General features: G+C 74.2%; 51 protein-coding genes (1 of these 51 only partly in view). 15 read left to right on the top strand and 36 right to left on the bottom strand.

What is annotated here, in order from left to right; translation table 11 throughout:
* The 9 genes from BFL37_RS09385 to hrcA form a co-directional block, all read right to left on the bottom strand.
* A partial coding sequence (locus BFL37_RS09385) for a sensor histidine kinase (protein WP_086514843.1) occupies positions 1-1,472 on the bottom strand: 1,472 nt, incomplete at its 3' end.
* 106 nt (positions 1,473-1,578) lie between these two features.
* Complete coding sequence (gene era / locus BFL37_RS09380) at positions 1,579-2,598, bottom strand: GTPase Era (protein ID WP_241533933.1); 1,020 nt, start codon at positions 2,596-2,598, stop codon at positions 1,579-1,581.
* Positions 2,591-3,913 carry a hemolysin family protein gene (locus BFL37_RS09375; RefSeq protein ID WP_086514842.1) on the bottom strand — a complete coding sequence of 441 codons (1,323 nt, stop codon included), beginning with the start codon at positions 3,911-3,913 and terminating at the stop codon, positions 2,591-2,593. Before BFL37_RS09375 ends, era begins: the two co-directional genes overlap by 8 nt.
* A gap of 10 nt (positions 3,914-3,923) precedes the next feature.
* Entirely contained in the window at positions 3,924-4,385 is a 462-nt protein-coding gene (ybeY, locus tag BFL37_RS09370; RefSeq protein WP_043669058.1) for an rRNA maturation RNase YbeY, read from the bottom strand.
* A complete protein-coding gene (locus BFL37_RS09365; RefSeq protein ID WP_086514841.1) occupies positions 4,382-5,431 on the bottom strand; it encodes a PhoH family protein in 1,050 nt (349 codons plus the stop codon). The genes ybeY and BFL37_RS09365 overlap by 4 nt, the downstream gene beginning before the upstream one ends.
* Positions 5,418-5,777 carry a histidine triad nucleotide-binding protein gene (locus tag BFL37_RS09360; RefSeq protein ID WP_086514840.1) on the bottom strand — a complete coding sequence of 120 codons (360 nt, stop codon included), beginning with the start codon at positions 5,775-5,777 and terminating at the stop codon, positions 5,418-5,420. The genes BFL37_RS09365 and BFL37_RS09360 overlap by 14 nt, the downstream gene beginning before the upstream one ends.
* 28 nt (positions 5,778-5,805) lie before the next feature.
* Positions 5,806-6,558, bottom strand: coding sequence for a 16S rRNA (uracil(1498)-N(3))-methyltransferase (locus BFL37_RS09355; protein ID WP_086514839.1), 753 nt, complete (start codon positions 6,556-6,558; stop codon positions 5,806-5,808).
* A 2-nt stretch (positions 6,559-6,560) separates the two neighbouring features.
* Complete coding sequence (gene dnaJ / locus BFL37_RS09350) at positions 6,561-7,676, bottom strand: molecular chaperone DnaJ (RefSeq protein WP_086514838.1); 1,116 nt, start codon at positions 7,674-7,676, stop codon at positions 6,561-6,563.
* Positions 7,677-7,736: 60 nt separating this feature from the next.
* Positions 7,737-8,759: a heat-inducible transcriptional repressor HrcA gene (gene hrcA, locus BFL37_RS09345; protein ID WP_086514837.1), complete on the bottom strand. Its 1,023-nt coding sequence runs from the start codon at positions 8,757-8,759 to the stop codon at positions 7,737-7,739.
* A gap of 186 nt (positions 8,760-8,945) precedes the next feature.
* On the opposite strand from hrcA, the gene BFL37_RS09340 reads away from it, so the two are divergent.
* Entirely contained in the window at positions 8,946-9,341 is a 396-nt protein-coding gene (locus BFL37_RS09340) for a DUF4870 domain-containing protein (RefSeq protein WP_086514836.1), read from the top strand.
* Between the two features lie 10 nt (positions 9,342-9,351).
* Positions 9,352-9,765: a VOC family protein gene (locus BFL37_RS09335; protein ID WP_086514835.1), complete on the top strand. Its 414-nt coding sequence runs from the start codon at positions 9,352-9,354 to the stop codon at positions 9,763-9,765.
* Between the two features lie 12 nt (positions 9,766-9,777).
* Here the strand turns inward: BFL37_RS09335 and hemW are convergent, their stop codons facing one another.
* Positions 9,778-11,001, bottom strand: a complete 1,224-nt coding sequence (gene hemW, locus BFL37_RS09330) for a radical SAM family heme chaperone HemW (RefSeq protein ID WP_086514834.1) — start codon at positions 10,999-11,001, stop codon at positions 9,778-9,780.
* A gap of 79 nt (positions 11,002-11,080) precedes the next feature.
* Between hemW and BFL37_RS09325 the strand changes: the two genes are divergently transcribed.
* Entirely contained in the window at positions 11,081-11,782 is a 702-nt protein-coding gene (locus BFL37_RS09325; RefSeq protein WP_086514833.1) for an HAD family hydrolase, read from the top strand.
* A 22-nt stretch (positions 11,783-11,804) separates the two neighbouring features.
* Here BFL37_RS09325 and BFL37_RS09320 read toward each other — a convergent pair whose 3' ends face one another.
* Positions 11,805-12,458, bottom strand: a complete 654-nt coding sequence (locus BFL37_RS09320) for a DUF1990 family protein (protein WP_086514832.1) — start codon at positions 12,456-12,458, stop codon at positions 11,805-11,807.
* A gap of 267 nt (positions 12,459-12,725) precedes the next feature.
* Here BFL37_RS09320 and BFL37_RS09315 point away from each other — a divergent pair, with 267 nt between their 5' ends.
* Positions 12,726-13,823, top strand: a complete 1,098-nt coding sequence (locus tag BFL37_RS09315) for a hypothetical protein (protein ID WP_086514831.1) — start codon at positions 12,726-12,728, stop codon at positions 13,821-13,823.
* An 82-nt stretch (positions 13,824-13,905) separates the two neighbouring features.
* Here the strand turns inward: BFL37_RS09315 and lepA are convergent, their stop codons facing one another.
* The 3 genes from lepA to BFL37_RS09300 form a co-directional block, all read right to left on the bottom strand.
* Complete coding sequence (gene lepA, locus BFL37_RS09310; RefSeq protein WP_086514830.1) at positions 13,906-15,753, bottom strand: translation elongation factor 4; 1,848 nt, start codon at positions 15,751-15,753, stop codon at positions 13,906-13,908.
* A gap of 112 nt (positions 15,754-15,865) precedes the next feature.
* A complete protein-coding gene (locus BFL37_RS09305; protein ID WP_086514829.1) occupies positions 15,866-16,843 on the bottom strand; it encodes an epimerase in 978 nt (325 codons plus the stop codon).
* Complete coding sequence (locus tag BFL37_RS09300) at positions 16,840-18,099, bottom strand: amidohydrolase (protein ID WP_086514828.1); 1,260 nt, start codon at positions 18,097-18,099, stop codon at positions 16,840-16,842. Before BFL37_RS09300 ends, BFL37_RS09305 begins: the two co-directional genes overlap by 4 nt.
* 116 nt (positions 18,100-18,215) lie before the next feature.
* Here BFL37_RS09300 and BFL37_RS09295 point away from each other — a divergent pair, with 116 nt between their 5' ends.
* The gene (locus BFL37_RS09295; RefSeq protein ID WP_086514827.1) at positions 18,216-18,734 is read left to right on the top strand and encodes an NUDIX hydrolase; all 519 of its coding nucleotides are present in this window, start codon (positions 18,216-18,218) and stop codon (positions 18,732-18,734) included.
* A 135-nt stretch (positions 18,735-18,869) separates the two neighbouring features.
* A complete protein-coding gene (rpsT, locus tag BFL37_RS09290) occupies positions 18,870-19,133 on the top strand; it encodes a 30S ribosomal protein S20 (RefSeq protein ID WP_086514826.1) in 264 nt (87 codons plus the stop codon).
* 137 nt (positions 19,134-19,270) lie between these two features.
* Here rpsT and holA read toward each other — a convergent pair whose 3' ends face one another.
* From holA to BFL37_RS09265, 5 genes are all read right to left on the bottom strand, one after another.
* On the bottom strand, positions 19,271-20,299 hold the full coding sequence (gene holA / locus BFL37_RS09285; RefSeq protein ID WP_086514825.1) for a DNA polymerase III subunit delta: 1,029 nt from the start codon (positions 20,297-20,299) through the stop codon (positions 19,271-19,273).
* 75 nt (positions 20,300-20,374) lie between these two features.
* Positions 20,375-21,790 (bottom strand): ComEC/Rec2 family competence protein, encoded by a 1,416-nt coding sequence (locus BFL37_RS09280; protein ID WP_241533932.1) that lies wholly within the window; start codon positions 21,788-21,790, stop codon positions 20,375-20,377.
* 365 nt (positions 21,791-22,155) lie between these two features.
* Complete coding sequence (locus BFL37_RS09275) at positions 22,156-23,253, bottom strand: helix-hairpin-helix domain-containing protein (RefSeq protein WP_241533931.1); 1,098 nt, start codon at positions 23,251-23,253, stop codon at positions 22,156-22,158.
* A gap of 146 nt (positions 23,254-23,399) precedes the next feature.
* A complete protein-coding gene (gene leuS, locus BFL37_RS09270) occupies positions 23,400-25,958 on the bottom strand; it encodes a leucine--tRNA ligase (protein ID WP_086514823.1) in 2,559 nt (852 codons plus the stop codon).
* Positions 25,959-26,057: 99 nt separating this feature from the next.
* A complete protein-coding gene (locus tag BFL37_RS09265) occupies positions 26,058-27,542 on the bottom strand; it encodes an anthranilate synthase component I family protein (protein WP_086514822.1) in 1,485 nt (494 codons plus the stop codon).
* Positions 27,543-27,595: 53 nt separating this feature from the next.
* On the opposite strand from BFL37_RS09265, the gene BFL37_RS09260 reads away from it, so the two are divergent.
* Complete coding sequence (locus BFL37_RS09260; RefSeq protein ID WP_086514821.1) at positions 27,596-28,414, top strand: aminotransferase class IV; 819 nt, start codon at positions 27,596-27,598, stop codon at positions 28,412-28,414.
* A 36-nt stretch (positions 28,415-28,450) separates the two neighbouring features.
* Here the strand turns inward: BFL37_RS09260 and cydC are convergent, their stop codons facing one another.
* Genes cydC through BFL37_RS09240 form a run of 4 tightly spaced genes read right to left on the bottom strand, consistent with a single transcriptional unit; the run spans position 28,451 to position 34,338 of the window.
* A complete protein-coding gene (gene cydC / locus BFL37_RS09255) occupies positions 28,451-30,118 on the bottom strand; it encodes a thiol reductant ABC exporter subunit CydC (RefSeq protein WP_086514820.1) in 1,668 nt (555 codons plus the stop codon).
* Entirely contained in the window at positions 30,115-31,914 is a 1,800-nt protein-coding gene (gene cydD / locus BFL37_RS09250; protein ID WP_086514819.1) for a thiol reductant ABC exporter subunit CydD, read from the bottom strand. Before cydD ends, cydC begins: the two co-directional genes overlap by 4 nt.
* Positions 31,915-31,921: 7 nt before the next feature.
* The gene (gene cydB / locus BFL37_RS09245; RefSeq protein ID WP_086514818.1) at positions 31,922-32,926 is read right to left on the bottom strand and encodes a cytochrome d ubiquinol oxidase subunit II; all 1,005 of its coding nucleotides are present in this window, start codon (positions 32,924-32,926) and stop codon (positions 31,922-31,924) included.
* Entirely contained in the window at positions 32,926-34,338 is a 1,413-nt protein-coding gene (locus BFL37_RS09240; RefSeq protein WP_086514817.1) for a cytochrome ubiquinol oxidase subunit I, read from the bottom strand. The genes cydB and BFL37_RS09240 overlap by 1 nt, the downstream gene beginning before the upstream one ends.
* 408 nt (positions 34,339-34,746) lie before the next feature.
* On the opposite strand from BFL37_RS09240, the gene BFL37_RS09235 reads away from it, so the two are divergent.
* Positions 34,747-35,196 carry a hypothetical protein gene (locus BFL37_RS09235; protein ID WP_086514816.1) on the top strand — a complete coding sequence of 150 codons (450 nt, stop codon included), beginning with the start codon at positions 34,747-34,749 and terminating at the stop codon, positions 35,194-35,196.
* A gap of 306 nt (positions 35,197-35,502) precedes the next feature.
* Here BFL37_RS09235 and BFL37_RS09230 read toward each other — a convergent pair whose 3' ends face one another.
* Complete coding sequence (locus BFL37_RS09230) at positions 35,503-36,051, bottom strand: GNAT family N-acetyltransferase (protein WP_086514815.1); 549 nt, start codon at positions 36,049-36,051, stop codon at positions 35,503-35,505.
* Between the two features lie 56 nt (positions 36,052-36,107).
* Here BFL37_RS09230 and BFL37_RS09225 point away from each other — a divergent pair, with 56 nt between their 5' ends.
* Both BFL37_RS09225 and BFL37_RS09220 read left to right on the top strand, forming a co-directional pair.
* On the top strand, positions 36,108-36,575 hold the full coding sequence (locus tag BFL37_RS09225; protein WP_086514814.1) for a GNAT family N-acetyltransferase: 468 nt from the start codon (positions 36,108-36,110) through the stop codon (positions 36,573-36,575).
* The gene (locus BFL37_RS09220; protein WP_086514813.1) at positions 36,572-37,417 is read left to right on the top strand and encodes a UbiA family prenyltransferase; all 846 of its coding nucleotides are present in this window, start codon (positions 36,572-36,574) and stop codon (positions 37,415-37,417) included. Before BFL37_RS09225 ends, BFL37_RS09220 begins: the two co-directional genes overlap by 4 nt.
* Here the strand turns inward: BFL37_RS09220 and BFL37_RS09215 are convergent.
* The 8 genes from BFL37_RS09215 to BFL37_RS09180 form a co-directional block, all read right to left on the bottom strand.
* Complete coding sequence (locus BFL37_RS09215) at positions 37,410-38,600, bottom strand: FAD-dependent oxidoreductase (protein ID WP_086514812.1); 1,191 nt, start codon at positions 38,598-38,600, stop codon at positions 37,410-37,412. The two genes, BFL37_RS09220 and BFL37_RS09215, sit on opposite strands and share 8 nt — an antisense overlap.
* Positions 38,597-39,319, bottom strand: coding sequence for a class I SAM-dependent methyltransferase (locus BFL37_RS09210; RefSeq protein WP_086514811.1), 723 nt, complete (start codon positions 39,317-39,319; stop codon positions 38,597-38,599). Before BFL37_RS09210 ends, BFL37_RS09215 begins: the two co-directional genes overlap by 4 nt.
* A complete protein-coding gene (locus BFL37_RS09205) occupies positions 39,319-40,539 on the bottom strand; it encodes a type III polyketide synthase (protein ID WP_086514868.1) in 1,221 nt (406 codons plus the stop codon). Before BFL37_RS09205 ends, BFL37_RS09210 begins: the two co-directional genes overlap by 1 nt.
* Positions 40,536-40,985, bottom strand: a complete 450-nt coding sequence (locus tag BFL37_RS09200; protein WP_241533936.1) for a DUF3618 domain-containing protein — start codon at positions 40,983-40,985, stop codon at positions 40,536-40,538. The genes BFL37_RS09205 and BFL37_RS09200 overlap by 4 nt, the downstream gene beginning before the upstream one ends.
* 146 nt (positions 40,986-41,131) lie before the next feature.
* Entirely contained in the window at positions 41,132-42,058 is a 927-nt protein-coding gene (locus tag BFL37_RS09195) for an ABC transporter substrate-binding protein (RefSeq protein WP_086514810.1), read from the bottom strand.
* Positions 42,059-42,070: 12 nt separating this feature from the next.
* The gene (locus BFL37_RS09190; protein WP_086514809.1) at positions 42,071-42,796 is read right to left on the bottom strand and encodes an ABC transporter permease; all 726 of its coding nucleotides are present in this window, start codon (positions 42,794-42,796) and stop codon (positions 42,071-42,073) included.
* Entirely contained in the window at positions 42,793-43,491 is a 699-nt protein-coding gene (locus BFL37_RS09185; RefSeq protein ID WP_086514808.1) for an ABC transporter permease, read from the bottom strand. Before BFL37_RS09185 ends, BFL37_RS09190 begins: the two co-directional genes overlap by 4 nt.
* A complete protein-coding gene (locus BFL37_RS09180) occupies positions 43,488-44,393 on the bottom strand; it encodes an ABC transporter ATP-binding protein (RefSeq protein ID WP_086514807.1) in 906 nt (301 codons plus the stop codon). The genes BFL37_RS09185 and BFL37_RS09180 overlap by 4 nt, the downstream gene beginning before the upstream one ends.
* Positions 44,394-44,584: 191 nt before the next feature.
* On the opposite strand from BFL37_RS09180, the gene BFL37_RS09175 reads away from it, so the two are divergent.
* The gene (locus BFL37_RS09175) at positions 44,585-45,316 is read left to right on the top strand and encodes an SOS response-associated peptidase (protein WP_086514806.1); all 732 of its coding nucleotides are present in this window, start codon (positions 44,585-44,587) and stop codon (positions 45,314-45,316) included.
* Between the two features lie 91 nt (positions 45,317-45,407).
* Positions 45,408-46,505, top strand: coding sequence for an App1 family protein (locus BFL37_RS09170; protein WP_241533930.1), 1,098 nt, complete (start codon positions 45,408-45,410; stop codon positions 46,503-46,505).
* A 70-nt stretch (positions 46,506-46,575) separates the two neighbouring features.
* On the opposite strand, the gene BFL37_RS09165 is transcribed toward BFL37_RS09170, so the two are convergent.
* On the bottom strand, positions 46,576-47,442 hold the full coding sequence (locus BFL37_RS09165) for an aldo/keto reductase (RefSeq protein ID WP_086514805.1): 867 nt from the start codon (positions 47,440-47,442) through the stop codon (positions 46,576-46,578).
* Positions 47,443-47,692: 250 nt separating this feature from the next.
* Between BFL37_RS09165 and BFL37_RS09160 the strand changes: the two genes are divergently transcribed.
* Together BFL37_RS09160 and pnuC are read left to right on the top strand one after the other, a co-directional pair.
* Positions 47,693-48,019 carry a DUF6504 family protein gene (locus BFL37_RS09160; protein ID WP_241533929.1) on the top strand — a complete coding sequence of 109 codons (327 nt, stop codon included), beginning with the start codon at positions 47,693-47,695 and terminating at the stop codon, positions 48,017-48,019.
* Between the two features lie 149 nt (positions 48,020-48,168).
* Complete coding sequence (pnuC, locus tag BFL37_RS09155) at positions 48,169-48,867, top strand: nicotinamide riboside transporter PnuC (RefSeq protein WP_086514804.1); 699 nt, start codon at positions 48,169-48,171, stop codon at positions 48,865-48,867.
* Between the two features lie 29 nt (positions 48,868-48,896).
* Here pnuC and BFL37_RS09150 read toward each other — a convergent pair whose 3' ends face one another.
* The 3 genes from BFL37_RS09150 to BFL37_RS09140 form a co-directional block, all read right to left on the bottom strand.
* Complete coding sequence (locus BFL37_RS09150) at positions 48,897-50,156, bottom strand: LCP family protein (protein WP_086514803.1); 1,260 nt, start codon at positions 50,154-50,156, stop codon at positions 48,897-48,899.
* Between the two features lie 108 nt (positions 50,157-50,264).
* A complete protein-coding gene (locus tag BFL37_RS09145; RefSeq protein WP_086514802.1) occupies positions 50,265-51,014 on the bottom strand; it encodes a dienelactone hydrolase family protein in 750 nt (249 codons plus the stop codon).
* A gap of 88 nt (positions 51,015-51,102) precedes the next feature.
* Positions 51,103-52,470 carry a glucose-6-phosphate dehydrogenase gene (locus tag BFL37_RS09140; RefSeq protein WP_086514801.1) on the bottom strand — a complete coding sequence of 456 codons (1,368 nt, stop codon included), beginning with the start codon at positions 52,468-52,470 and terminating at the stop codon, positions 51,103-51,105.
* Between the two features lie 114 nt (positions 52,471-52,584).
* Here BFL37_RS09140 and BFL37_RS09135 point away from each other — a divergent pair, with 114 nt between their 5' ends.
* A protein-coding gene (locus BFL37_RS09135) for a DNA polymerase III subunit alpha (RefSeq protein ID WP_086514800.1) crosses the window boundary here: on the top strand, positions 52,585-53,316 show its start. It continues 2,700 nt past the right edge of the window; 732 of the gene's 3,432 nt are visible here — the first part of the coding sequence; its start codon is at positions 52,585-52,587; the stop codon falls past the right edge of the window.

Raw genomic sequence — 53,316 nt, 5'->3', positions numbered from 1 at the left:
CGGGCGGCGGAGGCGGCGGCGGCCCCGCGGGCCGCCGTGGTGCGGTGCGGGCTCACGGGCGCGCGCGGCGTCGCGGTGCCCGCGGCCGCCGCCTCCGGGGGGAACAGCTCGTCGAGCGTGAGGGGGCGGCTGGGCGCGTCCGCCCCCGTGCCGACGGATGCGCCGGCGACGGGCACGCGGGGCACGGGACGCGTGGCGGGCGCGAAGGGGATCCACGCGGACACGGTCCACACGCCCTCGCGGACGCCCGCCGAGAAGCGGCCGCCCGAGAGCGTCGCGCGCTCCCGCATCCCGGCCAGGCCGTGCCCGACCGGCTGCGCGGACGTGGCGGGTGCGGGCGGCAGCACGGGGAGGGCGATGATCCCCGTCGTGGTGCGGGCGGGGCGCACCGGATCCGGGAGCGTCCGGCTGCGCACGGACACCGACACGCCGTCCGGCTCCCAGGCGAGCTCGACTTCCACCGGATGCGCGACGTCGCCGTGCCGGAGCACGTTGGTGAGCGCCTCCTGGACGATCCGGTACACGGCGAGCTGCTGCCCGGTGCCGAACTCGCCGGGCTGGCCGGTCTCCGCGAACTGGATCGTGAGGCCCGTGGAGCGCATCTGCTCGATGAGGTCGCTCAGCTCCTTCAGCTCGGGCTGGGGGGTGTCGTCCTCGCTGTGCCGGAGCTGCGCGAGGAGGATCCGCACGTCGCCGAGCGCCTGGCGCGCGGTGGACGAGATGGTGCGCAGCGCCTGGTCGGCGGCCTCCGGATCCACCAGCCGCGCGTAGCGGGCGCCGTCAGCCTGCGCGATCACGACGGCGAGCGAGTGGGCGACGACGTCGTGCATGTCGCGCGCGATGCGGTTCCGCTCCTGCTCGACGACCACGTCGTGCAGCGCGCGCGCCTGGTCGCGCTCGGCGGCCTCCTGCGCGTCGCGGCTCGCGTGCGACGCGCGGGACGCGACCACGAGCCGGCCCGCCGTCCACGACGCGAGCAGCACGCTCCACGCGCAGAGGAGGAGGAACAGGAACAGGGTGGCGAACGCGGTCCACTCCCCCGTGCGGAACGCCTCGCCGCCGATGGGCACGCGGCCCGCGGTGAAGGACAGGTAGGAGGCGCCGACGACGCCGCCGACGATCGCGGACGCCAGCCCGAGGGCACGCACCACGCGGCCGCCGTACGCGGCGGTGCAGTACACGACGCCCGCGATGGCGAGGTCGCCGGGCTCGACCCCGGCGCCCTGGCTCATCTGGACGGCCGCGCCCGCCCACGCGATGGCCAGGGACAGGCCGGGCGAGAGGCGCCGGACGGACAGGGCCGCGCCCATGACGAGCACGAGGACGAGCGAGATCCCGGAGGTCGTGAAGGCGAAGACGCCGAAGGCGCTGGCGGCGGCGACGCCGATGGACCCGGGGGCGAGGAGGACGACGAAGGCCACGGCGAGGACGACGTCGAGGACGAGCTGGTACCTCGGGATCCGTCGGAGCATGCGACCACCGTACGGGCCGCGCCCGGTCGACGAGCCCCCGGCGGCCGATGATCCCCGCGGAGGCGCCCCGATCTCATCCGCGGGATGTACGGGGGCGCCCCGCGGATCAGAAGCCGAGGCGGCCGAGCAGCTTCGGGTCGCGCTGCCAGTCCTTCGCGATCTTCACGCGCAGCGACAGGAACACGCGCGTGCCGACGAGCGGCTCGATCTGCGCGCGGGCCACCTGCCCGACGTGCTTGAGCCGGGACCCCTGCGCGCCGATGACGATGCCCTTCTGGCTGTCGCGCTCGACGAAGAGGTTGGCGTAGATCTCGAGCAGCTCCTTGTCCTCGCGCTGGATCATGTCGTCGATCGTGACGGCGAGGGAGTGCGGAAGCTCGTCCTGCACGCCCTCGAGCGCGGCCTCGCGGATGAGCTCCGAGATGCGCGCCTCGAGCCCCTCCTCGGTGACGGCGTCGGACGGGTAGAGCTGCTCGGAGACGGGCAGGGCCTTCAGGAGCTCGCCCACGAGCGCGTCGAGCTGGATCGCCTCGACGGCCGAGACGGGCACGATTGCGTCCCACTCGCGCAGCTCCTGCACGGCGAGCAGCTGCTCGGCGACGGCGTGGCGCGACGCGGAGTCGGTCTTCGTGACGATCGCGACCTTGCGGGCGCGCGGGTACTCGTCGAGCTGCTCGTTGATGAAGCGGTCGCCCGGGCCGAGCCGCTCGTCCGCGGGGATGCACAGCCCGATGACGTCGACGTCGCCGAGCGTCGTCTGCACCAGCGCGTTCAGCCGCTCGCCGAGGAGCGTGCGCGGGCGGTGGATCCCGGGGGTGTCCACCAGGATGAGCTGCCCGTCCGGCCGGTGCACGATGCCGCGGATCGCCTTGCGGGTCGTCTGCGGCTTGGAGCTCGTGATGGCGACCTTCTCCCCCACCAGCGCGTTCGTCAGCGTCGACTTGCCGACGTTCGGGCGGCCGACGAACGAGACGAAGCCGGCGCGGTACGCGGGCGCGCCGCCGCGCGGCTTGCGCTTCGCGCGCGCGGGCTCGGCGTCGCGGTCGATGCCCCACGCCTCGTCGGACAGGGGGGCGGGCTCCGGCGCCGCGTCGACGGCCGTCTCGTCGTCCTGGGGATCAGTCATGGTCGTGTCCTCTGCTGGCGGCGGCGCCCGCGGGGGCCGCCTCGTGGGTCTCGGGTGCGTCGGCCGCGCGGTCGCGCTCGACGAGGATCGTGCTGACGCGCGTGCGGCGCCCCTCGACCCGGTCGGCCGTGAGGACGAGCCCGCCGACGGCCACGACGGATCCGCGCTCGGGCAGGCGCCCCAGGGTCTTGGCGAGCAGGCCGCCGGCGCTGTCCACGTCGTCGTCGTCGAGCTCCAGCCCGAACAGGTCGCCCAGCTCGTCGATCGGGAGTCGGGCGCTCACACGGTACACGCCGTCCCCCAGGTCCTCGTACTCGGGGACGTCGCGGTCGTACTCGTCGCTGATGTCGCCGACCAGCTCCTCGATGAGGTCCTCGAGCGTGACGAGCCCGGCGATGCCGCCGTACTCGTCCACGACCATGGCGAGGTGGTTGGACTCGAGCTGCATCTGGCGGAGCAGCGCGTCGGCCTTCTGCGACTCGGGCACGAAGACGGCGGGCCGCGCGAGCTGGTCGACGGTCGTGCGCTCGGCCTCCTCCGGCCGCTCGTAGACCATGCGCGCGAGGTCGCGGAGGTACAGCACGCCCTCGATCTCGTCCGAGTCGCGACCGGTGACCGGCGCCCGGGAGATGCCGCGCGAGAGGAAGACGCCGAGCGCGGATCCGACGTGCACGGTCTGCTCCACGACGACCATGTCGGTGCGCGGGATCATCACCTCGCGCACGACCGTGTCGTTGAACTCGAAGATGGAGTGGATGAGCTCGCGGTCGTCCTCCTCGAGCACCTCGAGCTCGGTGGCCTCGTCGACCATGCTGAGCAGCTGCTCCTCGCTGGTGAAGGTGGCGACGGTCTTGGGGCGGCCGGGCGTCACCCGGTTGCCGAGGGCGACGAGCGCGTCGGCGACCGGGCCGATGGAGACGCGGATCACGCGCACCATGAGCGCCGTCCAGGCCAGCAGCGGGCGGGCGTGCACCCGGCCGACCGAGCGCGGGCTCGCGCCGACCAGCACGAAGGAGACGGCCGTCATGATCGCGGCGGCCACGAGCATCGTGATCCACCACTCGTCGATCGTGTACGCGAGCGCCAGGGTCACGAGGACGGCCGCGCTCGTCTCCGCGACGATGCGCACGAAGCTCAGCGAGTTGACGTAGGCGCCGGTGTCCGTGGAGATGGCGAGCATCGAGCGGCGTGCGCGCGAGGTGAGGGCGAGCTCCTGGATGTCCGCGCGGGACAGCGAGGAGATGGCGGACTCGGACGCGGCGAACAGGCCGCCGAGGACGACGAGGAGGAACGCGGGGAGGAGGAGGGCGAGCATCGTCGGCGGGTCAGCGACCGCGCTCGCTCATGGCGAACCCGATCAGGATGTCGCGCTGGAGCCCGAACATCTCGCGCTCCTCGTCGGGCTCGGCGTGGTCGAAGCCGAGCAGGTGCAGGATCCCGTGCGCCGTGAGCAGCAGGATCTCCTCCATCGTGGAGTGCCCCGCCGTCACGGCCTGCTCGGCGGCGACCTGCGGGCACACGACGATGTCGCCGAGGAGGCCGGCGGGCGTCGGCCGGTCCTCGGTGCCGGGGCGCAGCTCGTCCATCGGGAAGCTCAGGACGTCCGTCGGGCCGGGCTCGTCCATCCACTGCACGTGCAGCTGCTCCATCGCGCCCTCGTCCACCATGACGATGGCCAGCTCCGCGTCGGGGTGCACGTGCAGGGTGTCGAGCGCGTAGGTGGCGAGCCGCTGGATGAGCGGCTCGTCGACCTCGATCGCCGACTCGTTGTTGATCTCGATGCTCATCGGGTGCTCCCAGGGGCGGTGCGGCGCTCGGCGCGGAGGTGGTCGGCGGCCTGGCGCTCCGCGTCGTAGCGCGTGTACGCGTCCACGATGCGGCCGACCAGGGTGTGCCGCACGACGTCGTCGCTCGTGAGGCGGGAGAAGTGGATGTCGTCCATCCCCTCGAGGACGCGCGTGACGAGCTGGAGGCCGCTCGATCCCGTGGGCAGGTCGACCTGCGTGATGTCGCCGGTCACGACCATCTTCGAGCCGAAGCCGAGGCGGGTCAGGAACATCTTCATCTGCTCGGGCGTCGTGTTCTGCGCCTCGTCGAGCACGACGAAGGCGTTGTTGAGCGTGCGCCCGCGCATGTAGGCGAGCGGCGCGACCTCGATGGTGTTCGACGCCATGAGCTTCGGCACCAGCTCGGGGTCCATCATCTCGTTCAGCGCGTCGAACAGCGGGCGGAGGTACGGGTCGATCTTGTCCGTGAGCGACCCCGGCAGGTAGCCGAGCCGCTCCCCCGCCTCGACGGCGGGCCGCGTGAGGATGATCCGCTCGACCTCCTTGCGCTGCAGCGCCTGGACGGCCTTGGCCATCGCGAGGTAGGTCTTGCCCGTGCCCGCGGGGCCGATGCCGAACACGATGGTGCTCTCGTCGATGGCCTGCACGTACTGCTTCTGGCCCTCGGTCTTCGGGCGGACGGTGCGGCCGCGCGACTGCACGATGGCCTCGCTCAGCACGTCGGACAGGGTCCGCGCGTCGTCCTCGCCGAGCCGGCGAGCGCTCGTCTCGATCTCCTGGGGTTCCACGTGCTGTCCGTCCTCCACCATCGCCACGACCTCGTCGATGAGCCGACGGGCCGCGGCCACGTCCGCCCGGGTGCCGACGAGCGTGATCTCGTTGCCGCGGACCCGGACGTCGACGTCCGGGTGCTCGCGCTCGATCTGCCGGAGCAGCCGGTCCTGCGGCCCCAGGAGGCGCACCATGAGCACGCCCTCCATGGTCGCCGTCTGCTCGACGCGGTCCGCCTCCGCGGACGCGCCGCCCCGCGGGTCAGAGCCCGACATGGTCCTCCTGGCCGCCGAAGCCGGCGAGCACGTGCGCGTGCACGTGGAAGACGGTCTGCCCGGCGTCGGCGCCCGTGTTGAAGACGAGGCGGAACTGGCCGTCGGCGCGCTCGGCGCCGATGCGCGATGCGACCTCGACGACCTCCGCGAGGAGCGCCGGGTCGCCCGCGGCGAGCTCGACGACGTCGCGGTACGCGGCGGTCTTCGGCACCACGAGCACGTGCACGGGCGCCTTGGGCGCGATGTCCTCGAAGGCGATGACGCGGTCGGTCTCCGCCACGATCTCGGCCGGGATCTCGCGCGCGACGATGCGCTCGAAGACGGTGGGCTCTGCGGTGCTGGTCATGCGCCCAGCCTACGCGGGACCCGCGACGTCACCAGCGCCCGAGCGCCGCGTTGACGAGCGCGAGCGCGGCCGGTCCCGCGGTCGACGTGCGGAGGATGCCCGACCCCAGCGCGACCGGGATCGCTCCGGCCGCGCGGAGCTGCTCGACCTCGGCCGGGCTGATGCCGCCCTCGGGCCCGACGACGAGCAGGACGTCGGTCGACGCGGCGCCGTCGGCCGTCGCCAGGTCGAGCCGCGAGAGCCGTGCGTCCGCCGTGGGGTCGAGCACGAGCACGCGGGCGGTCGCGGCCATGCGGACGAGGTCCCTCGTCGTCGCGAGCTCCTCCACACCGGGCACGCGCGGCCGGATGGACTGCTTCACGGCCTCGCGGACGATCGCCCGCCAGCGGTCCCGGCCCTTGGCGACCTTCTGGCCCTCCCAGCGGGAGACGGAGCGCTGCGCCTGCCACGGGATCACGGCGTCGACGCCCAGCTCGGTGGCGGCCTGCACGGCGAGCTCGTCGCGGTCGCCCTTGGCGAGCGCCTGCACGAGGACGATCCGCGGGGACGGCTCCGGGTGCGCCTCGACGGAGCCGACGTGGAGCTCCAGGCGCTGCGCCTCCGCCGACGTCACGGTGCACGACGCGACGGTGCCGCGTCCGTCGCCGACGAGGAGCGCCTCGCCCGCGCGGACGCGGCTCACCGTCACGGCGTGCCGCGCCTCCTGCCCGGTGAGCACGATGACGCGGTCGACAGCGAGGTCGCTGGCGCCGATGTCGTCGGCCAGGTAGAAGTGCGCCACGGTCAGACGTTGAGGAAGCGGTCGCGGAGCTTCTGGAAGAGGCCCTGCTGGAAGTGCGCCAGGTGCGGGGCCGGCGCCTTGTTGCGACGCGCGAACTGCTGGATGAGGTCGCGCTCCTTGTGGTCGAGCTTCTGCGGCGTGACCACCTGGATCCCGATCTTGAGGTCGCCGCGCCCGGAGCCGCGGAGCTTGGTGACGCCGCGACCGCGGACCGTGATGATCTCGGCGCTCTGGATGCCGGGGCGGAGCTCTAGGTCGACGTCGCCGTCGAGGGCCTCGATGTGCGCGTCGCTGCCGAGGATCGCGTCGACCATGCTCACCTCGACGGTCGCGAGGAGGTCGTCGCCGTTGCGGCTGAAGACCTCGTGGTGCTTGACCTTGATCTCGAGGTACAGGTCGCCGTTCGGGCCGCCCGCGGGGCCGACCTCTCCGGAGCCCGGCATCTGGAGGCGCAGGCCCGTGTCGACGCCGGCCGGGATGTCGACCGGCACGGTGCGACGCGCGCGGACGCGGCCCTGACCCTGGCAGGTGGGGCACGGGTGCGGGATGACGGTGCCGTAGCCGCGGCAGGTGCCGCAGGGGCTCGACGTCATGACGTTGCCGAGGAGCGAGCGGACCTGGCGCTGGATGCTGCCGGATCCGCGGCAGATGTCGCACGTGACGGCGCTCGTGCCCGGCTGCGCGCAGGATCCGTGGCACGTGTCGCACACGACCGCCGTGTCGACCTCGAGGTCGCGGTGCACGCCGAAGATGACCTCCTCGAGCTCGACCTCCACGCGGAGGAGGGCGTCCTGGCCGCGCTCCTGGCGGGACCGGGGGCCGCGTCCGCCGCCGCCCTGCTGGCCGCCGAAGAACGTCTCGAAGATGTCGCCGAACCCGCCGAAGCCCTGGCCGCCGCCCCCGCCGAACCCGGCCTGCGGGCCGAGGTCGTACTGCTGGCGCTGCTGGGGATCCGACAGCACGTCGTACGCGTGCGTCACGAGCTTGAACCGCTCGGCGGCGTCGGGGGCGTCGTTGACGTCCGGGTGGAGCTGGCGCGCCTGCTTGCGGTACGCCTTCTTGATCTCCTCTGGCGTCGCCTCGCGGCTCACGCCGAGTACTTCGTAGTGGTCAGCCACGTCGGGCCCTTCGGTGGTGATGGTCGTGGGGATCAGGGGCGGTGCGCCGGCGCGGGGCCGTCACCGCTCCTCGAGCAGGCGGGAGAGGTAGCGCGCGACCGCGCGCACCGACGCCATGTTGGTGGAGTAGTCCATGCGGGTCGGCCCCAGCACGCCGAGGCGCGCGAGCACGCCGCCGGACGAGCTGTAGCCGCTGGTGAGCACGCTCGTCTCGCCGAGGCCGAACGGGGCGTTCTCCCGGCCGATGCTCACCGAGACGCCGTGCTGGTCGGCCTCCATCTCGCCGAGCAGGCGCAGCAGCACCACCTGCTCCTCGATGGCCTCGAGGACGGGCGAGATGCTGCCCGGGAAGTCGCGCTCGGTGCGGGCGAGGTTCGCGGATCCCGCCAGGAGCAGCCGCTCCTGCCGGTTGGCGAGCACCTGCTCCACGAGCGTGCCGGCGAGGACGGACGCCGCGGCGCGCTGCGCCGGCTCGACCTCGTCGGACAGCGTCTCGAGCCGGGTCGCCGCCTCCGCGAGGCCCAGCCCGCCGACGGCCCGGTTGATCCGGGTGCGCATGACCGCGAGGAACGCGTCGTCCGGGTCGCCCGCCAGCTCGACGACGCGCTGCTCGACGCGGCCCGTGTCGGTGATGAGCACCGTGAGCACGCGCGTGGTCGAGAGCGCCACGAGCTCGACGTGCTTCACGTGGCTGGTGGCGAGCGACGGGTACTGCACGAGCGCGACCTGGTTGGTGAGCTGCGCGAGGAGGCGGACGGTGCGGGCGAGCACGTCGTCGAGGTCGACCGACTCGCCGAGGAACACGTGGATGGCCTGGCGCTGCGCGGGAGTGAGGGGGCGCACGTCGGCCAGCTGGTCGACGAAGAGGCGGTAGCCCTTGTCGGTCGGCACGCGGCCGGACGAGGTGTGCGGGGCGGCGATCAGCTCCTCCTCCTCGAGGAGGGCCATGTCGTTGCGGATGGTGGCGGCCGAGACGCCGAAGGCGTGGCGCTCGACGATGGACTTGGAGCCCACGGGCTCCCGCGAGGACACGTAGTCCTGCACGATCACCCGGAGGACGTCGAGTCCGCGTTCCGAGACCATGGCGGCTCCCTCCTGGCACTCGTGGGTCTGGACTGCCAATCGTACCGCGGGTCCGGGCGTGCTCGGCGTTGCCGGTCGCGCGTCGTCGGCGGTACCGTGGATGGGCCCGGTGCTGCCAGGCTCCACCCGTGATCCATCGGCGGACCGCCGTACCGTCGGCCGCCGCGCACCGAGAGGCTCCCCGCGATGTCCGCACCCGACCCCCACCCGTACGGCGCGCCGACGCCGCTCACCCCGAGCGAGGACCGCCTCTGGGCGTCGCTCACGCACTTCCTCGCGATCCTCCTCGTGCCGTCGTTCATCGTCTGGCTCGTGTTCCGCGAACGCGGCCGGTTCACCGACCAGGAGGGCAAGGAGGCGACGAACTGGACCATCAACGTGGTCGGCGCGCTCGTGATCCTCAACGTGCTGCAGGTGGTCTTCGGGGTGATCCCCCTGCTCGGCGTCATCATCGCCCTGCTCCTCGGCCTCGTGATCTTCGCGGTCGTCGTCGTCAACATCGTGTTCGCGATCATCGGCGGCACGCGCGTCCAGGCCGGCCGGCCGTACCGCTACCCGCTCAACATCCGGTGGATCAAGTAGGCGGTCGCCGATGAGCGCGCGGATCCGGCACGTCGCCGTCGACTGCCGGGACCCCCATGCGCTCTCGCTCTTCTGGGCGGCCGTCACCGGGTTCGAGGAGGACCCGGACGAGCCGAACCGCCCCGGCGAGGACGCCGCGTGGCTCGGCGATCCCGTCTCGGGGCTCGGCATCATCCTGCAGCGCTCCGACGCGCCCACGGCCGGCAAGAACCGCGTCCACCTCGACCTCGCGCCCGACGACCGGACGCGCGACGAGGAGGTCGAGCGAGTGCTCGCGCTCGGCGCCGCCCTCGTCGCCGACCGGCGGAACGCGGACGGGAGCGGCTGGGTCGTGCTCGCGGATCCCGAGGGCAACGAGTTCTGCGTCGAGCGCAGCGACCTCGAGCGCGAGGCGGGCGACGACGTGGGCGCCGTCGTCCTCTGACGACCGGGCGGCCTAGTCCTCGAGCAGCCGCCGCACGACGGCGTCGGCCAGCAGGCGTCCCTGCAGCGTGAGCACGAGCGTGCCGGACAGGGCGGCGCGGGGATCCACCAGGCCGTCCGCGATGAGGCCCGCGACCTGCCGGCGGCCCTCCGCGGCGAGCGTCGGGATCGCGAGGCCGTCGCGGATGCGCGCGCCGAGGAGCACGCGCTCCACCTCGCGCGTCGCGTCGTCGAGCGACTCGCGGCCGGCTCCCGGGGAGGCCCCCGCGAGCACGCGGTCGGCGTACGCGGCCGGGTGCTTGACGTTCCACCAGCGGACCCCGCCGACGTGGCTGTGCGCGCCGGGGCCGACGCCCCACCAGTCGTGGCCCTGCCAGTAGGCGAGGTTGTGGCGGCTGCGACGCCCGTCGCGGGCCCAGTTGCTCACCTCGTACCACTCGTAGCCGGCCTCGCCGAGCATGCGGTCGGCGAGCTCGTACATGTCGGCCTGCATGTCCTCGTCGGGCTCCGGCACCTCGCCGCGGCGGATCTGCCGCGCGAGCTTCGTGCCCGGCTCGACGATGAGCGCGTACGCGGAGAGGTGGTCGGGCTGCTCCCCGATCGCCTGCTCGAGCGAGGCGCGCCAGTCGTCGATGGTCTCCCCCGGCGTGCCGTAGATGAGGTCGAGGCTCACCTCGAGGCCGGCCGCGCGGGCGCCGCGGACCACGGGGGCGATGCGGGCGGGGTCGTGCGTGCGCTCGAGCGTCGCGAGCACGCGGGGCACGGCGGACTGCATGCCGAAGGACACCCGCGTGAAGCCGCCGGCCGCGAGGGCGGCGAGGTAGGCGTCGTCGACGCTGTCGGGGTTGGCCTCGGTCGTGACCTCGGCGCCGTCGGCGAGCCCGAAGGCGTCGCGCACGGCGTCGAGCATCCGGACGAGGTCCTCCACGGGCAGGAGCGTCGGTGTGCCGCCGCCGAGGAAGACGGTGGACGCGGGGCGCGCGGGCACGCCGGAGTCGCGGAGCGCGGATCCGGCGAAGCGCACCTCCTGCACGGCCTGCGACGCGTAGTCGGACTGCTTCACGCCGCGGAGCTCGGGCGCCGTGTACGTGTTGAAGTCGCAGTAGCCGCAGCGGACGCGGCAGAACGGGACGTGCAGGTAGACGCCGAACGCCCGGGACCCGGCGCCGTCGGCCGCGGAGGCGGGGAGCAGGCCGTCGGCGGGGGCGGGATCGGCGAGGGGCAGGGCGGACGGCATCCGTCCATCATCCCCCGCGCGGGCAGCGTCCCCGTGCGCCGCCGTCGGGGCCGGCCCCGTGCTCCGGCAGGATGGGGGCATGACCGACGCCTCCTCGCCCCGGCCCCTGCACGTCCTCTGGGACGTCGACGGCACGCTCCTGCTCAACGGACCCCGCGCCGGAGGCATGTACCACCGGGCGATCGAGCTCGCGGCGGGCGAGGCGCTGGAGGACCGCAGCGTCCACGCGCACGGGAAGACGGACGGGCAGATCATCTGGGAGATGCTCGACCTGTACGGCCTGCCTGCGTCCCTGCACGGGGCCGTCCGGGAGGAGCTCGAGGGCATGTCGCGCGTCGAGCACTACGGCGCCGGGCGTCGCGAGGTGCCGGTCGGCGTCCCCCGCCTCGTCGCCGACGTCGCCGGACGCGGCTGGGTCAACGCGCTGCTCACCGGCAACTCGCCGCTCCGCGCCCGCTACAAGCTCGACGGCGCCGGTCTCGACGTCGCCCTCTTCGACTGGGACGCGTCGTTCTTCGGGCACGAGGCACGGGTCCGCAGCGACCTCACGCGCCGCGCCGCGGAGGCGCTCGAGGGCGCGACCGTCGTGATCATCGGCGACACCCCCGCGGACGGCGTCGCGGCCGAGGCCGCGGGCTTCCCGTTCGTCGCGGTGGCGACGGGCGCCTACGACGTCGAGCAGCTGCGGGCGCCAGACGCTCACGCGGCCGTCGTCGTGACGGACCTCGCCGCCGGCCACGACGAGGTCATGGCCTACCTGGACGGGCTCGCCGCGCGCTGACCGCTCGCGCGACGCGCGCGGATCAGGCGGACGCGACCGCCGGGTGCAGCGCCTTGAGGTACCGGCGCATGAAGACGCCCTGGACGATGCGCAGCACCGGGCTCGCCAGCCGCATGGGCCACGACGCCGGTCGCGAGAAGACGCGCAGGGTCAGCCACACGCTGCCGTCGGGCTCCCGGGAGACGAGGAACGCCTCCTCGCCGCTCAGCGGGTGGCCGTGCACCGTGCCGTACGCGAAGCCGACGCGGTCGGTCTCCTGCACGGTGTAGACGACGCGGACGGGCGCCTCGGGGTGGAACGGCCCGAACGGCATGCGCAGCACGGCCGAGGTGCCCGACGTGATCCACGCGGTGCCGTCGTCGCCGTACAGCGCCTCGCGCGCGCGGTCGACGGGCACCTGGGGCACGCCGTCGGCATCGAACTCGAGACCCGCGTAGCCGGGGTCGTCCGGGACCTCCTGCTCGATGCGCGTGACCTCGATGCCGCTGCCGCGCTGCACACCCCACGTCATGAGGAGGGCGACGGCCTGCTCGAAGCGCTCGTCGCCGCTGCCGAGCCGGGCGCTCGCCTCCGCGGGACGGTAGCCCTCGGGCGGGTAGGTCATGAGGTCGACGGCCTGGGTGCCGCCGACGGAGCCGTACGTGACGGCGGTCGCGGTGTAGGTGCTGCGGCGCATGGGGTCAAGACTAGGGCGTGGGCCTGCGCGGACGCCGCCGGTGCCTAGCACGCGGGGCATGCTCCTGTCATCCACCGCTCGGAGGCCCACGCGTCATCCGCGCGCGCCGCCGCGGGGATGATGTTCGTGTGCGTGATGAATCCGTGATCAGAAAAGGATTCGGCAGCACCGCCGCGACGATACGTTGGGACCAATCCGAGGCGCGGATCCGACCATCCGGTCGCTCGCTCCCCATCGGTGCTCCCACCCTCCGACTCCGAGGAAACCATGCGCATCCGCGTCCGTCCCGTCCGTCCCCTGCTCGCCGCCGCCGCCGTGGCGGCCCTCTCGGCCGCCCTGGTCGCCGGAGCGCTCCCCGCGCAGGCATCGACCTCGCCCGTCGCCACGCCCAGCCCCGTCGCCGTCGCCGTCGACCTGGCGGTCCCGGATGCCACGCCGGTCCCGGATGCCACCGCCCCCACGCCGGTGCCGGCGGCCGAGGCGCCGGTCGTCGAGGCGCCCGCCGAGCCGACGTCCGCCGAGCCGACGTCCGCCGAGCCGACGTCCGCCGAGCCGACGCCCGCCGAGGCGACGCCCGCCCCGACGGAGGAGCCTGCGGGCGTCCCCGCGCCCGTCGTCCTCACGCCCGCCGAGGGCGACGAGCAGGTCGTCGGGGGCGCGACGACGTTCTCGGGGACGGGAGTGGCCGGCGCGCGGATCTCCCTCTACGTCTTCGCCGAGGGCTACCGCGGTCACCCCGGCGACATCGCCGACAGCCTCTACTACACGGCCGACGTCGGAGCGGACGGCACCTGGAGCACCACCCAGGAGCTGCCGGTCGGGTTCTGGACCGTCAAGGCGGATCAGTCGGTGGGTGACGACGGCACCGCGATGATCGGCAACGTCGCGTTCACCGTCCGCCCCGCGGCGCCGACCATCACCGCTCCGACGCCGGCGGGGCACGTGGACGGCCGTCTGCACGTAGCCGGCACCGGGACCGCGGGCTCCCGGATCGTGCTCACGATCGACGGCACGGACGACGAGCCCCTCGCGCTGACCGCCCCCGTCCGCGCGGACGGGACGTGGTCCGTCGACCAGGTCCTCCCGTCGGGTTCGTACTCCGTGACCGCGGTCGAGTCGCAGTACCTCCCCTACGAGCGCGAGGTGCGCAGCATCGAGTCGGGTTCCTCTCCCGCCGTGTCGTTCACGCTCAGCGGCGCCCGCGTCGCGACGGTCGGCCACCGCACGACGCTCCCGGTGACGGGCGCCGACCCCGTCCCGCTGATCGCGCTCACGGGATCCCTGCTCGCCGCGGGCCTCGCGCTCGTCGCCGTCCCGGCGATCCGCCGTCGCCGCGACGCCGGCCGCTCGACGCCCCGCGGATGACGCCTCCGCGACGCTGACCGCACGCACGACGCGCCCCCTGCCTCTCGAGGCAGGGGGCGCGTCGCATGTGCGGGGCTCGCGGCTACTTCGCCTTCTTCTCCGTGTCGCCCGAGAGCGCGGCGATGAACGCCTCCTGGGGGACCTCGACGCGGCCGACCATCTTCATGCGCTTCTTGCCCTCCTTCTGCTTCTCGAGCAGCTTGCGCTTGCGGGTGATGTCGCCGCCGTAGCACTTGGCGAGCACGTCCTTCCGCATGGCGCGGATGGACTCGCGGGCGATGATCCGGGCGCCGATGGCGGCCTGGATCGGCACCTCGAACTGCTGGCGCGGGATGAGCTCGCGGAGGCGGCCCGTCATGAGCACGCCGTACGCGTACGCCTTGTCGCGATGCACGATGGCGCTGAACGCGTCGACCTGCTCGCCCTGCAGCAGGATGTCGACCTTCACGAGGTCGGAGTCCTGCGAGCCCGCGGGCTCGTAGTCGAGCGACGCGTACCCGGCGGTCTTGCTCTTGAGGTTGTCGAAGAAGTCGAACACGATCTCGCCGAGCGGCATCGTGTAGCGGATCTCCACCCGGTCCTCGCCGAGGTACTCCATGCCGAGGAGGACACCGCGCCGGGACTGGCACAGCTCCATGATCGTGCCGACGTAGTCCTTGGGCGCGAGGATCGCGGCCTTCACCACGGGCTCGGAGACGCTGACGATCTTGCCGCCCGGGAACTCGCTCGGGTTGGTGACCGTGACCGTCCTCTTGTCCTCGCTCGTGACCTCGTAGATCACGCTGGGCGCGGTCGTGATGAGGTCCAGGCCGAACTCGCGCGACAGGCGCTCCGTGATGATCTCGAGGTGCAGGAGGCCGAGGAAGCCGCAGCGGAAGCCGAAGCCCAGCGCGACCGAGGTCTCGGGCTCGTAGACGAGAGCCGCGTCCGAGAGCTTGAGCTTGTCGAGGGCGTCGCGGAGGTCGGGGTAGTCGGATCCGTCGATCGGGTAGAGCCCGGAGAAGACCATGGGCAGCGGCTCGGTGTAGCCGGGCAGCGCCTCGGTCGCGGGGCGGGCGGCGGTCGTGACGGTGTCGCCGACCTTCGACTGGCGCACGTCCTTCACGCCCGTGATGAGGTAGCCGACCTCGCCGACCCCGAGGCCGTCGGACGGCGTGGGCTCGGGCGAGCTGACGCCGATCTCGAGGATCTCGTGGGTGGCCCGTGTCGACATCATCGAGATCTTCTCGCGCGGGCTGAGCTTGCCGTCGATCATGCGGACGTAGGTGACCACGCCGCGGTAGGCGTCGTAGACCGAGTCGAAGATCATGGCGCGCGCGGCGGCGTCGGGGTCGCCGACGGGCGCGGGGATGGTGCGCGAGACGCGATCCAGCAGGTCCTCGACGCCGGCGCCGGTCTTGCCGGAGACGCGCAGCACGTCCTCCGGGCTGCCGCCGATGAGGGAGGCGAGCTCGGCCGCGTACTTGTCGGGGTCGGCCGCGGGGAGGTCGATCTTGTTGAGCACCGGGATGATCGTGAGGTCGTTCTCGAGCGCGAGGTAGAGGTTCGCGAGGGTCTGCGCCTCGATGCCCTGCGCGGCGTCGACCAGGAGGATGGCGCCCTCGCACGCGGCGAGCGAGCGGGATACCTCGTAGGAGAAGTCGACGTGGCCCGGGGTGTCGATCATGTTGAGCGCGTACGTGCGCCCGTCGAGCTCCCACGGCATGCGCACGGCCTGGCTCTTGATCGTGATGCCGCGCTCGCGCTCGATGTCCATGCGGTCGAGGTACTGGGCGCGCATGGAGCGCGAGTCGACGACGCCCGTCATCTGCAGCATCCGGTCGGCCAGCGTGGACTTGCCGTGGTCGATGTGGGCGATGATGCAGAAGTTGCGGATGGACGCGGGGTCGGTCGCGGCGGGCCGGAGGGCCTTCGTAGCTAGGGGGCTCACGCGTTCCTTACGGGTCTCGTCGGTGGAGCGGAACCACGATCATCCCACGGGAGGCCCGCCGGGCCGTCCCCGCGGGGCGCGGCCGACACCGCGGCCGCGCACCGAGCCGGGGTCAGCGCCGCACGATGTCGGCGACGGCCGCGTCGAGCTCCGGCCAGCGGAAGCGGAAGCCCGCCGCCTCGAGCGTCTCCGGCACGACCCAGCGGCTCTTGAGCACGAGCTCGGGCTCGGTGCGGAAGAGCCACATGCCGACCTCGAGCATCCACCGGTTCGCGGCGAGCCCGACGGGCATGCCGACGGCGCGGCGGAGGACCCTCATCAGCCGGCGGTTGGTGACGGGCGCGGGGCTCGACGCGTTGACCGGGCCCTCGGGCGACGGGGTGTCGCGCACGAAGCGGATGATGCCGACCAGGTCGTCGATGTGCAGCCAGCTGAAGACCTGGCGGCCGTGGGTGGGCTGGAACACGTGGTGCGCGCCGGCGCGGATCCGGGAGGGGCGTCCGGGGAACCGGCCGTCGAGCTGCGGTCCGCCGAGGCCGAAGCGCGCGAGCCCGAGGAGCGGTTGCAGCGCGCCGTCGCGGCCGAGGACGATCGCGATCCGGAGCGCCACGCGCCGGGTCGCGGGCAGCTCGGGCGCGAGGAAGGCGCGCTCCCAGGCGCGGCCGACCGACGGCGAGAAGTCGTCGCCGAGCTCGCCCGTCGACTCGGTCTGCGGTCGGTCGGTCGCGTGCCGGTAGACGGTGGCGGTGGAGGCGTTGATCCAGACCGGCACGGGCCGTGCGCTGTCCGCGACGGCGCGTGCGAGCTCGGCCGTCGTCTCCGTGCGCGAGCGGCGGATCTCCCGGCGGTTCGCGACGCCGTAGCGGCAGTTCACGCTCTTCCCCGCGAGGTTCACCAGGAGATCGGCGCCGTCGACGATGCGGCGGATCCCGTCCTCGTCGCCCCAGCGCGCGTCGGCGCCGGAGCGGCCGATCGTGAGCACGCGGTAGCCCTCGTCCGCGAGCTCGCGCACGAGCACCTGTCCGATGAAGCCGGACGCGCCCGCCACGACGGCGGTGCGTGGAGCGGCCGCGCCCGGTGCCGCGCTCATGAACCGAAGCGCGTGCCGCGCTCGACCGTCGTGCCCCGGCCGTCGGCCCACGTGTAGACCGTGTCGCCGCCGATGATGACGTGCTCGGCGCGCGACTGCACGTCGAGCGGGTCACCCGACCAGATCACGACGTCGGCGTCGAGGCCCGGCGTGAGCGCGCCCACGCGGTGGTCGAGGCGGAGGATCGCGGCCGGGTTCGCGGTGATGGCGCGGATCGCGATGTCGGCGGGTAGGCCGTCCTTCACGGCGAAGGACGCCTGGTGCACCAGGAAGTCGATGGGCACGACGGGCGCGTCGGTCGTGATCGCGACGAGGACGCCCGCGCGGTGCAGCGCCGCGAGGTTGGCGACGGCGCGGTCGCGGAGCTCGACCTTGGAGCGCGACGTGATCATCGGGCCGAAGATCACGGGGATGCCGCGCTCGGCGAGCACGTCCGCGATCTTGTCGCCCTCGGTGCCGTGGTTGACCACGAGGCGGTAGCCGAACTCGTCGGCCAGGCGGATCGCGGTCGCGATGTCGTCGTGGCGGTGCGTGTGCTGGTCCCACGCGAGCTCCCCGTCGAGGACGCGGACGAGGGTCTCCTTGCCGAGGTCGCGGGAGAACGGCTTGCCCTCCTTCTCGGCGTGGTCGCGGGCGGCGCGGTAGTCCTCGGCGTCGCGGAAGGCGCGGCGGATCACCATGGCGACGCCGAGGCGCGTCGACGGCGTCCTGCCCTTCTCGCCGTAGACGCGCTTCGGGTTCTCGCCGAGGGCGCTCTTGACGCTGACGGAGTCGCTGACGAGCTGCTCGTCGATGGTGCGGCCGCCCCACGACTTGATGGCGACCGACTGGCCGCCGATGGGGTTGCCCGAGCCGGGCTTCACGACGATGGTCGTGACGCCGCCCTTGAGCGCGTCGCGGAAGCCCTCGTCGTCGATGTCGATGGCGTCGATCGCGCGCACCGAGCTCATGTCGGGGTCGGTCATCTCGTTCGTGTCGTTGCCCGCGGGGCCGTTGGCCTCCTCGTGGATCCCGACGTGGCCGTGCGCCTCGACGAATCCGGGCAGGACCCAGCGGCCGGCGGCGTCGATGACGGTCGCGCCCTCGGGGACCTCGACGTCGCCGCCCCGGCCGACCGCGGCGACGAGGCCGTCGCGGAGGAGGACGGTGCCGCCCGGGACGGGCGCGCCGTCGACGGGGACGACGTGACCGCCGACGATGGCGGTGACGGTGGATGCGGACGCGCGGACGGGAGCGGTGCTGTCGGAGATGGGCATGATCCGAGCCTAGGACGCGGACCCGGCATGGCCCGGCTGCTGCGCGTGGACAGGATGCCGTGCCGGGCGGCGCTCCCGCGGCGGGAGCCCGGGCCCGCTGTCGGTACGCTCGCGGCATGGGCATCCCCGACTTCGTCGCCTCCCTCCGCGAGCGCATCGGCACCGCTCCCCTCTGGCTCTCGGGCGTCACCGCGGTGATCCTCGACGGCACCCGGGTCCTCCTCGTGCGCCGCGGCGACACCGGCGCCTGGGCGCCCGTCTCGGGGATCCTCGAGCCCGGCGAGGAGCCCGCCGTCGGCGCCTGGCGCGAGGCGGAGGAGGAGACCGGCGTGATCGTCGAGGTCGAGCGGCTGGTCGCGGTCGGCACCACGGGCGAGATCACCTACCCCAACGGCGATCGCGCCAGCTACCTCGACCTCACCTTCCGCTGCCGCTACGTCTCGGGCGAGGCGCGGGTCAACGACGACGAGTCGCTCGAGGTCGCCTGGTGGCCGGTCGACGCGCTGCCGGAGATGCCGGGCGACTTCCTGCGCCGGATCCGCGACGCGCTCGACGACGAGCCCGAGACCCGCTTCGTGCGCCCGGGCGACGACGTCGCGCACGAGGACCGCGACGCGCGCGGCTCCGCGGCCTGATATCCCGGCCCGGACCTGGTATCGTCGCCTGTTGGCTTGCGTGTGATCCTCCCCGATCACGCGGTATCGCCGCAGGCGCCCTCTCTCGCTGAGCGGCAACTCATACGACGACAACTCGAACGGAAGACATAACACGTGGCAAACATCAAGTCGCAGATCAAGCGCATCGGCACCAACAAGAAGGCCCAGGAGCGCAACAAGGCCGTCAAGAGCGAGCTGAAGACGGCCATCCGCTCCGTCAAGTCGGCCATCTCCGCGGGCGACAAGGACGCGGCCGTCAAGGCCGTCAGCCTCGCCGGCAAGAAGCTCGACAAGGCCGCCAGCAAGGGCGTCATCCACAAGAACCAGGCCGCGAACCGCAAGGGCGCGATCGCCAAGCAGGTCGCCAAGATCGGCTGATCTCCCCTGGTACGACCACGGGCCCCGCGCATCGCGCGGGGCCCGTCGTCATGTCCGGGTGCGGGTGTCGCGTACCGGTGCCGAGACCGCGTCCTGGTCCTCGCGTCCGGCCGCGACCAACGCGCGTCTCGAGTCGGTCAGTCGCGGCCGCGGGAGGCGATGGTGCGCACCATGCGCTCCAGCGAGTAGACCGGATCCCGCCCGCCGCCCTTGACCTGCGCGTCGGCCTCGGCGAGGGCCTCGATGGCGCGGCCGAGACCCGCGTCGTCCCACAGCTGCAGATCGCGACGAGCCCGGTCGACCTGCCACGGCGCCATTCCGAGCTTCGACGCGAGCTGGCCCGAGGCGCCGGAGACGCCGGAGACCTTCGCCATCGTACGGATCTTCATCGCGAACGCGGCGATGAGCGGCACCGGATCCGCGCCCGAGGTGAGCGCGTGGCGGAGCAGCACGAGGGCCTCGCCGCTGCGGCCCGCGATCGCGGAGTCCGCGACGGCGAACGCGTTGATCTCGACACGGCCGCCGTAGTACTGGTCGACCGTGACCTCGGTGATCTCGTGCGCGGTGTCCGAGATGAGCTGCTGGCACGCCGACGCGAGCTCGCTCACGTCGTCCTGGAACGCGGAGACGAGCTGGCGGACGGCGCCCGGCGTGATGGAGCGCTTCGCGGCGCGGAACTCGGCGACGGCGAAGTCGTGCTTCTCGCTGTCCTTCTTCAGCTCGGCGCAGACGATCTCGATGCCGCCCCCGGTGCCCGAGCGCACGGCGTCGAGCAGCTTCTTGCCGCGCACTCCCCCGGCGTGCCGGAGCACGACGTAGGTGTCGTCGGCCGGGGAGTCGAGGTACGCGACGGCGTCGAGCAGGAACTGGTCCGAGCACTTCTCCACGTTCACGACCCGGATGAGGCGCGGCTCGGCGAAGAGGGACGGGCTCGCGAGCGTGATGAGCTCGCCGGGCGCGTAGGAGTCGGCCTCGATGTCGGAGACCTCGATGCTCGGATCCTCCGCGGTGAGGATGTCGCGGAGGCGCCGCATCGCCCGGTCGGCGAGGAGTGCCTCGGTGCCGGACACGAGGACGACGGGCGCCGGCCGCACCGCGTCCCACGGGAGCTGCGGGATGGCGGCGGAGGGCTTCGCCGCCGTGCTGCGGGACGTCCTGGTCGCCATGCGGGTCCTTCCGGGAGGGTGCGGGTTCGGGGTGCGGGTCGCCGCCTGGCGGGCCGGCGGTCGGGCGGGTCCAGGTTAGCCGTCGGGTGGGACATCGCCCGGCCCCGGGACGGCGGCCGGAGCACCCCGCGGGGACGCCGTCCGGCCGAGCGCCACGACCGCGACCGTCAGGGCGATCACGAGGACGAGGGCGACGACGCCCGCGGGACCCGCGGCCCACGGCACGCGACCGGCCGGGAGCCGGGACGTGACGGACGCGACCGCGGCGATCCACGACGCGGGCAGCCACGCCAGCCGCAGCGCGAGGTGGCCCGCAGCAGGCCAGGCCGGCAGCAGCACGCACGCGACGAGGCCGCCGATCGTGGCGGGTGCGGCCGCGGGCTCGGCGAGGACGTTGGCCAGGACCCCGTGCACGGGAAGCCCGGGCTGCAAGACGAGGAGCAGCGGCTGGCACGCCACCTGCGCGGCGACGGGGATCGCGAGCGCCTCGGCCACGCGGCGCGGCATCCGATGCGCCAGGCGGTCGGCGATCGGGGGCGCGAGCACGAGGAGCCCGGCCGTCGCCAGCACGCTCAGGGCGAATCCGAGGTCGCGCGCCAGCCAGGGATCGCCCGTCAGGAGGACGACCACGGCCACGGCGAGGGCGGGCAGGCCGCGGGAGGGCCGGCCGGTCGCGCTGGAGACGATGAGGACGGCGGCCATGACGGCGGCGCGGAGCACGCTGGGCTGCGGCGTGACCAGGATCACGAACGCGATGAGGGCCAGGAGCGCCGCGACCGCCCGGGCCGGTCGGCGCAGGCCGGCCGCCGCCGCCAGGGCCAGCACGAGTCCGACGATGACCGCGCAGTTGGCGCCCGACACCGCGGTGAGGTGCGTGAGCGAGCTGTCCTTCATCGTCTGCGCGAGGGCGGGATCGACCGCCGAGACGTCGCCGATCGCGAGACCCGGGAGCAGCTGCGCCCCCGGTCCGCGGAGGTCGGCCGCGGCGTCGGAGAGCCCGGCGCGGAGCGCGTCCGCGGCCCGGAGCGGCCCCGCGGGCTGGTCCGCGGGCTCGGGCGCGCCGCGGGCGACGAGGAGGTAGGCGGCGCGGTCGGCCGGATCCGAGGATCGCACGGCGGCGCTCACCCGCACGACGGTCCCGACGCCCAGGCGCGCGCGGTCCGACGCGTCGTGGCCACCGCCGATCCCCGAGGCGAACACGACGACCGGAACCGGGGCGGACAGGACCGTCGTGCGGTCATCTCTGCCCGTCCCGACGTGGAGGGCGGTGACGTGCGCGACGAGCCGGGACCTGCCGCGGGGACCGGAGGCGCTGCCGCCCGGGTGCGAGGCGCCGCCGGAGCCCGGGGCGTGGCCCCCGTGCGCGGCGACGGGCGCCGGCGGCTCGTCGAGGACGATGTCCGCCACCACGGTGCCTCCCGCGTGCGCCGCGCTCTCGAGGGCGTCCGGGTGGCGCGAGGGCTCGCGGGCGGCGGCAGCGCCGAGGAGCATGGCCGTGACCCCAGCGGCCCCCGCCACCGAGGCCGCCGCCTGTCGGAGCCGGTCGGCCGAGGGGCCCCCGCGGCGCGATCCCGACCGACGGTCGACCGGACGCGGGGTCGACGCGGATCCCGACCGGCTGGCGCGCGTCTGCGAGAGCGCGGCCGAGCGGAGGGCCGCCCCGGCGCACAGCAGCGCCAGCGATGCCGCGGCGACGGCCAGGGGCGCGGACGCACCGCGCACGCCGATCCCGACCGCCGTCGTCGCCCAGCCGACGGCTGCCGGGATCGCCAGCCGGAGATCGACCTGCGACGCGGCTCCACCCCACCCCCGCCGCGTCGACCGAGCCGGGCCGCCGCCGGGCCCCGGCGGCGGCGTCACACCCGCACCAGCGGCGTGAGCGAGGCGAGCGTGCGGTCGCCGATGCCCGGCACCCTCCCGAGGTCCGCGACCCGCGCGAAGCGGCCGTGCGCCGAGCGCCAGGCGATGATCCGCGCGGCCAGGGACGGTCCGACGCGCGGGAGCGTCTCCAGCTGCTCGGCCGTCGCCGTGTTGAGGTCCACCGGCGCCGACGGGCTCGCGCTCCCGCCGGGAACCGCGGCCCCCGACGGGGCGGGCGCGGCCGGCGCCTCCCCCTGCCGCGGGACCACGAGCTGCTCGCCGTCGGAGAGCACGCGCGCCAGGTTCACGCCCGCGGTGTCGGCACCGTCGGCGAAGCCGTGCGCGGCGGCGAGGGCGTCGACGACCCGGCTCCCCGGGGCCAGGGGGAACAGGCCCGGCGAGACGACCGCCCCGACGACGTGCACGTAGATGGGCTTCCGCGCGCCGGCGGCGGATCCCGCTCCCCCGGCGCTCGCATCGGTCGCGTCGCCCCCGCCGTCCGCCCCCGCTCCCGCTCCCGCTCCCGCGCCCGCTCCCGCCGGATCCCCGTCGGCGTCCGCACGCCCGGCCCCGGTCCCCGCGTCCCCGTCCGTGCTCGTGCGCGCCGCCGTGCTCGACCGCACGTCGGTGGACGCCGTCGGCGGGGTCCCGCCCGCCGACTGCACGGCGGTGACGAGGATGGCGACCACGAGGGCCGCGCCGACGAGCACGACCGCCGCTCCGATGCCGACACGGAGACGGACGCGCACCCGTCGCCCGGGGAGGGAGGGACGGGTGCTCGGACCGTCGACTCCGGGCCGCCGACCCCCGCCCGCGGAGGGCTCCTCCTCGTCCGGCGGCACGCCGGACCAGGGGTCGTCGGGCGGATGCGCGAGGTCGGGATCGCCGGGATCGTCGCGGTCGTCGCGGTCGTCGCGGTCGTCGCGGTCGACCGCCCCCGGACCGCCGCCCCCCGTCGCGTACTCCCACCCGTCCCCGGGCGAGGTCGGCACGGCGTCCGAGGGCCATGCCGCGTCGGGACGCCGGTCGCTGCCCGACCGCGCATCCTGCTCGGCGGGATCCGGTCCGGGAGGGCGGCGGCGGGGAGGGTGCATGCGGGCACGGTAGGCGGCGGCTCGCGGCGAGCGGCCACGGGCACGAGGTCTGGGGATCGCCGTCGCCGATGCGCCCTGGGATGGAGCGAGGGCGGCCCGTCGCCGGACCGCCCTCGTGTCGCCGCGCCGTCTGCGCGGACCGCCCGTCAGGGAGCGGGCGTGGTGGTGATGCTCACGATCTTGGGCGCGCGCACGATGACCTTGTCGATCGTGCGACCTGCCGTCGAGCGCTTGACGCCCGCGGTCTCGCGGGCGAGGGCCTCGAGCTCGTCGGCCCCGATCTTGGCGTCGACCTCGAGCTTGTCGCGCACCTTGCCGTCGACCTGCACCACCGCCGTGACCGTGTTCACGACGAGCAGGTTGCGGTCGGCCTTGCGCCAGCCCGCGAAGGCCACGGAGCCCTCGCGGCCGAGGCGCTTCCACATGTCCTCTGCCGTGTACGGCGCGAACAGGCTGAGCGCGACGGCGACGACCTCGGTCGCCTCGCGCACGGCCGCGTCCCCGCCGCCCGGACCCTGGTCGATGGTCTTGCGGATGGCGTTGACGAGCTCCATCGTGCGCGCGATCACCACGTTGAACTTGAACGCCTCGAGCATCCCGGGCGCCTCCGCGAGGAAGCGGTGGGTGACGCGGCGTAGCGCCTCGTTCCCGCTCTTCCACTCGACCTCGGGGGCGCTCGTGATGTCGCCCGTGAGCCGCCAGGCACGCGCCAGGAACTTCGCGGATCCCGACGGGGAGACGTCCTCCCAGTCGATGTCGTCCTCGGGCGGTCCGGCGAACGCCATCGTCAGGCGGATCGCGTCGACGCCGTGGCGGTCGATCTCGGAGCCGAGGTCGACGCCGCCCTTGCTCTTCGACATCTTGCTGCCGCCGGAGAGCACCATGCCCTGGTTGAGCAGCGCGCTGAACGGCTCCGTGAACGTGACGTAGCCGAGGTCGAACAGGACCTTGGTGATGAAGCGCGAGTACAGCAGGTGCAGGATCGCGTGCTCCACGCCGCCCACGTACTGATCCACCGGCGCCCAGCGGTCGGCGTCCGCCGGGTCGAAGGCCTTGGTGGCGTCGTTCGGCGACAGGAAGCGCAGCCAGTACCAGGAGCTGTCCATGAACGTGTCCATGGTGTCGGGGTCGCGCGTGGCCGGGCTGCCGTCCACGGGGCTCGGCACGTTCGACCACTCGGTGGCGGCGGCGAGCGGCGACTTGCCCTTCGGCGTGAGGTCGAGGCCCGCCGTGTCCGGCAGGCGCACGGGCAGCTGGTCCTCGGGCACGCGGATCTCGGTGCCCTCGGCGTCGTAGACGATGGGGATGGGCGTGCCCCAGAACCGCTGGCGCGAGATGAGCCAGTCGCGCAGGCGGTAGCTCTTCGCGGCGCGGCCGCGGCCCTCCGCCTCCAGCTGCTCGATGACGCGCTTGATGGCCGGCTGCTTGCTCAGGCCGTTGAGCGGGCCGGAGTTGATGAGGCGTCCCTCGCCGGGGAGCGCGACGCCCGTGCGACCGGGCAGCACCTCCTCGAGGTCCGGCAGCTCGCCGTCCTCGGGGATGATGCGGATGGCGCCCGTGACCGGCTGCGTGGTGTCGACTACCACGCGCACGGGAAGGTCGAACGCGCGCGCGAAGTCGAGGTCGCGCTGGTCGTGCGCGGGCACGGCCATGACGGCGCCGGTGCCGTAGTCGGCGAGCACGTAGTCGGCGGCCCAGACGGGGATCCGCTCGCCGTTGACCGGGTTGACGGCCGTGCGGCCGAGCGGGATGCCGGTCTTCGGGCGGTCGGTCGTGGAGCGCTCGATCTCGTTGAGGCGCTGGGTGCGCTCGAGGTAGCCGCGGAAGTCCGCGCGGACCTCCTCCGACGCGCCCTCGACGAGCTCCGCCGCGAGGTCGCTGTCGGGCGCGACGACCATGAAGGTGGCACCGTGCAGCGTGTCCGGGCGCGTGGTGAAGACCGTGACGGGCTCGCCGCGGCCCTCGACGACGAAGTCGACCTCCGCGCCGATCGAGCGGCCGATCCAGTTGCGCTGCATGCTGAGGACCTTGGCCGGCCACGTGCCCTCGAGCTGGTTGAGGTCGTCGATGAGGCGGTCGGCGTAGTCGGTGATGCGCAGGTACCACTGCGTGAGCTTCTTCTTGACGACCACGGCGCCGGAGCGGTCGGACGTGCCGTCGGGCAGCACCTGCTCGTTGGCGAGCACCGTCTGGTCCACCGGATCCCAGTTGACCCAGCTGTCCTTGCGGTAGGCGAGGCCCTTCTCGTGCATCTTAAGGAACAGCCACTGGTTCCACGTGTAGTACTCGGGGTCGCTCGTGTGGAGCTCGCGCTCCCAGTCGAAGGAGAGGCCGTAGCGCTTCATCGACTGCTTCTGCGTGTCGATGTTCGCGTAGGTCCACTCGCGCGGGTCGACGCCGCGCTTGATGGCCGCGTTCTCCGCGGGCAGGCCGAAGGAGTCCCAGCCGATGGGGTGGAGGACGTTGAAGCCCTGCTGGCGCCAGTAGCGCGCGACCGCGTCGCCGAGCGCGAACGCCTCGGCGTGACCCATGTGGAGGTCGCCGGAGGGGTACGGGAACATGTCGAGGATGTACTTGCGGGGGCGGCTGTCGCTCGCGTCGGGCGTGCGGAACGGCTGCTCGCGCTCCCACACCTCGGACCACTCGGCCTCGATGGCGCGGAAGTCGTAGGTGTCGCCGGGGGTGTCGGGGGTCTCGTGTGCCAAGGGCGCTCTCGATTCGATGCGGGGGGTCGCGGCCGTCAAGGCCTCGACAAGACTAGTGAACGCGCCGGGTCGCTCCGGAACCCGCGGGAGTGGCCGGGATCAGGCCGGTCCGGCCGCGCCGGGGAGGGGCGGGCGCGACGCGTCGGCGCGGCGTCGCGACGACGGCACGCGACCCGCGCGCACCGCGGCGAGGAGCGGCGCGGCCTTCACGCGCACCTCCTCGAGCTCCTCCTCGGGGACGGACAGCGCGGTGATCCCGCCGCCCGCGCCGACCGTGGCGCGACCGTCCGTGACGACGACCGAGCGGATCACCATGGCGAGGTCGGCGCGGCCGTCGTCGCCGAGCCAGCCGAAGGCGCCCGCGTAGACGCCGCGCGCCCCCCGTTCGAGCGCGGTCAGGATGCCGACGGCCGCGGACTTCGGGGCGCCCGTCATGGATCCGGCCGGGAACAGGGCCCGCACGGCGTCGACGGCCGAGACGCCCGGGGCGAGCTCGCCCTCGACGCGGCTCACGAGCTGGTGCACCTGCGCGTACGCCTCCACGGCGAAGAGGCTGGTGACGCGGACGGTCCCCAGCACGCACACGCGGCTGAGGTCGTTGCGCATGAGGTCGACGATCATGACGTTCTCCGCGCGCTCCTTCTCGCTCGCGAGGAGCTCGGCGCGGGCCCGCGCGTCGGCGGCCGGGTCCGGGTGCCGGGGGCGCGTGCCCTTGATCGGCAGGGTGCGGAGGGTGCGGTGCGCGTCGACCTCGACGAACCGCTCGGGCGACGCGCTGACGAGCACCGTTCCACCCGCGCGCAGGAAGGCGCCGTGGTGGGTCGGGCTCAGCGCGCGGAGCGCCAGGTGCACGCGCACCGGGTCGACGACACCGGGGACGGCCGCGCTGTTCGTGAGGCACAGCTGGTACGCGTCGCCGCGGCGGATGGACTCCTGGCAGGAGCGGATGAGGTCGAGGTACGCGGCATCGTCGTGGCGCCAGGCGGGGACGGCGGAGGGAGCGTCGTCGTCGCAGTCGTCGCAGCTGTCGTGCGGCACGGGAGCCGCGCCGGGCGGGACGACACGGGCGAGCTCCCCGTCGACGGCGTTCGGCCACGGATCCCCCGCGCGGGCCACGGCCCAGACCTCGCCCGCCGCGTGGTCGAAGGCGAGGAGGCGGTCCACCCGAAGGGCGGCAGCCGGGACGGAGTCCGCGGCGTGCGGGGACGCGGAGGGCGGCGCATGGTGCAGCGGGACGGTCTCGGTCCAGGCGTCGTGCGGGATCCAGGCGATGAGCCCCAGCCGGAACGCGACGCCGTCAGGGAGGGCGTCGTCGGGTGCGGTGGGCGGCGCGGCGGTCCCGCCGGCCGCGTCTGCGGGCAGCAGATCGGCCAGCCCCGAGAACACGCCCCGGGGCCACTCGGTGACGGTGCCGGCGGACGCGGCGAGGTAGCTCCAGCCCTCGCCCGCGGAGTCGTCGAGCCAGGCGACGTCGCCGGCCGACTCGGCCGCGAAGAGCGCGAGGAAGACGTCCTGCGGGTCGCACCAGCGAGCCAGCCGTCGGCCGACGACGGGCCTCGCCGCGCGCGCGTCGTGCTGGTGCATGCTCGGCCTCCCGGTGTCGTGAGCGCACCCGGCGGCCGCCTAGCCTCAAGGGTATGAGTTCCGAGACGATCCTCCGGTGGACCGGGGCGGGCTGGGCGCCGGGGGCCGCGGATCCCGCCGGTGGAGGCGCCGAGGAGACGCGGCCCGCCGGCCACCGGGTGCTCGCCGCCGACTCGTTCCTGGTGGACGAGGGCCGCGTGCTGGCGCTCGACGTCCACCGCCAGCGGTTCCTCGCGTCGCTGCGCCTGCAGTCGGCCGCCGTCCCGGATCCCGCCGCCTTCCTGGACGCCGCGGTCGCGGCCCTCCCCCGCGACGGCGCGTGGTTCCCGCGCGTGGAGGCGCTCCGCGGGCCCGACGGCGACGTCGCGCGCCTGCTCGTCCGTCCCGCGCCGGAGCGCACGGCGTCCGTCGTGCTCCGCGACCACGACGGGCCGGATCCGCGCACGATGCCGCGCGTCAAGGGCCCGGACCTGCACGCGCTCGGCGCCCTGCGCAGCCGGGCCGCGCGGCACGGCGCGGGCGAGGCGGTGATCCTCGACGACGACGGCACGATCGTGGAGGGCGCGTACAGCGCGATCCTGTGGTGGCACGGCGACGCCCTCGCGGTGGTGGAGGGCGACGTGCCGCGGATCCCGAGCGTCACCGAGCGCAGCATCGTCGCGCTGGCCACCGCCCTCGGCGTCGACGTGCTGCACGAGCGCGCGCGTCCGGCCGACCTCGACGGCCGCGAGGTGTGGGCGGTCAGCGCGCTGCACGGGATCCGCCTGGTCCGCGGCTGGATCGACGGGCCGGCCACCGCGGCCGAGCCCGGCCGGGTGCGCGCGTGGCGCACGCGGCTGGACGCGCTGCGCCGCGAGCTGCCCGCGGGCTGACCACCGATCCCGGACGCGCTCACCCGCGCGCCCGGATCACGCGGTGGGCGCGAGCGTCACCGTCCGGTCGACGAGGTCCTCCGGCACGTCCGTGTGCGTGAGCAGCAGCACGCCGCGGCCGCGGTCCCGGGCGGCGGTGAGGACGTCGCGCAGCACGGCACGAGCGCGGTCGGGGTCCACGTCGGCCGTCGGCTCGTCGAGGACGAGCACCGGGAAGTCGGCGAGCAACGCCCGGGCGAGGGCGATGCGCTGCGCCTGGCCGCCCGAGACGAGCCCGCCGCGGTCGCCGACGCGCGCGTCGAGGCCGCCGCGCTCGCTCGTCCACCCCGCGAGGCCCACGCGCGCGAGCACGGCGACGAGCTCGTCGTCGGTCGCGTCCTCCCGCGCGAAGAGCAGGTTCTGCCGGATGCTCGCGTCGAAGAGGTGCGGCGCTTGCTCGCACAGGCCGACGATCCGCCGCACGGCCGACGGGGCCATCGCCCGGGCGTCCCGGCCGTCGAGCTCGAAGGCGCCGCGCGACTCGAGGAACCGGACGAGGGCCGCGGCGAGCGACGACTTCCCGGATCCGCTCGGGCCGCGCACGACGACCGTCTCCCCCGGCCGCACCACGAGCGACACCGGCGCGAGGGCGTCGCGCCCGGCGCCCGGCCAGCGCGTGACGAGGCCGCGGACCTCGAGCGTCGTGCCCGAGGCGGGAACGAGGGGGACGGCGTCCGCTGCGGATCCGACCTGCTCCCGCGGGATCTCCCCCGGCACCGTCTCCGGGACGACCCCCGCCACGCGCTCCGCGCTCGTGCGCACGCGCCGCCACGCCTGCACCGCGAGCGGCACGGCCGCCGCCTGCTCGACGAGCGCGAGCGGGACGAGCGCGGCCAGCGCGAGCCAGGCGGGATCCAGCGTCCCGGACGCGAGGCCCGGCACGCCCTGCAGCACGGTCCAGGCGGCGACCGCGCCCGTGCCCGCGAGCACCACGCCCGTCGTGACGCCCGCCGCGGCGGCGCTCCGGAGCTCCGCGCGCCGGAGGTCGTCGGCCGCCCGGTCGATCGCGGCGAGGCGCGCGTCCACCGCCCCGAACGCGGTCAGCACGTCGAGCCCGCCGACGAGGTCGAGCACGAGGTCCTGCAGCCGGGCGCGCAGCGGCGCGATCCGCGTCTCGGCGCGCCCGGCGAGCGCCGTGGTGGCGCCGACGCCGACGGCGAGCGAGGCCGCGAGCACGACGAGGAGCGCCATTCCCGCTGCCGGCAGCACCGCCCACACGACCGCGATGCTCGCCGCCTGCACGAGCACCGAGACCGCGAGCGGCTGCACGACGCGCAGCGGGAGGTCCTGGAGGCGGTCGACGTCGCCGACGAGCCGGGTGAGGAGGTCGCCGCGGCGCGTGTCGCGGAGGCCGGCGGGCGCGAACGGGAGGATCCGCTCGAACACGCCCACGCGCAGGGTCGCCAGCGCGCGGAAGGCCGCGTCGTGGTTCGTGATGCGCTCGACGTAGCGGAACGCGGCGCGCCCGAGCGCGAACGCCCGGACGCCGACGATCGCCATGCCGAGGAAGAGGATGGGCGGCTGCTCGGACGCCCGCGTGATGAGCCAGGCCGACGTCGCGAGGAGCGCCACCGCGCCGACCGCGCTCGCGAGCCCCGCGAGGAGCCCGGGCAGCGCGCGGCGCACGGGTGGCTGCGCGAGCCGGAGGACGTCGTCGCGGTTCACGGCGCCACCTGCGCGTGCCAGGCGGGCGCGGGGACGATGCGCGCGGCAGCGGCGCCGGCAGCGGCGCCGGGCGACCCGGCGCCCGCGGAGGCGTGGCCGGATCCGCCGCCCAGTCGGAGCTCCGCGTCGGCGGCGCGCACCAGGGCGCCGCGGTGGGTGACGACCACGACCGCCCTCCCCTGGTCGGCGAGCGCGCGGATCCCCGCGGCGAGCCGATCCTCCGACGCCGCGTCGAGCGCCGAGCTCGGCTCGTCGAGCAGCACGAGCGGGCAGTCGAGCGCGAGCGCGCGGTGCACGGCGCGCGCGACGGCGACCCGCTGCGCCTGCCCGCCGGAGAGCCCCTGCCCGCCGACGCCGAGCACGAGGTCGGGGTCGATCCCGTCGGCCGCGGCGAGCGCGAGGGCCCGCCGGATGAGCGCCTCGTCGGGATCCGCGACGCCGAGCGCCACGTTCTCGCGCACGGTGCCCGCGACCAGCCCCGGCCGCTGTCCCGCCCACGCGATCTCGGTCGTGAGCGGGGGGCGCGGCACGGACGCGGCGGCGCCGTCCCCGACCCAGCCGACGGCGCCGTGCGCGGGCAGCTGCCCGAGGAGCGCCGCCATGAGCGACGTCTTGCCGACGCCGCTCGGGCCCGTGACGGCCGTGACGCGTCCGCGCGGGAACCGCGCCGAGAGGCCGGCCAGCACGGGGCGGTCGCCGCGCGTGACGGCGAGGTCGCGGATGACGAGCGCGTCGCCCGCCGGATCCGCCCGCCCGTCCGCCGCGCCGCCATCCGGCCCGTCCGCCGCATCGCCGGCTGCCGCCGCCGTCGCTCCCCGGACGGTGCGCGTGGCGCGGCTCGCCCGCTCCCCCTCGAGGATGCCGAGCACGTCGTCGGAGGCGGCGACCCCCTCGGCGGCCGCGTGGAACTGCACGCCCACCTGGCGGATGGGCAGGAACGCCTCGGGTGCGAGCAGCAGCACGAACAGGCCGACCTCGAGGTCGAGCTGCCCGCCGATGAGCCGCACGCCCACCGACACGGCCACGAGCGCGACCGACAGCGACGCGGCGAGCTCCAGCACGAAGCCCGAGAGGAAGGAGATCCGGAGGACGCGCATGGTCTCGACGCGGTACTCCTCGGTGACGCGGCGGATCCTGGCCGTCTGCCGCCGGGCGCGCCCGAACACCAGGAGCGTCGACAGGCCGTCGACCACGTCGAGGAAGCCCGACGCGAGCTCCGTGAGGCGCGACCACTGCCGCCGCTGCACCTCCTGCGTCGCCCAGCCGACGAGCACCATGAAGACGGGGATCACGGGCAGCGTCGCGAGGACGGTCACGCCCGTGAGCGGGTCGGCGACGAGGAGCACCGCCACCACGATCGGGGTGGCGAGCGCCGTGAGGATCAGCTGAGGCACGTAGCGCGCGAAGTACGGGTCGAGTGCGTCGAGGCCGGGGCCCACGATCGTCGCGAGCCGCCCGCGGCTGCGACCGGCCGTCCACGCGGGCCCGAGGTCGGCGATCGCCCGGAGCGCTCGACGGCGAAGCTCCGCCGTGACCTGCGCGGCGCCGCGCGCGCCGACCACGTCGAGCAGCCAGGCGGACGCGCCGCGGACGACCGCGGACCCGACGGCGAGCGCGAGCACGGGCCCGAGCTCCGCCGGGTCGGCCCCGCCGATCGCGCGCACGACGAGCTGCGTGAGGGACCAGCAGAAGGCGACGAGCGCGACCGTCTGCACGACGCCGACCACGGCGCCCACGGCGAGCATCGCGCGGGCGGACGCGGAGTGCCGCAGCAGCCGCGGATCCAGGGGCTTCACGGCGCCCCTAGTGCGCGGCCTGGGCGATGACGGCGCGCGTGATGCGCTTCCGGAACACCCAGTACGTCCACGCCTGGTAGGCGAGGATCAGCGGCAGCGCGAAGCCCGCGGCCCACGTCATGATCGTGAGCGTGTACGGCGACGACGACGCGTTCTCCAGCGTGAGGCCGTTCGCGGGGTCGTTCGACGCGGGCATCACGTACGGGTGCAGGGCCGTGAACAGGCTCGCGACGGCGAGCGCGATGGTCGCCGCGAGCAGCCCGAACGCCCAGCGCTCGCGACCGCGCACGTTCGCGAGGTAGGAGCCGACGAGGGCGACCGCCGCGAGGGCGGAGACGAGACCCGACAGCGCCGAGCCGTGCGCGAGCGTCGTCCACACGAGGAAGGACGCCGCGATCACGATCGTCACGGCCCCGACGCGCATCGAGAGCAGGCGGGCGCGGGCCCGGATCGGCCCGTCGGTCTTGAGCGCCGCGAACTGCAGCCCGTTGACGAGGAACAGCGACAGCGTCGTGAGGCCGCCGAGGAGCGCGTACGGGTTCAGCAGGTCGAGCGTGGATCCCGTGTAGTCGTGGTCCGCCGACATCGGCACCCCGCGCACGACGTTCGCGAACACGACGCCCCAGAGGAACGACGGGACGACGGAGCCCACGACGATCATCGCGTCGAACCAGCCGCGCCACCGGTCCGAGGCCCCCTGGTGCCGGTACTCGAACGAGACGCCGCGGAGGATCAGCGTGATGAGGATCGCGAGCAGCAGCAGGTAGAACCCGCTGAACATGGTCGCGTACCACTCGGGGAACGCCGCGAAGAGGGCGGCGCCCGCGACGATGAGCCAGGTCTCGTTGAGGTCCCACACAGGGCCGATGGTGTTGATGAGCACGCGGCGGTCGGTGTCGTCCTTGGCGAGGAACGGCAGGCTCATGCCCACGCCGAAGTCGAAGCCGTCGAGCACGAAGTAGCCGACGAAGAGGAAGGCGATGACGCCGAACCAGATGAGCGTGAGGTCCATCAGTACACGCTCGCTTCCCGGACGACCTCGCCCGTGACCGGGTCCGGCTCCTGCTCGTCCTCCGGGCCCTTCTGCGCGGCCTTCAGGATGAGGCGGAACTCCACCACCGCGAGCGACCCGTAGACGAGCGTGAACGCGACGAGCGAGAGCAGCACCTGGATCCCCGTGACGTTCGGCGACACCGCGGACGACGTCTGCAGGAGGCTGAACACGATCCACGGCTGGCGGCCCATCTCCGTGAAGATCCAGCCGACCGTCATCGCGAGCAGCGGCAGCGGGGCCGCCCAGATGGCGACCTTCCACATCCACGGCTTCGTGATGCGACGGCCGCCGCGCGTGAGCCAGAGGCCCGCGACCGCGATGCCGATGGCGGCCATGCCGAAGCCGATCATCCAGCGGAACGCCCAGTAGGTGACCCAGATGGTGGGCGTGTAGTCGCCGGGGCCGTAGCTCGCCACGTACTGCGCCTGCAGGTCGTTGATCCCCTCGACCGTGCCGTCGAGCGTGTGCGTGGAGAGGAAGGAGAGCAGGTACGGGATCCGGATGGAGAACAGCTCGCTCGACCCGTCCGGCGTGCCCCAGGTGAAGAGGGAGAACGAGGCGGCGGCGCCGGACGAGGTGTCGTAGTGGGCCTCGGCGGCCGCCATCTTCATGGGCTGCGTCTGCACCATCGCGAGGCCGAGCTGGTCGCCCGACAGGATGGTGAGGGCGCCGGAGACGACCATGAACCACATGCCGAACCGCATGGCCGGCATCATCGTCTCGAGGTGCTGGTTGCGCGACAGGTGCCAGGCGGCGACCGAGATGATCACGGCGGCCGCGCACATGAAGGCCGCGAAGATCGTGTGCGGGAAGGCGGCGAGGGCGACCTTGTTCGTCAGCAGCGCCCAGATGTCGGTGAGCTCGGCGCGCCCGCGCTCCTCGTCGATGCGGTAGCCCACGGGGTTCTGCATGAACGCGTTCGCCGCGAGGATGAAGTACGCCGACAGGATCGAGGCGACGGACACGACCCAGATCGACGCCAGGTGCACCTTCTTCGGGAGCTTGTCCCATCCGAAGATCCAGACGCCGATGAACGACGCCTCCAGGAAGAACGCGAGCAGGCCCTCCAGCGCGAGCGGGGCGCCGAACACGTCGCCGACGAAGCGGGAGTACTCGGACCAGTTCATGCCGAACTGGAACTCCTGCACGATGCCGGTGACGGTGCCCATCGCGAAGTTGATGAGGAAGATCCTCCCGAAGAACCGCGTGAGCCGGAGGTAGTGCTGCTTGCCGGTGCGCACCCACGCCGTCTGGTAGAGCGCGCAGACGAAGGCCATGCCGATCGTGAGCGGCACGAAGAGGAAGTGGTAGACGGTCGTGAGTCCGAACTGCCAGCGCGAGAGGAGGAGCGGGTCGAGGAGGTCGTTCACTCGGGGCGACCGCTCTGGCAGCGGCCGAGGTGGCGGCGGCCGAGGTGGCGGGCGGCGAGGTCGGGGTCGGCGGGAACGGGGTGCGGTGTCATGGCGACCGGATGCGCTTCCTGTGGAGGGCGGATCGTGCAGGTGGTGAGGCTCCATCGCGACAGCACGATTCTACGACTTGTAGACGATCGCCGCGAGCCCCGCGGCGGATCCCGGCCGGGTCGCGTTCGCCGCCCGGCGGCACGCGGGACACCCCGCGTTCACCCGGCCGGGCGATGGTCGGACGACGTACCCGGATCGGCGTCGACCCGGTGCGCCATCGCGCGTCGCCCGCCCGGGCCCCGCATCCCGTCGTCGGCCCCCGGATCCGGCATCGCACCCACCCGCACCGCGCACGTCGACCGAAGGGCCGCCGCCATGACCTCACCCGCCCCCGCCTCGCCGGCGTCCGACCGCACCCGCGGATCCGCGACGACGACGACCCCGGCCGCCGGCGCGCCCGCGTCCGCCTACGTCGCCCTCCTCGTGGCGGACGGCGCGCACCTGACCGAGCGCGTCGCCGAGGCGGCCGACCGCCTCGCCTCCGGCGCGCCCGCCGCGCCCTACGACGCCCGCACCGCGTCGACCGCGGACGCGCTCGTCGCCGCCCTCGCGCTCGTGGCCGGCGGGTTCGACCTCCGCGACGCCGCGCAGCACGCCGTCGACGGGGATCCCGCGCCCGTCATCCAGGCGCTGCACTCGCTGGCCGGCCGCGGCGGCGTGGAGCCGTACCTCCTCCGCAACGGCCTGACGGTCGACCAGTTCCACGCGCTCCGCGACGCCGTGGTCGCGGGCGGCGGACGCGAGCTCGACGAGTCCCAGGACTGACCCGCCGGACATCGCGTACCCCGTTCCCGTGGGCGCCCCCCCTCCTTCTGGGGCCATCCCCGGGTGTCCTCACAAATGAGGACCCGGCTAGAGTCGTCGATGAGCGCGCGGCCCTTACCCCCCCCCCCCCCTTGGGCCTCGCGCTCGCAACCCGACGAGCACGTCCGTCCACCCCCCCCCGGATGGGACGGCTCCCGGACCCACGGAGATCGCCCGTCCCCCGAAGGACCGCGAACCCCGGAGAGGCCCGGCACCCGTGGCGTTCCCGCGCCCCGTGCCGGGCCTCTCGACCGTCCGCCCCGCGGATCAGCTCGCGTGGTCGCCCTCCGCGGCGTCGCCTGCGCGCTGCTCCCCCGCCGCGTCGTCGACCAGCGGCAGGTGCAGGATCGCGAGGTCGAGCGGCCGCCCGAACTTCCAGCCGATGCCGGGCAGCAGGCCCACCTGACGGAAGCCGAGCCGCTCGTGCAGGCGGATGGATCCCGTGTTGCCGGCCTCGATGTCGGCGAAGACCGCGCGCTTGCCGGCCTGCCGCGCGTGCTCGACGAGGGCCTCGACGAGCGCGCGCCCGACCCCCCGGCCCTGGAAGTCGTCGCGCACGTAGACCGAGTCCTCCACGGAGAAGCGGTAGCCGGACATGCGACGCCACGGGCCGTACGTGCCGTAGCCCGCGAACGCGCCGTCGACCTCGGCGACGAGGATCGGGTCACCCGCCGCCGTCGTCGTGCGGAACCACTCCTCGCGCTCGGCCCGGTCGACCGGCTCCTCCGTCCAGAGGGCGGTGGAGCGCAGGATCGCGTCGTTGCGGATCTGCAGCAGGTCGTCGACGTCGCGGGGCTCGGCGGGGCGGATCCTCATCCGGGCAGGCTATCGGAGCGGTCGGGAGCCGCCCGCCCGTGCGGCAGGATCGAGGCATGGACTGCACCATCTCCCCCGTCGCGTGGGACGACGACGAGGCGGTCGCCCTCCGCGCCGCCCAGCGCGCCGAGCTCGACCTGCGCTACGGCGGCGACACGGAGCCCGGCACCAAGCCCACCGCCGCCGACGTCGCCGCGTTCCTCGTGGCGCGCGACGCGTCGGGCGCTCCCCTCGGCTGCGGGGCGATCCGGCTGCTCGGCGACCGCGACGGCGTGCCGTGGGCCGAGCTGAAGCGCATGTACGTGATGCCCGCCGTCCGTGGCACGGGCGTCGCGACGGCGCTCCTCCGCGCCCTGGAGGAGACGGCGCGCGGTCTCGGCGTGGTCGACCTGGTGCTGGAGACCGGACCCGAGCAGCCCGACGCGATGCGGTTCTACGCCCGCGAGGGCTGGGCGGAGATCCCCCGCTTCGGCGCCTACGCCGACTCCGAGGGCTCGCGCTGCTACGGGCGGACGCTCGCGTGATCCGCAGGCTCCGGCTCCTCGCCCTCTCCTCGCACCCGGGGCCGACGGCCACCGTCACGGTGCTCGCCGCGGGACTCGCGGTCGCGCTGGGCTACGGTCCGGGGCGCGTCGCCGCCGTCGCGCTGGCCGTGCTCCTCGGGCAGCTGTCCATCGGGCTCTCCAACGACTGGATCGACGCGGAGCGCGACCGCAGCGTCGCGCGCGCCGACAAGCCCGTCGCGCGCGGAGAGATCACGGTCGGGCTCGTGCGGGCGGCGGCGCTCGGGACGGCGGCGGCGTGCGGCCTGGCCTCGGCCGCGCTCGGGCCCGCATTCCTCCTCGCGCACGGCGTGCTCGTGGGCGCGGGCTGGGCCTACAACGCCGGGCTCAAGCGGACCGCCGCCAGCGTCGTGCCGTTCGTCGTGGCCTTCGGGATCCTGCCGACGGTGGTCGCGCTCGGCGCCGCGGATCCCGTGCCCGCAGCCGCGTGGGCCATGGCGACCGGCGCCGTGCTCGGCGTCTCCATCCACTTCACCAACGTGCTGCCCGACCTCGACGACGACGCCCGGACGGGCGTCCGCGGCCTGCCGCACCGGCTCGGCCGCGTGCCGTCGGGCCTCGTCGCGTTCGGGGCGCTGGCGCTCGGCGCGGTCGTGGCGATGGCGGGGCCGGTGCTCGCGGATCCTGCGCACGCCGTGACGCCGCTCGCTGTCGCCGGGCTCGTCGTGACGCTGGCGATCGCCGCGTGGGGCGCCTGGCGCGTCGTCACCCGGCCGCCGGGTCGCCTGCTGTTCCAGCTGATCATGGCGGCGTCGCTGCTGCTCGTCGCCCAGGTCGCGCTCAACGCGACGCGCCTCACCTGACGCGCGCGCCCGCGTCCCGGCCCATGGCGTAGACGGACGCGAGCCCGGCCGCGGCGGGCGAGGCGAGCACGGCGCGCAGGCCCGCGTCGCGGACGAGCCGGGTGAGGCCGCGGACGGGACGGCCGAGGGCCGTGTTGATCTCCGACTGCACCGCCGCGCGCCGCGCGCTCCGCAGGCGGTCCCGCTCCCAGCGCGCGAGGCGCGCGGGATCGGGTGCGCCGCCGCGGGCGCGGACGGCGTCGACGAGGATCGGCGCGAGGGCGTCCGCGTCGAGCCAGCCGAGGTTCATCCCCTGCCCGCCGATGGGGCTGATCTCGTGGGCCGCGTCGCCGATCAGCACCGCACGCCCGGACACCATGCGGCGCGCGAGGCGGCGGCGGACGCCGAAGCCGCTGACGGGATCCAGCTCCGCCGCGGACACGACGTGCCCGGTGCGCTCCGCCACGGCCCGCGAGAGGACGGTCGCCGGATCGCCGTCGGCCTCCCCCGCGCGGAGCCCCACGACGAAGCGGCGCATGCCGCCGGGCAGCGGGAACGACTCGACGACGCCGTCGGGGTGCAGCGTGATGACGGCGTCGTCGCGGCCGTCCGTGCGGTCGGGCGCGTCGCCCATGAGGAAGCGGTCGGGCAGCGGGCGCTCGTCGACGCCGATGCCGAGGAGCCCGCGCGTGGCGCCGCGCGTGCCGTCCGCGCCGACGACCACGGACGCGGCCACCTCGACGGACGCGCCCGCGGCGTCCCGTGCGGTCGCGCGGACGACGCCCCCCGTCGTCCCGGCGGGATCCGCGTCGAGCCCCGTCAGCGTCACGCCGCGGTGGAGCGCGTCGGGCGCGAGGTCCGCGAGGCGCCGGGCGAGGATCGCCTCCGTGCGCCACTGCGGCAGCGCCGCGACGTAGGGGTGCGTGCTCGAGACCCCGGCGAACGAGACGCGGCCGAGCTCCCGGCGGGGTCCCCGCGCGATGCCCCGGCGGACGAGGACCGCCTCCGCCACCATCTCGTCCGCGACGCCGAGCCGGTCGAACGCGTCCAGCGACGGTGCGTGGATCCCGATGGCGCGCGAGAGCCGCGCGGGCGTCGGCCGCGCCTCCCACACGCGCACGTCGAGGCCGGCCTGCGCGAGGAGCGCGGCCAGGTGGATCCCGACGGGCCCGCCGCCCACCACCAGCGCGTCGTGCCGGGTCATCGGCCGCTGCGACCCACGGGATGCGCGTGACCCGCTGCCGGGTCGCGCACCACGAGCACACGGAACGGCACGGCGCCCTCGACGCGCCAGCCGGCGGGCACGCGGAGGGCGAGCTCCACGGGCGTCCAGCTGCGGCGGATCGACCGGAGCCCGTCGACGTGCACGAAGGAGCCGCGCGCCACGAGCCGGGACGCGGGGCCGTACAGCGCGTAGGCGAGACGGCCGCGCGCGATGTCGCTGTGGAACGCGCGCGGCGCGAGCTCGGCCGAGTCGGCGAGGAGGGCGTCGAACGCGGCGTCGTCGAGGTGGTGCAGCACGTGGTTGCTGGTGACGAGGTCGAAGCGCCGGCCGTCGGCCACGAGCTCGCCGCTCGACGCGGGGACGAACGCGACGTCGGGGTCCGGGGGCAGGGCGCGCGCGTAGGCGGCCGCCCGGGGATCCGGGTCGATGCCCGTCACCCGCAGCCGCAGGCCGTCGCGCCTCGCCCACCGCGCGAGGGCGAGCGGCACGTCGCCGCCGCCCGAGCCGATGTCGAGCAGCGTCGTCTCCCGGTCGGCGGACAGCAGCGGCCGGATCCTCGACCGGTAGACGCCGCGCCACCCGGCGACCATGCGGTTGACGACCCGGAACCGCGCGTAGGTGCGGTCGAGCGCCGCGGGGTCGCAGTCCGGGTCGTCCATGAGCTCGGTGAGCTCCGCGTCGCGGCGCGCGAGGTCCATCAGGCGGTCCGTTGCGTCATGAGCGCCGTCTCGACCGTGAGGCCGGGGCCGAACGCCATGGCGCACACGCGTCCCGCGCCGGGCCCGGTGGCGGCGACCGGGGCGGCGTCCGCGACATCGGGCCGACCCGGCACGTCCGCGGGCGGCGTCTCGTGCAGGATCCGCCGGAGGACGAACAGCACCGTCGCGCTCGACATGTTCCCGACCTCCGCGAGCGTCGACCGCGAGGCCTCGAGCTGCGCGGGCGCGAGGGCGAGCCGGTCCTCCACGCGGTCGAGGATGCTGCGGCCGCCGGGATGGATCGCCCAGTCCTCGATCTCCGCGGCGGCGACGCCCGCGAGCGCGGGCACCTGCGCCCACAGCGGCTCGAGCGCGCCGGTGATGTGCTCGTCGATGATCTTCGGCACGTAGCTCGACAGGATCATGTCGAAGCCCTGGTCGCCGATGGTCCAGGCCATGTCGTCCTCGCCCACGGGCGTGAGGACGGTCTCGAACGCGTCGAGGTCGAGCACGGTGGATCCGGCGGGCGCGGGACGCGCGGTGACGACGGCGGCCGCGGCCCCGTCCCCGAAGACGGACGACGCGACGATCGTGTCGGCGTCGTTCGAGGAGTGCAGGTGCAGCGAGCACAGCTCGACGCAGACGACGAGGACGACGGCATCCGGATCGGCGGCGCAGAACTGCGACGCCATCCGCAGCGCCGGGAACGCGCCGTAGCAGCCCATGAAGCCGAGGTGGAAGCGCTGGGTGGAGGCGCCGAGGCCGAGCCCGCGGACGACGGCGTAGTCGGGGCCGGGCGCGTAGAAGCCCGTGCACGAGACGGTGACCACGTGCGTGACGTCGGAGGCCTCGATCCCGGCGGCCTCCTCGACCGCCTGGCGCGCCGCGCCGAGCAGCAGGGCGGGGACCTCGGCGATGTACGTGTCGTTGCGCGCGCCGGTGCCGGGGGTGAGGATCCGCCCGCTCGCCCGGTCGTAGAAGACCGGCTCGCCGTCGGCGTCGTCGACGGGTGCGTCGGCGCCCGCCATCCCGGGCGCGGTGCCGAGCTCGCGGATGACCGTGTGCCGCGTGCGGATCCCGGACGCGTTGAAGGCCGCCGACACGAGCCGCGTGCCGAGCCGCCCGAGCTCCGGCTGGCTGCCGAAGAGGTCGCGGACGCCCTCCTGCGCGAGGACGGTCGGCGGCACCGCCGTGGCGATGGAGCGGATCGAGGCGGTCAGCGTCGGCCGCCGGAGACGACGGCGGCGCCCACCGCGAGGACGACGGCGACGGCGCCCGCGCCGATCGACGCGGCGACGGCCGGGTCCTTCCGGGTGAACGCGCGCGTGCGGCGCGAGAGGTCGCGGCCGGTCGTGCGGACCCGGGAGGTCACGTCGTCGCGGATCGCGCGGGCGCGTCCGGCGGCGTCGGCCTTCAGCTCGGAGGCCCGGGCGGGCACGTCGAGCGCGGTCTCGAGCTCGCGGACGGTGCGCGCGAGCTCGTCGCGGCCGGCCTGGATGTCGCGCTTGAGCTCCTCGGGGCTGCGCTTGGGCGCGGGCGGGATGTTCGCGCCCTCGCCCTCGGGTGCCGACTCGGCGACGGTCCTGTGCTTGCGGACCTCGCGGGCGACCGTCGTCACGGCGCCGAGGACGCTCACCTCGCCGGTCGGGGACTTCTTCTTGGCCATGCGCGGGCTCCTGCCATCGGGAAAGGACATGCGGTGGATCCATTGTGCTCCGTCGGGCCCGGCGCGGGCACCGACGGCACGAGGGGCCGGCGCTCGCGCGTCGGCCCCTCGTCGTGGGACGGGCCTCGCGGCCCGGTCGGCCCCTCCTAGAAGAGGGCCTTCTCCTGCAGCCAGTCGGCGGCGATGGCGGCGGGCTCCGCCTTCTCGTCGCCCTGGTTGCGGCGGTTCATCTCGGTGAGGTCCTCGGTGGTGATCGCGGCGGACACCTCGTCGAGGATCGCCGTGACGTCGGGGTTCATCTTCGCGGTGTTGACGAGCGGCACGACGTTCTGGGCCTTGATGAGGTTCTCCGGGTCCTCGAGCGTGACGAAGTCGTTGTCGAGGATCGACGGCGTGGTCGTGTAGATGTTCGCCATGTCGACCTGGCCGTCGAGGAGGGCCTTGACGGTGTTCGGGCCGCCCTGGTCCTCGATGTTCACGAGGCTCGCGTCGATGCCGTAGACGTCGGTGAGGCCGGGGATCCCGTACGGGCGCTCACCCAGGACCGCGCCTCCGCCGACGCGGACGGCCTTGCCCTCGAGGTCGGAGAGGCTCGTGACGCCCTCGGACTCCGAGTACTCCCTGGTGACGTTGTAGGAGTCCTTGTCCTCGGCCGGCGACTGGTCGAGCACCTCGAAGCCGTCCGGCAGCGCCGAGGAGAGGGCGCTGTAGACGTCGTCGCTCGACGTCTCCGTGGAGTCGGGCTCGTAGGCGGAGAGCAGGTTGCCCGTGTACTCGGGGATGAGGTCGATGGACCCCTCCTCGAGCGCCTTCAGGTAGACCTCGCGCTCGCCGATCTGCAGGTTGCGCGCGACCTTCACGTCGTTGGCCTCGAGGGCCTGGGTGTAGATCTCGGCCAGGATGACGTTCTCGCCGAACGCGGCGGAGCCGACGGAGATGGTGTCGGTGGGCGCGGCCGAGGCGGATCCGCCCGAGGTGTCGAGGGGATCGCCGGACGCGCAGCCGGCGAGGGCCATCGCGGTGCCCAGCGCGACGGTGCCGACGAGGAGCCGGCGGGTGATGCTGTGGGACATGTTGTGTTCCTTTCAGGAGGTGGTGCTGACCGCGGACCTCGACGAGGTCCGCGGTGAGTCGGGGGTGCGTCCGGATGCGGCGACGACGCCGCGCGGGACGACGGTGCGCTGGACGATCGCGAAGACCGCGTCGACGACCAGCGCGAGCGCGGTGACGAGCAGGGCGGACGCGAGCAGCAGCGGATAGTCGCTCGTCGTGAGCCCGGTGAAGATGTCACGGCCGAGGCCGCCGAGCCCGAGGTACGCGCCGAGGGTCACGGTGCTGATCACCTGGAGGATCGCGGCCCGGAAGCCGCTGATCATGAGCGGCAGGGCCAGCGGGATCTCCACTCGGCCGAGGATCTGCCACTCGGTCATGCCCACCGCGCGCGCCGCGTCGATCGCGGCGCGGTCCACGGCCTGCACGCCCGAGTAGACCCCGGCCAGCAGCGGGGGGATGCCGAGCAGCGAGAAGGTCAGGATCGGACCCGTCAGCCCGATGCCGAAGAGGAGGCCCAGCAGCACCAGGACGCCGAGCGTCGGCAGCGCGCGGAGCCCGCCGGAGAAGGCGACGGCCACGGTGCGCCCGCGCCCCGTGTGCCCGATGTACAGGCCTGCGGGGATCGCGATGAGCGCTGCGACGCCCATCGCCAGCGCGGTGTAGCCCAGGTGCTCGACGAGCCGCGTGCCGTAGCCCGTGCCGCCGCCCCACCGGGAGCCGTCGAGGAGGAGGCCCATGGCCTCGGCGAAGAGGTTCACGAGGCGCTCGCATCCGTGACGAGGGAGGCGCGGCGGGTCGCGCGGGTGCGGGTGCGGAGCGACGGCTGCGCGGACCAGGGCATGAGCAGCCTGCCGGCGATCAGGAGGATGAGGTCGAAGACGAGGGCGATCACGACGATGCCGACGATGCCCGTGATGATCTCGGTGTAGAACTGGCGCCGGTAGCCCGTGAGGATCATGGTCCCCAGGCTCTGGATCCCGGACAGCGAGCCGACGGTGACCATGCTGACCGTGCTGACGGAGACCACGCGGAGCCCGGCCAGCAGCACGGGTCCGGCCAGCGGCAGCTCGACCCGCCAGAACCTGGCCCACCCCGCGTAGCCCATCGCCGTCGCGGACTGCTTCACGTCCGGCGACACCGAGGCCAGCGCGTCCGACGTGATGCGGATCATGAGCGCCACCGCGTAGACGGTCAGCGCCACGAGGATGTTCAGGGGGTCGAGGATGTTCGTGCCGAGGACGGCCGGCATCGCCAGCAGGAGCGCGATCGACGGGATCGTGTAGAGCGCGCCGCCCAGGGTGAGCAGGGCGCCGCGCGAGCGTCGGTACCGGTTGGCGAGCCAGCCGAGCGGCAGCGAGATCACGAGGCCCAGGAGCACGGGCACCACGGACAGCGCGACGTGCGCGACCGCCAGGTCGAGGACGGTCGAGATGTTGGCGAGGACCCAGTTCACGCGGGTCCCGCACCCTGCGCCGGAGCACCGGGGGCGTGCGCGGCCCCCGCCTCGGTCGACGCGGGTGCGGATCGGGCGGCGGAGCGCCCCTCGTCGTCGAGCACGCCCACGAGCCGGCCGTCGCGGTCGACGAGGACGCGGCCGGTGCCGGTCTCCTCGACGTGCAGCGCGCGCTTGCCCTTGTCGGCGCCCACGAAGTCGCGGACGAAGTCGTTCGCCGGGTTCGAGAGGATTTCCTGCGGCGTGCCCTGCTGGGCGATGCGGCCGCCCTTCTCGAGGATCACGACCTGGTCGCCGAGCAGGAACGCCTCGTCGATGTCATGCGTGACGAACACGACGGTCTTGTCGAGCTGGGTGCGCAGGCGGATCAGCTCCTGCTGCAGGTCGTCGCGGACGAGCGGGTCCACGGCGCCGAACGGCTCGTCCATGAGCAGGATGTTCGGGTCCACGGCGAGGCCGCGGGCGACGCCGACGCGCTGCTGCTGGCCGCCGGAGAGCTGCGACGGGTAGCGGTCGGCCATCGAGCGGTCGAGGCCGACGGTGTCCATGAGCGCCAGGGCGCCCTCGCGCGCCGTCCTCTTGTCGACGCCCGTGAGGCGCGGCACGGTCGCGATGTTGTCGACGACCTTGCGGTGCGGGAGGAGGCCGGAGTTCTGCATCACGTAGCCGATGCTGCGACGGAGCCGCACGGCGTCCTGGGTGGCGATGTCGGTGCCGTCGATCTCGATGCGGCCCGAGGTGGGCTCGACCATGCGGTTGATCATGCGCATGAGGGTCGTCTTGCCGCAGCCCGAGGATCCGACGAGGACCGTCGTGGTCTGCGAGGGGACGACGAGGCTGAAGTCCTCGATCGCGAGGGTGCCGTCCGGGTACTGCTTGCGGACGTGGTGGAACTCGATCATGGGTGGCTCATTCCTCGTATGCACTACGAATCGACACTTGCCAGGCACACCAGCGAACCACGCTCGTCGAGGAACGACCGCACCGGGCCCTCCCCTGTCGCCACTTCGTAACAAATGGGGCTTCCGCGGACAGTCCCCGGATCCCGTGCGCGCGTCGGACGGCGTCGGACGCGTCGGCCAGGATGGAGGGCATGACGCGCATCCTCGCCCGGGCCACGACCGCAGACGACCTGGTCGGGCTGCTCGACGTGGACCACGCGGGCGACGCCGTGCCCCCGCCCTCCTGGCGCATCGAGCCCGGCCAGCGCGTCGCGGTGCTGGTCGACACCCTCCCCCGCCGCGCCGAGGGCGACACCGAGGACCAGGTGCCGGTGCGGCGCCTCGAGTCGGCCAGGTGGGGCCTCGTCCCGGCGGGATCCCCGGGGCCGGACCAGGGCCCGCCGCTCGCGGAGGTCCCCGCCGAGCAGCTCGGCTCGCGCCCGGAGCTGCTGCAGGCGCTCGTGTCGCGGCGCGCGGCGATCCCGGTGTCGGGCTACTACGAGCACCACGAGACCGACGACGGCCTCCGCACCCCGTACCTCGTGGGCGCGGGCGACGGCACCGTGCTGCTCGCGGCGCTGTACGAGTGGTGGCGGGATCCCGCGCGCGCCGCCGACGACCCGTCCCGCTGGGTGCTGAGCTGCGCGGTCCTCACCCGGCCGTCGGCCGGCACGGTGGAGGCGCTCGCGGAGCGGATGCCCGTCGTGCTCTCCCCCGACGTCGTCGAGGAGTGGCTCGACCCCACGGCCGAGGGCTCGCCCGACCTGCTGCGCGCCGTCGCGGCCCAGGCGGAGGACGTGGTCGAGCAGCTCGCGATCGACGAGGTCGGCCCGGGCATCGACCAGGGAGCGCCGGACGGGGCGGAGCTCGCCCGGCCGGTGTGATCCGCGGGCCCGTCCGCCGCACGGGGCGCGCGGGCGCCGCCCGGATGCGCGGGCGCGTCGGGCCGCTCCCCGTGTCTGGTTGACTGGCCGCGTGGCCCCCTCCTCGAAGAAGAAGAAGAACGCGACCCGCACGCTCCTCGAGTCCCCGGCCGCCGCACCCGTGCTGCACCGGGCGGCGCGCATCGAGGACCGCATCCACGAGATCCGCGAGGGCCGGGCCCGCAAGCGCGGGCTCGAGCCCACGGTCATCCCCTACGCCGGCTACGGATCCGTGCGCTGGGTCCGCGTCCTCTGCCGCGTCCTCCTCACCGACCCGAAGAGCAAGCGCGCCCTCGCCGGCGACAAGGTCGTCCGCGGCTGGCGGAGCTTCACGAGCGTGCCGCTCACCGACGTCGACGTCGTCGTCGAGATCGACGGGACCGAGCACCACGTGCGGGCCGACCGCGGCGGCGTGGTCGACACGGTCGTCGAGGCGAGCCTGCCGAGCGGCTGGCACACGATCCGCATCCGCTCCGAGGGATCCGAGACCGTCGAGGCGCCCGTCTTCATCGTGGGCGACGACGTCCGCACCGGGATCCTCAGCGACATCGACGACACCGTCATGGTGACCGCGCTCCCCCGGCCGTTCCTCGCCGCGTGGAACACGTTCGTGCTCGACGAGCACGCGCGCACGCCGACGCCCGGCATGGCCGTGCTCTACGAGCGGCTCCGCCTGCAGCACACGGGCGCGCCCGTGCTCTACCTCTCGACCGGCGCGTGGAACGTGGCGCCGACCCTCACCCGGTTCCTGTCGCGCAACCTGTACCCGCCGGGCCCCATCCTCCTCACCGACTGGGGTCCCACCGTCGACCGGTGGTTCCGCAGCGGGATGGAGCACAAGCGCAACAACCTGCGGCGGCTCGCGGAGGAGTTCCCGCGGGTGAAGTGGATCCTCGCGGGCGACGACGGCCAGCACGACGAGCTGCTGTACGGCGAGTTCACGGAGCAGCACCCCGACAACGTGGAGGTCGTGCTGATCCGCCAGCTGAGCGCGGGCGAGGCCGTGCTCGCGGGCGGCCGGGCCAAGGCGGAGAAGCGCGCGCTCGACAGCTCCGTCCCGTGGGTCTACGCCCCGGACGGCGCGAGCCTCCTCGCCCAGCTCGACGACCTCGGGCTCGCGGACGACTCCGGCACCCGCATCGGGACCTAGCGGGACCGCGACCGCGCACGAGGGCCCCGCAGGACACGCGTCCTGCGGGGCCCTCGCACGTGCGGGTGGATCAGACGGCGTCGGTGAGCGCCTGGAACTCGTCGTCGGTGAGCTCGATGCCCGCCGCGGCGATGTTGTCCTCGACGTGACCGACCGACTTGGTGCCGGGGATCGGCAGCATGACGGGCGAGCGGCGGAGGAGCCAGGCGAGCGCGAGCTGCGAGGCGCGCGCGTCGTGCTGCTTCGCGAGGGCGTCGAGCGGGCCGCCGTCCTTCGCGAGCTCGCCGGTCGCGAGCGGGAACCACGGGATGAAGGCCAGGCCCTCGGCCTCGGCGTAGTCGAGCAGCGGCTCGGCGTCGCGCTTGGCGAGGTTGAAGAGGTTCTGCACGGAGACGATGTCGGCGATCTCGCGCGCGGCCTTCACGTCGTCGACCTGCACCTCGGAGAGCCCGATGTGGCGGATCTTGCCCTCGGACTGCAGGTCCTTGAGCACGCCGATCTGGTCGGCGAGCGGCACGGCCGAGTCGATGCGGTGCAGCTGGTAGAGGTCGATGCGCTCGAGGCCGAGGTGGCGGAGGCTCAGCTCCAGCTGCTGGCGCAGGTACTCGGGGCGGCCGACGGGCTGCCAGTCGCCCGGGCCGGGGCGCGTGAGCCCGCCCTTGGTCGCGATGACGACGTCGTCGGCGTACGGGTGCAGCGCCTCCTTGAGGAGCTCCTCGGCCACGAACGGGCCGTAGGAGTCGGCGGTGTCGAAGAACGTGACGCCGAGCTCGGCGGCGCGGCGGATGACGCGGACGGCCTCGGCGGGATCCTCAGGGGCGCCCCAGACGCCCTCGCCGGTCAGCTGCATGGTGCCGTAGCCGAGACGGACGACGGGCAGGTCGCCGCCGATGGTGAACGTGCCGGATGCGCCGGCCGCGGTGGTGGTGTCGGTCATGTGGACCCTCCTCGGGTGTCGATGACGAGGGGGCGTCTGCCGCCCTCGGGACACCGGGGCCAACGCGGGGGACGGCGGATCCATGCCCGATGCGCGCGATCCGGTCCGGACCCTCAGGCTCCGGTCGAGGGTGAGGCGGATCCGCCCGCTCCCCTCGTGGATGTCGGCGCGCGTTCCTACACTCGGATCAGACGTTCGAACATCCGTTCGAACCACGATGCGCGGCCGGCGCGACGACGGGAGGAGCGGCATGATGCGGATCGACGAGGACGTGGAGGTCGAGCTCTCGGGAGACGGCTCGCCGCTGCGGTTCACCTGGCGGGGCGTGGTCTACGGCGTCGTCAGCTCGCCCGAGCGGTGGATCGCCCGGGTCGACTGGTGGCAGCGCACGGGCCGTGCGCCCCGCGGCGCGAGCGCCCACCTGCTGGAGCTGCGCATGTGGCGCGTCGAGGCCGTGCCGCTCACGACGGGCGCGCGCCGGGTCGACGGCTCGTTCGACCTGAGCGTCGACGCGCGCGGCCGCTGGTCGCTCGTCACCGCGTCGGACGAGGAGCTCGACGTGCGCCTGTTCGCGTGAGGCGGCCTCGTCGCCCGGTGCCGCCTCGTCGCCCGGTGCCGCGCGGGCCCGGGGAATAGCCGGGACCGTCCGCGCCTTCACCCCATCGGCGCCGCGCACGGCGCCCCGCACGCAGGTCACCCGGACCGCGGCGCACGGAGGGATCCCGCATGGCGGCACTCGAGTGGCTGTTCGACGCGCAGCTCCGCATCGGCGACCAGACGGTCCTCTGGCGCGAGATCGTCGGCAACCTCTTCGGCCTCGCCAGCGCGCTCGGCGGCATGCGCCGGAAGGTCTGGGCGTGGCCGGTCGGCATCGTCGGCAACGTGCTCCTGTTCACCGTCTTCCTCGGCGCGGTCTTCGGCACGCCGAACCCCGTCAACCTGCTCGGCCAGGCCGGCCGCCAGGTCATGTTCATCGCCGTGTCGGTCTACGGCTGGCGGCGCTGGCGGCAGGCCGGGCACGGCGGCGCGCCCGTGGTGCCGCAGTGGGCATCGGGGCGCGAGCGGGTCCTGCTCGTGGTCGCGCTCGTCGCCGGCACCGCGATCCTCACGCCCGTCTTCCGCGCGCTCGGCTCCTACGAGCCCGTGTGGGCCGACGCCTGGATCTTCGTCGGCTCGCTCCTCGCCACCTACGGCATGGCGAAGGGCTGGGTCGAGTTCTGGCTGGTCTGGGTGGCCGTCGACCTCGTCGGCGTGCCGCTGCTCGTGAGCGCCGGCTACTACGCGTCCGCCTTCATGTACGTCTTCTACGGCGCCTTCACGCTCACGGGCTTCTTCGTGTGGATGCGCGCCCGCGGCACCGGCGCGCCCGCGGTGGAGACGGCGTTCCCGGATCCGCGGATCGTCGAGGCGCCCGCCGACCGCTGACGCGCCGCCCTCCTGCGCCGCTCGTCGGGTCAGCCCTGGCCGTTGGAGCAGGTGTTCTGCGCCGCGGTCTGGCCGGTGATGCTCGGGTCGAGCGTCTCGGCCGTCGGGGTGGGCGGCGTCGTCGGCGTCGCCCCGTCGGCCGGGGTCTCCTCGGCGGGCGGCGTGGTGGCGCCCTCCTCCGGGATGCTGCCGGACTCGTCGCTCGGCGCCGCCTGGCCGAGCGAGAAGTCCGCGTCGGAGGCGAGCAGGCCCACCAGCTGCGCGGCCGCGGCCTCGTCCGGCTGGACGCGCCCGTTGGCGAGCACCGCGCCCGGGTACTGCAGGAACACGACGTCGTCGAGCGGGATGTCCTTGAAGGTGAGCGCCACCGAGACGAGCGTGTCGAGGTCGGCGAGCGAGGTGGACAGCTGCATGTTGTCGACCACGGCGCGCGCGATCCCGTAGAGCTTGGCCGGGTTGGTCAGCGTGTCCGTGCTCTTGATGGTGCGCACGAGCGCGCTCAGGAACACCTGCTGGTTGCCGATGCGCGAGATGTCGCTGCCGTCGCCGACGCCGTAGCGGGTGCGGAGGAACTGGACGGCGTCCTTGCCCTGGAGGGAGTGCAGGCCGGGATCCAGCGACAGGTCGGTCTTGGGGTCGTAGATGCCGTTGGCCACGCACACCTCGACGCCGCCGACGGCGTTGGACATCTCGACCACGCCGTTGAACTGCACGACGCCGCCGTACGGGATGTCGAGCCCGGTGAGGCCCTCGACCATCCGGACGGTGCACTCGAAGCCGCCGCGGGACAGCGACTCGTTGAGCTGCGCGCGCGAGCTCGCGGCGTACTCCGTGCCGTCGGGACCCTCGCACTCCGGGATCGGCACGAGCATGTCGCGCGGGAAGGAGATGACCGTCGCCCGGCTGCTGTCCTCGCTGATGTGGAGCAGCATCGTGACGTCGTTCAGGGTGGCCGTGCCCACGTCCTCCGCGGCGCCGTACCCGTCGCCCTGGCCCTCGCGGCTGTCGCTGCCGACGATGAGGATGTTGGCGCCGCCGTCGATGCCGCCGAGGGAAGGCGGCATGGTCTGGCCGCCGGAGATGTCGACCGTGTTGTCGGCGACGGTGCGGGAGAGGTCCCAGGCGGCGATGCCCACGACCGAGAGCGTGCTCACGAGGGCGACCGCCACGGTCATGCCGATGCCCTTCATCACGGTGCGTCCGGCGCTCGGGGTGCGGAGCCGGCCGTGGCGGGCGATGCCGCGGACGCGGGCCCGGTCGGCGCGGGTCCTCTGGGGGGCGTGCTGCATGGGTGGATCTCTCGTCGCCGGGCGGGGAGTGCCGGGCGCGGGCACCCGGATCCTCCACAGGGTAGCCGAGGGCGGTGGAGAGTCCCCTCGGCGCGCGGCCCCGATGCGCTAGGCGCCCGTGCGCTGCTCGCCGCGCAGGTGGGCGTCGAGGAAGGCGTCGATGCGACGCCAGGCGTCCGCGGCCGAGGCGGGCTCGGGTCCCATGCCCGCGGCGCGCATCACCGGGCGGAGCGGCCGCGGCCCGGACTCGGCGTCGTTGAGGAAGGCGTGCCCGGCCGCCGCGTACTCGCGCACGTCGTGCGCGATGCCGTGCTCCGCGAGGGCGGCCTCGAGGCGGTCGGCGGATCCCGCGAGCTGCCGGTCGCGCCCGCCGTAGCTCGCGACGATCGGGCACGCGCCGTCGAGCACGCCGTCGAGGTCCTCGGGGAGCATGCCGTAGTTGACGCTCGACGCGTCGAAGCCGCGGGAGGCCGCCGCGAGGGCGAACCCGCCGCCCATGCAGAAGCCGATGACGCCGACGCGGCCCGTGCAGTCGGCGCGGGCGAGGAGCAGGCGGCGTGCGGACTCGACGTCGACGAAGGCGCGGCCCTCGCCCGCGGCCAGCGTGCGGAACGTGGCGACCAGGCACCGGCGCGCGCCGCCGGCGGAGAAGAGATCCGGCATGAGCGCGAGGAAGCCGGCCTCGGCGAGGCGCTCCGCCTGGCGGCGCATGACGTCCGTGACGCCGAAGGCCTCGTGCACCACGACCACCGCGGGCCACGGCCCCTCGCCGTCGGGCACCGCGAGCACGCCGTGCAGGCCGGGCGACGCCCCGGGACCGGCGGCGGGCAGCGGGATCTCGGCGAGGGTCACGGGCATGCCCTCACGCTAGGACGCGGGCGGCACTCCGCCGCCGGACGGCGACGACGTCCAGCGAACCGTCATGCGGGAGGGCGGCGCGAGCCGGTCAGCGCCAGGCGGTCGGCCCGATGGATCCCGCGCGGTACTCGGCCATCGGCACGCGGTCGCCCTTCCAGGCGCGCATGACGGGCGCGACGATGCGCCAGCACCGCTCGGCCACGTCGCCGCGGACCGACAGGCGCGGGTCGCCCGCGAGGATCCCGTCGAGCACCTCGCCGTACGGCGTGAGCTCGGGCTCGGCGAACTCCGCGCGGAACGTGGACTGCGTGAGCGTGAAGGGCTCGCCCGTGCCGTCCATCGTGACCTCCAGCGAGATGCCGTCGGGCTTGAGGTCGATGACGAGCCGGTCCGGCCGCGCCGAGCCGTGGAGCCCTCGCGGCAGGTGCGCCACGGGCTTGAAGGTGACGATGATGCGCTTGGACGCCTCCTTGAGGGCCTTGCCCGAGCGCAGCCGGAACGGCACGCCCGCCCAGCGTGCGTTGGCGACGCCGAAGGTGACCTCGGCGAGGGTCTCGGTCTGGTTCTCCGGATCCACCCCCTCCTCCTTCGCGTAGGCGGGGATGCGCGTGCCCTCGACGGTGCCGGCGGTGTACCGGGCGCGGCGGCTGTGCACGAGGGGATCGTTGTCCCACACCTCGGTGGCGCGGAGGACCGCGGCGATGTTCGAGCGCAGGTCGTCCGGGTCGATGCTCGCGGGCGGCTCCATCGCGAAGACCGCGAGCACCTGCAGCAGGTGGCTCTGGATCATGTCGACGAGCGCGCCCGACTTGTCGTAGTAGGCGGCGCGGCCCTCGAGCGCGAGCGTCTCGTCGTAGAGGATCTCGACCTTCTCGATGTCCTTCGCGCTCCACACCGACTCGAAGAAGCGGTTGGCGAAGCGCAGCGACACCAGGTTGAGCACCGTGGAGAGGCCGAGGAAGTGGTCGGTGCGGTGGATGCGGTCCTCCGGCACGAGCTTCTGCAGCTGGCGGTTGAGCTGCGCCGCGCTCCGGCTGTTCGACCCGAAGGGCTTCTCGAGCGCGAGCGTGGTGCCCTCCGGCAGCTCGAGCTCCGCCAGCCGCTCGCACACCTGGATGGAGATGGCCGGCGGCAGCGCGAAGTAGAGGGCGGGCGCGCCCTCGCACGCGTCGAGGATGCGCTTCAGGTCGTCGAGGTTCGTCGGGTCCGCCTGGATGTACTTCGTGGACGAGACGATGCCCGCGGCGCGACGTCCCTTCGCGTCCACCGAGTCGAAGGCCGTCTTCACGGTCTTCCGCCACTCGTCCGCCCCGCGTTCGCTCCGGCCGGTGCCGATGAGCTGGATCCTGCGCCCCCGATCGCTCGCCACGAGGCTGCCGAGACCCGGCAGGAGGAGGCGTTCCGTGAGGTCGCCGCTGGCGCCGAGGATGACGAGGGTGGAGGGTTCGCTGGTCATCCTCCGAGACTACGGGTCGCGACCATCGGGCAGCCGACCTACACTGGGCGAGTCGAACATCCGTTCGAACGACGCGCCCGTGGAGGACGCGAGGCGACAGCCCAGGAGGTGCGCGTGAGCTTCACCCACCTGCACGTCGCGTCCGCGTTCTCCGCCCACTTCGGCACCACGGCGCCCGAGGCGCTCGTCGACCAGGTCGCCGCCGAGGGCGCGTCGGCCGCGGCCATCACCGACCGCGACGGGCTCTACGGCGCCGTCCGCCACATCCGCCGATCCATCGCCCAGGGGGTCTCCCCCGTCGTCGGCGCGGAGCTCGGCCTCACCGGCGAGCACCCGGGCCGGATCACGGTGCTCGCGCACGGCGGCACGCGCGGCCAGGGCTGGGCGGCGCTCAGCCGGCTCATCAGCGCGAGCCACGGGCGGGGCACGGCCAGGAGCACCGCCCGGAGCGCGCAGGCGGGCATCGCGCGCACCCGGCCGCCCGCGTTCCTCCTCGGCGAGGACGGGCCGGTCGGCACGGTCATGCTCGGGCCCGACTCGGACGTGGGCCGCGCCGTCGCCGCGGGCGACCACGCGCTCGCGTCCCGCCACCTGGCCGAGTGGGCGCGCCTCCTGCCCGGCGCGATCGTCGTCGAGGTGGTCTGCCACTTCACCGAGCCCGGCGAGTCCGCCAGCCTCCGCCACGCCGCCCGCATGCTCGAGCTCGCCGAGGCCCACCGCGTCCCGGCGGTGCTCACCAACGCCGTCCGCTACCTCGAGCCCGACGACGCGCTCACGGGCGACGTGCTCGACGCCGCGGGCACGCTCCGGCCGCTCGGGTCGTTCCGCCCGCAGCCCAACGGCCAG

The sequence above is a fragment of the Clavibacter michiganensis genome (assembly GCF_002151125.1).
Taxonomy (GTDB): domain Bacteria; phylum Actinomycetota; class Actinomycetes; order Actinomycetales; family Microbacteriaceae; genus Clavibacter; species Clavibacter michiganensis_C.
Note: the sequence above shows the minus strand (reverse complement) of the source record. Positions and strands in the feature narration are given on the sequence as shown.

What these genes read in the sequence shown, in the direction of transcription:
- era (WP_241533933.1), bottom strand. Translation starts at nt 2,598, where the DNA reads ATGACTGATCCCCAGGACGACGAGACGGCCGTCGACGCGGCGCCGGAG.
- BFL37_RS09375 (WP_086514842.1), bottom strand. Translation starts at nt 3,913, where the DNA reads ATGCTCGCCCTCCTCCTCCCCGCGTTCCTCCTCGTCGTCCTCGGCGGC.
- ybeY (WP_043669058.1), bottom strand. Translation starts at nt 4,385, where the DNA reads ATGAGCATCGAGATCAACAACGAGTCGGCGATCGAGGTCGACGAGCCG.
- BFL37_RS09365 (WP_086514841.1), bottom strand. Translation starts at nt 5,431, where the DNA reads ATGTCGGGCTCTGACCCGCGGGGCGGCGCGTCCGCGGAGGCGGACCGC.
- BFL37_RS09360 (WP_086514840.1), bottom strand. Translation starts at nt 5,777, where the DNA reads ATGACCAGCACCGCAGAGCCCACCGTCTTCGAGCGCATCGTCGCGCGC.
- hrcA (WP_086514837.1), bottom strand. Translation starts at nt 8,759, where the DNA reads ATGGTCTCGGAACGCGGACTCGACGTCCTCCGGGTGATCGTGCAGGAC.
- BFL37_RS09340 (WP_086514836.1), top strand. Translation starts at nt 8,946, where the DNA reads ATGTCCGCACCCGACCCCCACCCGTACGGCGCGCCGACGCCGCTCACC.
- BFL37_RS09335 (WP_086514835.1), top strand. Translation starts at nt 9,352, where the DNA reads ATGAGCGCGCGGATCCGGCACGTCGCCGTCGACTGCCGGGACCCCCAT.
- hemW (WP_086514834.1), bottom strand. Translation starts at nt 11,001, where the DNA reads ATGCCGTCCGCCCTGCCCCTCGCCGATCCCGCCCCCGCCGACGGCCTG.
- BFL37_RS09325 (WP_086514833.1), top strand. Translation starts at nt 11,081, where the DNA reads ATGACCGACGCCTCCTCGCCCCGGCCCCTGCACGTCCTCTGGGACGTC.
- BFL37_RS09320 (WP_086514832.1), bottom strand. Translation starts at nt 12,458, where the DNA reads ATGCGCCGCAGCACCTACACCGCGACCGCCGTCACGTACGGCTCCGTC.
- BFL37_RS09315 (WP_086514831.1), top strand. Translation starts at nt 12,726, where the DNA reads ATGCGCATCCGCGTCCGTCCCGTCCGTCCCCTGCTCGCCGCCGCCGCC.
- BFL37_RS09305 (WP_086514829.1), bottom strand. Translation starts at nt 16,843, where the DNA reads ATGAGCGCGGCACCGGGCGCGGCCGCTCCACGCACCGCCGTCGTGGCG.
- BFL37_RS09300 (WP_086514828.1), bottom strand. Translation starts at nt 18,099, where the DNA reads ATGCCCATCTCCGACAGCACCGCTCCCGTCCGCGCGTCCGCATCCACC.
- BFL37_RS09295 (WP_086514827.1), top strand. Translation starts at nt 18,216, where the DNA reads ATGGGCATCCCCGACTTCGTCGCCTCCCTCCGCGAGCGCATCGGCACC.
- holA (WP_086514825.1), bottom strand. Translation starts at nt 20,299, where the DNA reads ATGGCGACCAGGACGTCCCGCAGCACGGCGGCGAAGCCCTCCGCCGCC.
- BFL37_RS09280 (WP_241533932.1), bottom strand. Translation starts at nt 21,790, where the DNA reads ATGCTCCTCGGCGCTGCCGCCGCCCGCGAGCCCTCGCGCCACCCGGAC.
- BFL37_RS09275 (WP_241533931.1), bottom strand. Translation starts at nt 23,253, where the DNA reads ATGCACCCTCCCCGCCGCCGCCCTCCCGGACCGGATCCCGCCGAGCAG.
- BFL37_RS09265 (WP_086514822.1), bottom strand. Translation starts at nt 27,542, where the DNA reads ATGCACCAGCACGACGCGCGCGCGGCGAGGCCCGTCGTCGGCCGACGG.
- BFL37_RS09260 (WP_086514821.1), top strand. Translation starts at nt 27,596, where the DNA reads ATGAGTTCCGAGACGATCCTCCGGTGGACCGGGGCGGGCTGGGCGCCG.
- cydB (WP_086514818.1), bottom strand. Translation starts at nt 32,926, where the DNA reads ATGGACCTCACGCTCATCTGGTTCGGCGTCATCGCCTTCCTCTTCGTC.
- BFL37_RS09235 (WP_086514816.1), top strand. Translation starts at nt 34,747, where the DNA reads ATGACCTCACCCGCCCCCGCCTCGCCGGCGTCCGACCGCACCCGCGGA.
- BFL37_RS09230 (WP_086514815.1), bottom strand. Translation starts at nt 36,051, where the DNA reads ATGAGGATCCGCCCCGCCGAGCCCCGCGACGTCGACGACCTGCTGCAG.
- BFL37_RS09225 (WP_086514814.1), top strand. Translation starts at nt 36,108, where the DNA reads ATGGACTGCACCATCTCCCCCGTCGCGTGGGACGACGACGAGGCGGTC.
- BFL37_RS09215 (WP_086514812.1), bottom strand. Translation starts at nt 38,600, where the DNA reads ATGACCCGGCACGACGCGCTGGTGGTGGGCGGCGGGCCCGTCGGGATC.
- BFL37_RS09210 (WP_086514811.1), bottom strand. Translation starts at nt 39,319, where the DNA reads ATGGACCTCGCGCGCCGCGACGCGGAGCTCACCGAGCTCATGGACGAC.
- BFL37_RS09200 (WP_241533936.1), bottom strand. Translation starts at nt 40,985, where the DNA reads ATGGCCAAGAAGAAGTCCCCGACCGGCGAGGTGAGCGTCCTCGGCGCC.
- BFL37_RS09195 (WP_086514810.1), bottom strand. Translation starts at nt 42,058, where the DNA reads ATGTCCCACAGCATCACCCGCCGGCTCCTCGTCGGCACCGTCGCGCTG.
- BFL37_RS09180 (WP_086514807.1), bottom strand. Translation starts at nt 44,393, where the DNA reads ATGATCGAGTTCCACCACGTCCGCAAGCAGTACCCGGACGGCACCCTC.
- BFL37_RS09175 (WP_086514806.1), top strand. Translation starts at nt 44,585, where the DNA reads ATGACGCGCATCCTCGCCCGGGCCACGACCGCAGACGACCTGGTCGGG.
- BFL37_RS09165 (WP_086514805.1), bottom strand. Translation starts at nt 47,442, where the DNA reads ATGACCGACACCACCACCGCGGCCGGCGCATCCGGCACGTTCACCATC.
- BFL37_RS09160 (WP_241533929.1), top strand. Translation starts at nt 47,693, where the DNA reads ATGATGCGGATCGACGAGGACGTGGAGGTCGAGCTCTCGGGAGACGGC.
- pnuC (WP_086514804.1), top strand. Translation starts at nt 48,169, where the DNA reads ATGGCGGCACTCGAGTGGCTGTTCGACGCGCAGCTCCGCATCGGCGAC.
- BFL37_RS09150 (WP_086514803.1), bottom strand. Translation starts at nt 50,156, where the DNA reads ATGCAGCACGCCCCCCAGAGGACCCGCGCCGACCGGGCCCGCGTCCGC.
- BFL37_RS09145 (WP_086514802.1), bottom strand. Translation starts at nt 51,014, where the DNA reads ATGCCCGTGACCCTCGCCGAGATCCCGCTGCCCGCCGCCGGTCCCGGG.
- BFL37_RS09140 (WP_086514801.1), bottom strand. Translation starts at nt 52,470, where the DNA reads ATGACCAGCGAACCCTCCACCCTCGTCATCCTCGGCGCCAGCGGCGAC.